Origin of the sequence: Pseudomonas uvaldensis (assembly GCF_021271205.1) — a bacterium.
Classification (GTDB): domain Bacteria; phylum Pseudomonadota; class Gammaproteobacteria; order Pseudomonadales; family Pseudomonadaceae; genus Aquipseudomonas; species Aquipseudomonas uvaldensis.
Window position 1 is genome coordinate 115,344 of the sequence record NZ_JAIWKS010000007.1, and the last position, 57,671, is coordinate 173,014.

Below are 57,671 nucleotides of genomic sequence, written 5' to 3' on the forward strand. Positions count from 1 at the left end.
CAGATCCACGCCAGTGGTGATCAGAGTCTTGACCAGGCGTCGGAAACGCTCTGTGGAAGAGAGGTCCTCTTCCCGGGTGGCCTGTTCCACGGCCTCGACAATCTTCGAAAGGCAACCGGAGCAGATGGCTTCGCCAATTGCCTGCTTGGAGTCGAAGAATTTGTAGATGTAGGCCTTGGAGAATCCGATGGCCTTGGCTAGGTCGGACACTGTGGTCTTGGCGTAACCGTATTGACTGAAGTGCTCATTGGCGGCCGCGACAATCTGGTTTCGGATGTCGTGATCGGCTGGGCCACGAGTGCTGGGCGAAGGTAATGATGATTGATTCATGTGGGCAGCTTACGCATCCTGAAGGCCGATGACAAATTGTGACTCATTTTATTATTGGTCACAATTTGCCGTTCGTCGATTACGACAGGATTCACGTCTCGGCGACACTGGCGTGCAGCTCCGCCTCTTCCTGTCCATCATCAGCCCGCCGTCCCAACTGCCAGCCGAGCAATCCCCACACCAACGCGCAACACGCACCGATCATGGCCGCCAGTCCGGCCCCCTGCCCCAGCACATCGAGCAGGCTTTTCACCCAACCGCTCATGGCATCACCCGCCCGATAAACCACAGTGTCGATAAAATTCTTGGCTTTGTATTTGCTCTCGGCATCCAACGAGGCGAACAGCATTTCCCTGCCCGGCCGGACGAACGCGTACTCGCCGATCCGCCGCACCACCATCAATGTCGCCAGCAACGCGAACCCAGGCGCCAAGGCAAGCCCCAGAAAGCCGATGCACATGATCAACGGCACGATTGCCAACAGCGCACGCACTCCCAGCTTCGGTGCGATGCGCCCGCTGATGAACAGTTGGGACAGCAAGGCACCTGCCTGCACGATCACGTCGAGGGTGCCGAAGACACGAACCTGCGCCTCACGATCCGGGAAGTGCTCGCTCACCAGGCGGGCCTGTTCAAAATAGAGAAACGTACTGACCGTGGCCAACAGCACCACGAAGCCGGCGATCCCCAACAGATAGGGTGACCGGAGCACGGCCGTGAAGCCGCTGAACGGGTTGCCGCGCAGGGGCTGGCAAGGATGTTGCGTCGGCACGGCACCCGGTCGCCCGGCCCCGCCCTCCTCGCGCCATGCCATGAGCCTGCGCTTCAAGACCAGCGTGGCACCCAGCAACAGAGCCGCCAATAGCATCAACCCCGAAGCGCCGATGACACCAATGAGCGCCGCGCTGAGGGCCGGTCCCAACAGCCCGCCGATGCTTGCGCCTGCAGCGATGAAAGCGAACAGGCGCTTGGCCTGTTCACTGTCGAAGACATCCGCCATCAGGCTCCAGGCCACGGAAACGACGAAGAGGTTGTAGACCGATATCCAGACGTAAAAGACCCGAGCCAGCCACAGACTGTCCGGTTGGTATTCGAACAGCTCGACGAACATCAGCAGGTTGATGCCGAAGAATCCATACACCCAGTCAACGAGTCGCAGGCGTGGAACCCTGGCGCTGAGCCAGGCGAACAAAGGAACGGCAGCCAGCATGGCCAGGAAGGTCGCAGTAAACAGCCATTGCAGATTTTCCACACCCGCCGCGATGCCCATTGATTCACGGATCGGGCGCAGCATGAAGTAACCGGCGAAGAGGCAGAGAAACAGCAGAAACCCACACAGCGCCGGACGCAGTTCATCGTCGCGTGCGTTAAGGGCGATGCTCAACCGATGCAGATAAGTAAGCCTACTCATGGAAGCTCCTGGGGAATGGCCATGCACCAAGGGGCAGGCACGGGGGCATATGCCCCGTGCCCAACGGGAACATCAGCGATAGGTGACGCCTGTGAGCCGTTCGGAAACGGTCCAGAGCCGTTCGGCATCCGCCTCGTGGGTCGCTGCCGTCGGCGTTCTGGCTAAGCCCAGCGGGCCGCGTTTTTCCTCGTCGCCGATAGGACCGTAGTAGGCCCCGCCGGCAGCCTCGGGCGCAGTGGCTGCGTACAGTGTGGACAACGCCCCTTGCGCGGCAGAGTGGTACGCGTCACGGTCCTGCGCCCACCGCTGACCGAATTCGCTGTTCAAGCCGGGGCCACGTTCGACCAGCTCGGTGACCGCGACACCCGGATGCGCCGCCAGGCTGCGGATGCCCCAACCGGCTGCCTCACTGCGCCGTTGCAGCGCGAATGCCCAATGCAGGACAGCAAGCTTGGATTGCGCATAGGCAGCATAGGGCTCGTATTTGCGCTCAGCCTGCAGATCATCGAAGTTCATCGCGCCACGAGCGGCGGCAATGCTCGACAGACTGACCACCCGAGGATCCTGGCTCTGGCGCAACAACGGCACCAGCAGGCCGGTCAAGGCGAAATGCCCCAGGTAATTGGTTGCCAACTGGAGCTCGAAGCCATCGGCAGACGTCCCTCGCTCCGGCGGCGCCATGATGGCTGCGTTGTTGATCAGGACGTCCAGTCGCGGCAGCCTCCGGTTGAGTCTTTCAGCCAGGCCGCGTACGGATGAAAGATCGGCCAAGTCCAGCGTTTCGAACTGCACCCTGGCATCAGGCACGGCCTGTCTGATCCGGGCGATGGCCTGGGCACCGCGCTCCGGATTGCGAGCGGCAATGATGACCTCGGCGCCTGCGCGGGACAGTGCCAGCGCATCCTCGTAGCCCATACCGCTCGTACCACCGGTGATGAGGATAATCCGGCCTTTCTGCGACGGCATATCGCGTGTCGACCATTGCGGTTTCGGCGCAACCTTGTCGGTGGCTTCGACGCTCACCACGCTGAGCAGCGTGACGCTGGCCGCCAGCACGCGGGCCAGCCTCACCAGCCGGTTTCTGATGTCTACGGGTGTTGTTGTGCTGATCCACATCATGGGAATTCTCCATTTCGAAGGATGAGCCGGCATTGCCGGACGCTTACTGGATGGCGCACGCCTCAGCCAATTGCAGAAAACTGACGCGCTCGATGACGCCTTGCGTATTCACATAAGTCATCTTGGCCCGCACGACCTCGCACGTTTGCGGGGCCGGCGCCTCGATGCGAATGACCCGGGCGATGTCCAGCGGCATGCCATATTCGTAGGCCGGGTCTTGCGTCTGTTCCTTGGCGAACAGGGACGGATTGCTCAACGCGATAACGGCCAGCAAGCTGGCGGTCGATACATTTCGGATGTTCATAACGGACTCCACGACTGTCCTCACCGGGATGGTCGTAGCACTCTAGGGAGGGGTGACTGACGTCAAGGTGACCGGCGACTGACAGGAAGATGTCAAACGCCAAACGGATCGGAATCTTAGCGGACGGCCTGGTTCATCAAGGAAAATCCAAACGTATTGAACCCGTCCTGGCTGCGGGCGAACACGCGCCCTCCGTGCATGGACGCCACCGCCCGCACGATCGAGAGCCCCAGGCCGTGGTGCGCATCGCTTCGGGCCCTGGCGGCGTCGGCACGGTAGAAACGCTCGAACAGACGCTCCAGATGTACGCCGTCAATGGGCTCGCCGGCATTGGAAACGCTGACCTCCACCTGCATTCCCTGGCTCACCAGACTGACCGTGATGGTGCTCGCCGGGACCGCGTAGCGCGCTGCGTTCTGCAACAGATTGGCCAGCGAACGGTGAAACAGGCGCCGGTCGATCCGGACTCGCATATCGCCGGTGATGACCACGCTCAGTTGCTTGTCGTGCAAGACGGGCTCGAGATATTCCACGGTCTTGGAGGCCTCCTCGTAGAGCGAGACATCACTCAGCTCGGTTGCCCGCTGCCCGCTTTCAGCCCCCGCCAGGAAGAGCATGTCATTGACGATGCCCCCCAGCCGCTCCAGCTCCTCGAGATTCGACTGCAACAGGTCCTGAAGCTCGCCTACATCCCGACCGTGAGCCAAGGCCACCTGGGTCTGCCCGATCAGGTTGGTCAGGGGCGTTCGCAGTTCATGGGCCACATTGGCATTGAACCCTTCGAGTTGGCACCAGGCGGCCTCCTGACGAGCCAGGGCGCCGTTGAACGACATCGCCAGCTCCTGCAATTCGCCCGGCAGTGCCTCGGTGTCCAGCCGCTGCTTCGAATCGCCCGGCGGCAGGCTGTTGGCCTGCCTGCTGAGTCGCCTCACGGGTCCCAGGCCAAAACGCGCAATCCAGTAACCGAGCAACGCCACCAGTACCACACCCAGGGCGGAAATCAGGATCAGTATCCTGGTGAAGTGGTCCAGGGTTTTCATGAATGGCGTCGAATCCAGCCCCACGATAAATCGCAATTCAGGACGGCTGCCCAGGGCGGGAATGGTTTTGACCAGCAGTTCCATCGGACGGTCCCGGTCAGCGATTTCGAGGGTGGAGAAGCCATCCGGACGCCTCGACCAGTCCTGGCCATCCGGCATCTGCCCGCCGTAGCTGTAGGCCGGGTTATCCACCACGACCCAGTAGCGCACCCGTTCATCGGCCGGGGTCAGGCCATCCAGCTTTTGTCGCAGGCCGACCCAGAACGCCGGCGAGTCGTACTTGGCGAGCACCGGATCGAGCACGGAATGGCGCAGGATCAGCTCGTTCTGCATCTGCTCATTGAGCGATTGCTTCAACGAACAACGCAGTAACGTCGCGCTGACCGATGTGATCAGCATGGCGGCCAGCGCGAACATCAGGGCCAGCCGCCGGGCTATCGATCGCTTCATCATGGGAGCCCGGCCTGGCGAGCATTAGTCTCGCGGCTCTCCAGCACATAACCCATGCCACGGACGGTATGCAGCAGCTTGCGCGGATACGGCGCGTCGACCTTGGCCCGGACGCGCTTGATCGCGACCTCGACCACGTTGGCGTCACTGTCGAAGTTCATGTCCCAGACCTGCTCGGCAATCATCAACTTCGACAGGATCTCGCCCTGGTGCCGCGCCAACAGGCTCAGCAGGCAGAACTCCTTGGCCGTCAGGTCCAGGCGCAGCCCGCCCCTGGTCACCTTGCGCGCCTGCAGGTCGACTTCCAGATCGTCGATGCGCAGATGCGTCAAGTCGGCCGTGTCGCCAGCGCGACGCCGTATCAGGGCCTGGACCCGTGCCACCAGCTCGGCGAACGAAAAGGGTTTGCCCAGGTAATCATCCGCGCCCTCGCGCAGCCCTCGTACGCGGTCGTCCACCGCTCCTCGGGCCGATAGCATGATGACCGGGGTGTTCTTGTGCACGCGCAAGCCTTGCAGCACATCGTATCCGTCCTTGCCGGGCAGCATCACATCGAGGATCACTACGTCGTAATCCAGCTCCAGCGCATAGTGCAGGCCATCGATGCCGTTGTTCGCCACATCGACGATGTAGCCCAGTTCACTCAAGCCACGATGCACATAGGAGGAAGTCTTTTCCTCGTCCTCGACGATAAGCAGGCGCATCAGGTAATTCCTCTGGAAGCGGGACAGGCAGGCATCACAACCTGCATCAAGCCATTCTCCAGTCTAGATAACGAAAGTGTCCGGAGGCTGACCGCTTCCTGACATTCCTGTCAGAAAGGCTCGATAGCCGTATGGCCTGTAACCCGCCTCAATCGTCATTGAAAGGCGCATGCGGGTTTCGCTCACCGGGCGGACCGGGCCGCTCGAGGGCGCGACAGGTCGAGGCAAAACCTTGTCCATCCAGTTGCGCCCGCGCGAAGGCAAAGGCCTCGTTCAACGAGCCATGCAGCACCCCATCGTGCCCCAACCCGTCATAGAGCCGCCAGGAAACGTGGTTGCCGGCGGCACATAACGCCGCCGCGACCGCGTACTGGCGCAGCGGCGCAATCGTCCGATCCGCCTGGCCGGTGGCGATCAGCACGGGGAATGGAATCGATGCCAGGGGCATATCCGTCGTTGGAATGCGCAGCGCATCCAGGATGTCGGGTGTGACGGTCAGAAGCTCTGACACGGACTCGACCTGTAGCTCGCGTGATTTGCGGGCGATTTCACGGGTACAACCCTCTCGGGCGACTTCGAGCAGTGCAAGGCCTTTCGACGTCAGCAGATCTTCGATCCGCGGCGCGTTTTCCCGCAGGCCACCGGAGGCCAACGATAAAAATACCGTGTTGGATTGGCGCGCCGGCAACGCCACGGGGCCGTCGGGAAAGGTGCTGTTCGGGGCCGTGAGCACCGCGCCGAGGATATTGAGCTCCGGCGCGTAGGTCTCGGCGAGTATCGCTGCGCCCAGCGCGGCGCCTCCGCCCTGCGACTGCCCGGCCAGGAACACGCGATCGGAAATCACCTGGGGGCCGATTGTCCGGGCGGCCCGAATGGCATCCAGGATCGAGCGGCCTTCCGCCTGCCAGAACGTATAGGGATGAGGTCCCGGACCGCCCAAGCCCTGATAGTCCGTCGCGACCACCGCAAACCCACGTTCCAACCAGCGATTGATATAGGCCGCGTCGCGCTCGCGCAGTCCCGTCCATGAGGGGGCGCAGCGGTCGGCGATGCCCACGGTGCCGTGTGCCCAAGCCAACAGCGGCCAACCTTCGGACGGTGGCGCAACGTTCGGCAGAAACAGCACCCCGCTCACGGGGACCTGCCCCGACTGCCAGCGTTGGTCGGTGGAGCTGTAGAGGATGCGCATCGCTTGCGAGGCGGTCGGCATCGTTTCCTGCAATGCCAGCGGCTCTTTTTTCAGAACGACACCGGGCAGCGCGGGCATTGCATCGGACCACCGATAGAACGGGGACAGCACCATGTCGCCTGCCGAAGGGCCGACCGGAAGCTTATCGTCGACGGCGGCATGGACAACTATTGCCGTCAGGCCTGCCAGGCACCCTGACGCAAGCAGCGCGGCCATCGCGAAGGTTCGAAAAATCAGCATCGGACAATCACCTGACAATCAAGGAAAAGACACCGCCAGCACCTCACGCAACGCGGCGCCCTGGGTACGGATCACCTGCCGCACCACCGGTGCCACCTCATTGAAACGGATGAACCCGTGGGGCATGTTCGCAAGCACATCCAAGTGCGTCGCCACGCCACAGCGCCGCAGCTTGTCCGCGAGCTCCAGGTTCTCGTCGAGTAACGGATCCAGCGCTCCGACAACCAGGCGCACGGGCGCCAGACCCGCCAGGTCAGCCAGGATCGGCTGCACTCGCCAGTCGCGCTCATCATTGCCCAAGTAGCTCGCCCAGTAGGCGCTCATGGTTTCGGCCGAGAGATTCTGCCCGCCGTATCCGCCGAACCGTCGCCACGAATCGGAGGTAACGTTCCTGGAGTAGCTGCCATAAAACAGGACCAGCTGCCGCAACGCGTCCACTCCCGCGTCGCGCAGGGCAATGGCGGCGCCCAGGGCCAGGTTGGCGCCGGCGGAATCCCCCGCCAGTACGTACCCGCGTACCCGACAATCGGTGACAGCGTTAAGACGGATGACCCGGCTCACGATGGAGACCACCTCGTTGAACGCCACAGGAAACCGGTATTCCGGCGACAGCGCATAATCGATGGACAGCACCGCCAGGCCACTGTCGCGCACGAACTGGCGCAAAGGAGCGTCCCAACCGGTGACCGATCCATGCCGAAACCCTCCGCCGTGACAGTAAAACATCAGCATCGGCGTCTCTTCGGCTTGCGGCCAATACAGCTTGCACGCCACCCGGCGACGGTTGACGGAAAACCCCAGCGTGCGCTCGTAGCACAGCGGCACGCTGCCCTGGGTCGCCCAGGCGTTGATCCGCTCCAGTTGGGCCCGGACGTTCTGCACGTCCCCGTGAACGACAGGCAGCAGATCCAGTTCACGCAAGGTCGTCGCAACGGCAACCAGATCAGGGTGAACCTGGGGGTCGACAGCCACCGACGGGTTTGCGCGACGGCTCATGGCGTCACCCTTGGCGCGGTGGCCTGCCGACCATCCGCGATGACGCAATGCCCGGGAGGATTGCCCCCCTGCAGGACCGCCATCGCGCACCGGGCAGCGATCAGATTGGTGCGATTGAGTCCCTCTACCGTGGAGGCCGCTACGTGCGGCGTCGCCACTACGTTGGGAAGCTGGATCAATTGCTCGCTGACGGCGGCAAGCGCCGGATCCGACTCGCTTTCAAAAACATCGAGCCCCGCCCCCGCTATCAGGTCCTGTTGCAAGGCCAGCAACAAGTCCGCATCCCGCACCAACCCACCCCGTGCGGCATTGATCAGCACGGCGGAACGTTTCATCGACGCCAACGCCTGGCTGTCGATCATGCCCAGGGTCTGAGGAGTGAGCGGGGCGTGGAGCGTAATGAAATCGCTTTGCTTGAGCAGGGTCTGCAGATCGACGAAACGACAACCCTGGCCGCTGCTTTTCAGTGCCTCATCCGGGTGAGGGGTATGGATCAGGGTCGTGACGTCGAACCCGGACAGGCGCTGCACCACCGCCCTGCCGATCCGCCCCAGTCCCACCACACCGACGGTCTTGCCGTACAGGTCGTTTCCCAAGGGAATCGTCCAGTCGCCGCCGGCCAGGCCCGCCTGACATTGCTTGAGCTTGCGACAGACGGCAAGCATCAGCCCCAGAGTGTGATCGGCCACACTGGCGTCGTTTCCGCCAGGTGCGATGGTCGCGACCTTTCCCGTGGCAATCACCGCCGCCGTATCGACACGTTCATAACCCACGCCTCGGCGAGCGATGACTCTCAGGCGTGGGAGTGAACCCAACAGACTGGCCGTGATGTTCGCATGCCCGACAATCCAGCCATCTGCCTCATTGAGCAGCGCGATCAATTGGCGTTCGCTCCAATGCCCCTCTGTTTGCCCGCGGTCAGGCTCGGCGATGACCACCTGGCAGTCGTTCGCTTGCAGGAAGGCGACGGCTTCGGGATCAAAAAAACGCTGGGTGATCACTATTCTATGGCGTGGTTTCATCAGGGGGTTCTCGATCGGTCAGTCGATGGTCAAAATGCGTAGTCCAGATACACGCGCGCTTCCGATCCGCTGACCACGTTATCCGGCTGGGCGGATACAAGGGCGACAAAATCCTCGTTGATCCGGTAGTCGATATAGATCACGCCCACTGAAAGTCCGGCGTATTCCTTTTCATCGAATCGGTAATAGACGCGATATTCCTTCTGCCGCTCGCGCACATCGGTGCGTTGACCGCTGAGGGGATTGCTGGCGTCGAATTCGCCTTGCTTGTAGATGGCCATGGCCTTGAAGCCGTCCAGCGAAGCGCCGAACAGCGAAAGACCGGAGAGGTCATATTCGGCACCGACCTGCCAGGTCCTTTCACCATCGTTATTGAAGTCATTGCCGGAGCGCGTCCAGGCATCCATCTTGCCGTCGACGTTGTCCGCATGATCGAAGTAGGCATACCCCAGTTGCCCGTTGCTCAACTGGGCTTTGGTTTCGGAAAAGGACACTCCCAGGCGTACCTTATCCAGCAGCAGACCCAGGTTGATGTTCAGCCAACTGGCCTCGTCATCATAGGCCGCCTGGCCTGCCGACCAGTCGCGCTCCCATATTGGCCCGGCCTTTTCGAATCGATAGTACTGAGTGTCCAGCACGACCCCGGCGCGCTTGCCAAGCGGTGCCTGCAAGGTCAGGCCATAACGGGTATTTTCATTGAAGTCCCGCGATACACCGTGATCGTAGCTCAGCTCGATGGCCTTCAAATCGTATTTGATGCCGTAGGTGTACAGGTCCTTTATTTCCTCCCCTGTCTGACTCAGCAGGTGCTCGAATTCTTCCCGGTCCCGGGGCGAGCTCCTGTCGATGTACGCGGCTTCGAACCCCAGCGTTCCCGGCAGTGGTCCAATCCCCATGTCGGTGAAATTCAGATGGGTACGGGCGCCCTGGTAGGAGCCTGGAACGATCCGCGTATCGAGGCTCACCAGGGTGCCGGCATCGAAACGGCCTCGCCCTATTTGTGCGTCGGCATTCCATCCGTCCCCCACATGGCGCGCCTTCAGATAACCTTGGCCGAGCTTTGCGAAGCCGCCATTGGTTCCATCGGTGTCGTCGAACAGATCCCGGCCGTTGTCTTTCGAGTCGAGCATCGCCACAGCGTAGAGAGAGGCATCGAAGCCTACAATTCCGGCCCAATAGTTGGAGTTGTAATCAACGATTGCCCCGACCCCGGTCCCGCCCAGTTCGTTGCCATCGGGAAATCCACCGAAACGGTCTTCGATCAAGTCGTTGGATATGCGCGTATTGATATAGACAGAACGAAGATAGGCATTCAACTTGCCTTCATGCTGAAACCGGTCCGGATAACTGATGGCGGCTGCCTGGCAACTATCCGATATAACAACCATTGAACAAAAAGCCACAACGACGGCGTTAATCGAGTTCATCGACCACCTCATCTATTATTTCTATTGTTGACGTGCAGGCGCGAGCAGCGCCCCTTCAACTTCGGTGCAGCGAACTGTGCAAATAGAAAGTTATTTAGATGATCGCCCGCGTAATGATGGTCGTGACTATCAATACAAGACTGCTGCCGATTGCCCAGAGCAAGCAATATCGTTGCATATCGCCCATATCACGCTTGATGATCCCGCTGATGAGATAAACCGCCGCGACCAGGGGGCTCAGGGCATGTACCGGTTGTCCCAGGACAGAGGCGCGGGCAATGTGCATCGGGTCGATCCCGTATTCGGCGCCGGCAGCCCCCAGCACCGGCAGGATGCCAAAGAAAAACGCGTCATTGGACAGCAGGAAGTTAAGCGGCAAGGCCAAAAGCGCAGTCAGAATACTGAAGTACTGGCCGCCCCCCTCGGGAATCATTTGCACGATTTTCTCGGACATCCCGTCGACCATTCCCGTGCCGGACAAGATGCCGGTAAAGACCCCGGAAGCGAATATCAAGGCAATGACCGTCAACACGCTTTCGGCGTGAGCCGCGATCCGGGCCTTCTGTTCGGCCAGGCGCGGGTAATTGATCAGCAGCGCCAGGCAAAAGCCCACCATCATCACGAGCGGCAAGGGCGCCAACCCCGTACCCATGGCGTACATGAGCCCGGCGGTCAACGCCAGGTTGATCCAGAACAGCCTGGGCCTTTGTGTCTCGGCCCGGACTTCCGGCAACGGCACCTGGTCCAGCGCCGGCCCGGCCTCCTTCTGCGCGGGTGTCCAGCCCAGGCGACGCCGCTCCTTATGGCCGATCCAGAACGCGACCAGGAAGGCATAGGCAAGCCCCACCAGCATGGCGGGCACCAGTCCCAGGAACATTTCCCCTACGTCGACGTGAAGCGCACTGGCGGCACGGGCGACCGGCCCGCCCCAGGGAATCAGGTTCACGACCGTATTGGTCAACAGAAGCATCAACGCCAGGATGAGCGGATTCATCCCCAGGCGCAGATACAGTGGCAGGAAGGCTGTCGTGACAATCAGAACGGTCGTCGCGCCATCGCCATCGAACGAAATGACGGCTGCCAGCAAGGCCGTACCCAACACCACTCGAAGTGGATCGTTCCCGACATGACGCAGGATGCGCCGTACAGCGGGCTCGAAGAGCCCGGCGTCGAACATGATCGCGAAATACAGGATGGCGAACATCAACATCAGTGCGGTGGGCGCGACCTGCTTCACCCCATCCATCACCATTGCACCCAGCTCCGGCCCTGCCCCACTCGCCAATCCGAAAGCCACCGGAATCAGTACCAGCGCCGTAACCGCGGAGAGCCGCTTGCTTATGATCAACGCCATAAACGTAACGACCATTGCGAAACCTAGCCAAGCCATGCGTGCACCTTCTTATTTTTATAATGGAGTTGAAATCAATGTGAACAAGCAACTTCTTAACAAAATCTACATAGGCGGGAATAAGCTGTAAATCTTGATTTTTTTTGTCAATGTCTGTCGTTTCCGAACTCATCCGAAAGAACTGAAGGCCTTGTTTGATCAGGGATTGGACGATCGTCGATCGAATCATCGTGCTGTTCATCCGCGAATGCGAATGAGCCCGTCGAATGAAAAAACGGACACAGGTGCAGGAAAAAATGCCGACGGAATGAACATTGACGGATTCGTCGAATAAACAGTAAATATGGATATATATTTATCAACCTGAACGAATCCGTCATGCCAGAACAAGAAGACCTGTACCTTTCGGCGGAAGAGTCGGCAGCCATGCTCAGGGTCAGCCTCCCTACGCTGTACGCCTATGTCAGCCGCAAGAACATCCGTTCCATCAAGATCCCGGGTTCCCCCAAGCGCCGCTATTGGGCCGAAGACATCCAGCGCCTGGTCAAGCATCCAGCGGGGGCGAAGCCTTCGGTGAAACGTTCGCCGCCTGCGGACAGCGCCATCACCCTCATCACCGATGATGGGCTTTTCTACCGTGGGCACGACGTCACCGAGCTGGCCGACCATGCAACGGTCGAAGAGGTTGCCGGCCTGATGTGGCAGGTGCCTTCGGCCTTCGGCGCTTCGCTGCCGCGTGTTCCGAAAGACAGCGGCAAGTTACTGAAAATCTACGAACACCTGTCCGCGCCGGAAAAGGCGATTGCACTGTTTCCGCTGGTGCAGAGAGAGAACCCCAAGGCCTTCGATCTTTCCACCGAAAGCTATGCCCGCACCGGTGCGGATGTGGTGAGGTGGTTCGCCGCCCTGGTGGTGGGCGCAACCGAGCCGAGCACGCAGCCGCTGCATGAATTCATCACCCAGGCTTGCGGGGTCCGGCCGGCACTCGCTGACCTGATTCGACGCTTGCTGATTCTCAGCATCGATCATGAGCTGGACCACACCACCCACAGCGTTCGCGTCGCCGCCACGACAGGTGCCACGCCCTACTACGCCGTGATCGCGGGACTCGCCGCTGCCAGGGGCCACAAGATCGCATATGGCAGGAACGAAGCAGCCAGCAGGATGATCGAGGAGATCTGCACGGCGACGGATCCTACCCAGCCTATCTTGCAACGCTACAGCCAGGACGGACGTATTGTGGGGTTCGGTCCGAATGTGCACTCCATCAACGATCCGCGGGCCAGCAACCTGATGCAGGCGTTGACCGAGGCATTCGCTGGGGACGGAGAGTTCGCCAAATTGCAGAAGGCTTTTTCAGTGGCTGCCGAGCTGGTGGCATACCCACCGGAATTCATTCTTCTGGTGAGCTTCATTGGCAGGAAGTTTGGGTTGCATGGGCAGGAAATCGCACTGGCAGGGGTCGGTCGGTTGATTGGCTGGATTGCCCACGCCAGCGAGCAATACAACCAACATCTCGATGCCCGCGCGCGCGCACGGTACACCGGAACCCTGCCAGGAACCTCCCGACAGGGGCACGCCTGATCCCTGCATCCCGGCGAGGGCTCCCTGCCCTGCCGGGCCTGTACGTTGCGTGAGGTGTGACGTACCGCCCGGAACTATCGGGCCATCGCCGCAAACAGGTCCTCGAACCGCGCCTGATGCTCAAGCCCGGCCACGAAACCCAATACCGTCGCCTGTGCCGATGCATCGATATGGGGGGCTGCCATGCGCCTGAATTTGCGTTCGAAGTCGTGATCGGTCATGGGCGTCTCCACGGAGCCGGGCCCGGTGATCATCTCGCTGACGACGGTCTCGCCCGATCTCAGCGTGACGACGAGACGGTTGGCCAGATGCCGGGGAAACAACGCAGTGAGTCCGGGATCCTCCACCACGATAATCTTGTCCATCAGGCCGATCACCGCTGGGTCGTGGATCTTCTGCTCGGCATAGGAGCCGATAGTGATGTCGCCATCCATCAATGCCCGGGCGACGTTGTAGGGCAAGCTATGGTCGGCGGTCTCCCGGGTCTTGGGCAGCCACTTTTCCGGGGTATCGGCCAGCACCCGACAGTTGAATTCCGAGGTTTCGATGGTGATGGCGGCGATCTCTTCAAGACCGGCGATACGCTTGCGTATATCAAGCGCCGCCCAGACGGCGGTATGCAGTTCACCGTTGGTTGGAAAGGTCTTGGTCAGCGAGCGTCGTATGGCGTAGTCACCGTTTTCAGGCGAACCGAAACGATCCATGTCCAGCTCGAAGGGCCCGGAAACCAGTTTGAAGAAGCCCATGTCGCCTTCAAAGACCGGCGACGGCCCGGTCATGCCATGACGCGCCAGTTGGGCGGCAAAAATGGCGTTGCGTGACGCATTGGCCGCCGAGCAGCCTTTCCAGTCCGAGAGTGTTCCGCTACGGACCTGGCGCATTGCCAAGTGGCCGCTCAGCGCGATATTGATCGCCTGTTCAGTCTGGTCCACGTCCAGTTTCATCAGGCTGGAGGCCGCTACAGCCATGGCGACGTTGATGTAATTGACGTGGTCCCAGCCGCGCTTGTTCAGGCTGGCCGCATCCTGCAGCCGCATCTGGATTTCATACGCCAGCACAATGGCCGATATCAGCTGCTCCCCACTCGCCTCCTCGGCTTGCGCCACCGCCAGACAGGCCGGGATGTTGTCGCTGGGATGCCCGGGCTCCAGGCCCATGTATCCGTCGTTGTAATCCAGGAAGCGCACCATGGCGCCGTTCACGAACCCGGCGATTTCGGCCGTTGTCTGCAGGCTTGTGCCAAACACGCTGGAGGTCCCGCCGCGATGACACTCGGCATAACGGACGGCGGCATCGATGGGCGGCGCTCCATAGGCGCCCAGCACGCATGCCAGGCTGTCGATGAAACGCTGGCGCACGATCGCGACGATGGTGTCAGGCAGACGCTGTTGCGCAAACCCATGGGCGTAGCGCGCCAGCCGCCGGGCAATGGTCGACTCTTGCATATTCACCTCTTGTTCCAGTTTGAGCGGTCGGTTTCCAGGCTTTATACGAGACGTCGCGCCGACTTTTCTCGTACAAGCCTGGTGATCGATGACGGACGATTTCAGTCCATCACGACGTCGAGCAACCGCACGTACTGCTGACCCGCATGCATGTCACGCTCGACCATTCCGCCTTGCGGCGTAGCGCGGGGGAAGGAGATCTTGACCATTTCCAGATCGGGCACCGGGATGTATTTCACCCGTTCGGGATCGGTGCCATATAAGCGGGCAAACTGCTCCGGCGAGAGTGCGTCGCTGCGGGAATAACGTTCAAAGTTCTCGCGGCCATTGAAGAAGATATCGAAGGTAATCCAGAACGGTCCGGCTTGTTTCGATCGAACATGACGGCAGACATCGCGCAACTTAACCACGATTCAACTCCTTCGCAGCTGACGCCGCCTCAGAAAGGTCAATCCACTTGATACGTACCAGCTCCATTGGGTCTTCAAGCTGCACGATATGATTGAGCTTGAATTCAAAAATCCGGCCGCGAGGGATATCCGCGGGCGTGAACGCGAATCCATAGGAAGGCAGTTCCTTGCCCATGACACTTGGATAATGGAAAAAGTACGGGTTGCAGGCCTGCGCGATGGTGTCCGCCAGTTGCTGGGTTGCAGCCGTGGCCACGAATAACATGCCGATCTCGGGAGGTGGCAAGGTTCCTGCGGGCGGCTTCATCCCGGTGACCGCATTCCAACCGTACATGCGCAGGGATATATGAAACTCACCCAACTCGTCGGCGGGAATGGACTGGCGGGTACGGGTATAGAGCGCTTCGAGCAGGCGATCGTGGAAACCATCGATGTCGTTGAGTACGTCCGGGTCCTGGATACCCACCAGCATGATGGTCTGATAGGCACCCGCGGCGGCGCCTTCCAGCTTCATGGTGTAGGGCATCGGCTCCCAGCGCGACCCTTCCACCCTGACGGTCCGCCCGTTCAGATCGGTATAACGAGCGTCGGCGACATTCAGGATGCCTCCCGGCTCCAACAAGCGAAACGGATCGCTGTTTTCATAGAGCATATGCGCGGAAACACTGTGGGGCGTGCACAGGTTGTCCCGGCTCAGAGGCTCCACATTGAACCCGTTGGCATCCACGCTCAGCAATATTCCAGAGCCCAGGGTCGGGTTGACGGCGCACTGCACGCCACATTCGCCTGTCTTGCCGGCATGCCAGGACGGCCCCCAGGGCGCACCCTTCCAGATCGGATAGCAGGCAATGACGGCGGTGTCGGTGGAGCGACCGGCCAGTATGATGTCCGCGCCGCCATCAAGCGCCGCGAGGAACGGCTCGACCCCCAGCGCGGCGACAATGTGCTCGCAGGCATCGACCGTTGCGTCGTCCAGTTCACCGTGTGGCGCAAGAGGCTTGATACGCCCTTTGGCATTCAGTTGCTTGATGGTGTCTTTCTCTTGTTCACAATAGATAAGAGCAACTTTCGGCGTCACCCCGAGTTCCCCGGCAACTTCAATGACGATATCCCGCGTCCAGTTCAGATTGAGATCGCCACCGGCCTGTCCGGAAGTTCCGATAATAATCGGCACGCCAGAGGATGCCTGGGCTTTCATCAATATAGTCAGATCGCGCTTTACCGAACCGCGATTATTCTTCGATTTGCCAAGTGCAAGATAAGCCGCGCCACTGTCGGTCGATCCGGCATCCGAAGCAATGACTTGCGCGCCGGCTGCCAACCCATAGGCAATTTCTTCTTCGCGAACACCTGCCCCCAAAGAACCACAGGGAACAATGACTTTTACGCAACCCTCGAATAGCCGCCCCATAGAAGCCTCTTTTTTATTTATTTGTGGGGCGATCATAAAGCCTGGAATCAGGCTGACAAGTGGACAGTTTTTATCCATATATCTTTGCTGGTAAGTTGGGCATTCTTATCGTTCACATCAAAGATCAATGAGCGGTCATGAGGCATATGAGCATCAATCGCGAGCGTTCCTTACTGCCCGAAGACCTGCGTGTCTTCCTCACCGTTATCCGCAAGAACGGCTTCGGCCACGCGGCGGAGGAACTGGGCTATTCGCCCGCGTATGTGAGCAAGCGGATGGCGGTCCTGGAGACGACACTGGGGACCAGGCTGTTGCATCGCACGACCCGCCGGGTCGCGTTGACCGACGAAGGCGAACGTGTCCGCACCTGGGCCACGCGATTTCTGGGGGACATGGAGGATTTCATCAGCGAGCTCACCGACGCCCGGCAGCAATTGCAGGGAAGCTTGCACGTCTGCAGCTCCTTCGGCTTTGGCCGCAACCATGTCGCCCCAGCGATTCCTGCTCTTTCGCGACTGTACCCGCGCATGGAGATCCGTCTCGACGTGTTCGATCGTCTGGTTGACATCGTCAATGAAGGCTTCGATATGGAAATCAGCGTGGGCGACGACCTGCCCAACCACCTCTTGCACAAGAAGCTGGCCAGTCACCGCAGGGTACTCTGTGCCGCTCCGGAGTACCTCCAGCGGCGTGGCGTCCCGACGTCTCTGGATGATCTGGCCGGGCACGATTGCCTGGTGCTCAAGGAGCGTAACAATGCCTTCGGCATCTGGAACCTGACAAAGGATGGCGTCGAAGAATCGGTCCGGGTCAGCGGGCCACTTTCATCGAACAATGGCGAGATCGTGTCGCGCTGGGCCTTGAGTGGCGCAGGCATCATCCTGCGTTCGTTATGGGACGTGAAACCCATGCTGCAGAGCGGACAGCTGGTGCAGGTGCTGCCCGACCATTTCCAGAGCGCCAATGTCTGGGCCACCTACCCGACACGGCTAAGCCAGTCGGCGAAGCTGAGGGTCTGCATCGAGTTTTTCGAGGCGCATTTCGGCAATCTATCCCTGGTTTGAGCATCCGGCAGTCGCCGCCGGATGTCCGTGAAAAAACTCAGCCCAGCCAGGGATGGGCGGCGTGATACCGCGCTTCGAAATCCCGGATCTGCACCGCTCGCCGCAGGGTACTGCCGATGGCATCCAGGCCCAGCAGCAAGGCTTGCTTGCGCAGTTCGTCGATGGCGAAGCCGATGCTCGACCCGTCGCTCAATCGAATCTGCTGGTTGGGCAAGTCGACGGTGATGGTCGAGGTAGCCCCGTCGCTCACTATCCGCCCCAGCGCCTGCAACTGCGACTGGCTGAGCTGTATCGCGAGCACACCGTTACGCAGGCAGTTGTCGTGGAAGATGCCGGCGAAGCTCGTACCGATCAACGCACGGATCCCTAGTTGCTTGAGCCCCCATACCGCATGCTCACGGCTCGAGCCACAGCCGAAGTTGGGCCCGGTCACCAGAAACCGGGCGCCGCTCCAGGCAGGCTGGTTGAGGACAAAGTCTGGATTCGGCTCGCCGGACTCCAAAAAACGCAGGTCGAAGAACACGCCTTTATCCAGTCCGCTCCGGTCGATGCCCTTGAGGAACTGCTTGGGCATGATCACGTCGGTGTCGACGTTCGAGGCAAGGATGGGTGCGGCTTTTCCGGTCACGCTGTCAAAGGGTTGCATGGTTCAGACCTCCTCGGTCAACAGGCGTACGTCCGTCAGGCGGCCCCGGATCGCTGCGGCGGCAACCATCGCAGGACTCATCAGATGGGTGCGAGCGCCCGCCCCCTGGCGCCCCTCGAAATTGCGGTTGGTACTGGAGGCGCAGCGATCCCCCGGAGCGAGCACGTCATCGTTCATTGCAAGGCACATGGAGCATCCGGATTGACGCCATTCGAAACCGGCATCGAGGAAAACCTTGGCCAGTCCTTCCTGCTCCGCCTGGGCACGTACCGAAGTCGATCCGGGAACGATCATCGCTCGTACCGTCGCAGCGACTTTCCGGCCCTTCACCACGCGAGCGACGTCGCGCAAATCTTCGATGCGCGCATTGGTGCACGAACCGATGAACGCATGGCTGATCGTCACGTCACGCAACGCCATGCCCGGCTCCAGGCCCATGTAGGCCAGGGCGCGCTGCATGCCCTGGCGCAGGATCGGATCGGCGACGGCCTGCGGGTCTGGCACGGTCCCCCCCACGGGCAACGCCTGGTCCGGACTGGTTCCCCAGGTCACCATCGGCTCCAGGGCGCTCACGTCGAGCAAGACTTCGCGATCGAACACCGCACCTTGATCGGTGAACAGTTCGCGCCACTTATCTTGAGCGGCATCCCATAGCTCGCCCTGAGGAGCACGTGGCCTGCCTTTGAGATAGGCATAGACCTTCTCGTCGGGCGCCATGAATGCACCCCGTGCGCCCGCCTCGACGGCCATGTTGCAGATGGTCATCCGGGCTTCGACGCTCAGTGAGCGAATCACCGGGCCGGCGAATTCGATGGCGTAACCGGTCGCACCGGACGCCCCGATCTTCTCGATCAACGCCATGATGATGTCCTTGGAGGTGATGCCCACGCCCAGCTTGCCGGTGACCGTGACACGCATGGTCTTGAGCCGCTTGTAAACCAGCGTCTGCGTCGCCAGCAGGTGTTCGATCTCGGAAGTGCCGATACCAAAACCGAAGGCCCCCAGGGCCCCATAGGTGGTGGTATGGCTGTCGCCAGCGGCCACCACCATGCCGGGCAAGATGAAGCCCTGCTCAGGCGCCACCACATGCTCGATGCCCTGGCGTTTATCCAGCACATCGAACAACTCGATATCGAAGTCCCGGCAGTTCTTTTCGAAATAAGAGACCTGCAAGGCACCGCCCGAATCGGGCATGGTGGCGATACGATCGGGGGCGGTCGGGTTGACATGGTCGACCACCGCCAGCGTCGCCCCCGGACGCCAAACGCTGCGCTTGGCTTCACGAAGCCCGCTGAAGGCTTGCGGGCTTGTGTATTCGTTGGCCACCTGCCGGTCGACGTAGAGCAAGACGTGCCCTTCATCGTCCAGGGGACAGACGGTATGGCTGTCGATATGTTTCTGGTAAAGCGTGCGTGGGCCGGTCATGGCGGTGCGCTCTTTTTTCATTGTTGTACGGATCAGGGTTGGTCCACAGCATAGGCCCAATGAAAACCCCATCAATGGCCCAGGAGTGATGCGCTAGAACACGATTCGTGAACAATGAGCGTTTCGCCAGGCCCACACCCTTGCTTCTGCGTGAGCAGCGGATTGATCAACCCGCAGTGACGGTCATGCCGCCGTCCGCCATCACCACCGAACCGACGATGAAGCTGGCGCGGTCCGAGGCGAGGAACGCGACGACCTCAGCGATTTCCTCTGGCTGCGCGGCGCGCCCGATGGGAGCGGCCTCGCCATGCTGGGCCAGGAAAGCCGGACCGTCTTCGACCACGTCGTTGAGGATGTTGGTCACCACGTCGCCGACGCCAACGGCATTGACGCGGATGCCATGCCCGATCGCTTCGAGGGCCAGGGTGCGGGTCAGCTGGGCCAGGGCGCCCTTCGATGCCGTGTAGGCGGCAATGGTCGGGAAGGCGAAATAAGAGGCATAGGACGCGATGTTGACGATGGCGCCGGACTTGTTGGGCATCATCGCCTTGACCGCTTCGCGGCAATGCAGAAAGGCTGCCGTGGCGTTGACGGCCTGGATACGTTCCCAGTCTTCACGGGTCATGTCGATGACCAGCTTGTTGATGATGATCCCGGCGTTATTGACCAGGATGTCCAGCCGGCCGAACTGCTCGACGGCCAGGCCGACCGCACGCTCGGCCGCGCCATCTTCGGTAATGTCGGCCACCAGCGGCACCAACCCCGGGCGGGCCAGTTTTTCGACGGCGGGATTACGGTCCTCCGCGACGACCTTGGCGCCACGGGCATGCAGCAATAGCGCGATAGCCTTGCCGATGCCACTGGCGGCACCGGTAACCAATGCGACTTTGCCTTCGACTTCGTTGGGAAAACGCTGCTTGATATCGGTCATGATTGCTCTCCTGCGTTGCGAGCCCGGGAGACATTCACCGGCTCGGCGCCTGTGAGGCGCTGTCGTTATCGACGGCTTCACTGTCTCGCAACGGTGAGATTTAGGCTGTTGCAGGTTTGCCGGAGCTGTCGGGATTTTGCGTCGGGTTCGAAATCAGTCGGCTTTTCACGGTCGTGGTCCCGTGGGACATTTATCAAGCCTGCTTGCTTCGGCAGGTCACGGCTGCGTTACCTTATAGGCCTGAGTTTCATCCATGGAGCCTACCGTGCAGCCGCCTGATCCTGACGACCTGGCCGCCAGCGATACCCAGCGCATCGCGGCCGAAACCATGCCGCAGCACCTGCCGGGAACGCCGCGGGCGTTGCCATCGCACCCGCACCTGCAGGATGTGGTCGTCCAGCTGTTCAGCCATCACAGCATTGTCGAGCCGATCCTGGTGCCCGCGGTGGTGGAACCGCTACTGGTATGGGTCCTGACAGGTAAAGCCAGGGTCGAGGAACGCGCCCTCGGCGGCACGTGGGAGTCCACCCTCGTGGAAGCAGGCGACTTTTTCCTCACCAATACCCGCGATCCTTACGAGATGCGCTGGCAAACACTGGAATGCGACACGTTCGAGGTGATGCACCTGTACCTCGGCCTGCCGCTGATCGATCGGGCTGCCCGCGATAGGCTGGGTGAACACTGCGCAGCGGTGAGCTTCCTGGACATTTCCGGTGCCCGGGATGAACGGGTGAACGTCATCCTCGATCAGTTGCGCATCGAACTCAGCGAGGAACGTCAGCCCAGCCCGCTGTTCGTCCACAGTCTGGCCCAGGCGCTGGCCGTGCACCTGATCCGTCGATACCTCGACCCGCATGGCAACAACCGACGCAGCAGTGCCTTGCAAGCGTACAAGCTGCGTCGCGTCCTGACGGCCATGGACGAAGGCTTGGCCGAAGACTTCAACCTCGCGCAACTGGCCCGGATCGCCGAGTTGAGCGAGTACCACTTCAGCCGGGTGTTCAAGCGCGCCACGGGATGGTCGCCTTCGCAATATTTCATTCGCCTGCGGATGAGTCGCGCCCGGCATCTGCTACTCGAAACCGACCGCAGCATCATCGATATCGGAATGGAGGTGGGATACTCCAGCCCAAGCCATTTCTCGCAGGTCTTTCGCCGCGAGGTGGGTGTCACGCCCAGCGCTTATCGCCAGGTATGAGCCGCGCTACAGCGGTTCTACCGACGAGCTGATACCGGGTCTGTCAGGAATTTACTATGCTGAAAGTTCGCTTCTGATGTGACGCCTTACACCCTGCTCACCAGCGGCCTTCACCGACAACACGCGCCTCATGTTGCCGTTGGTGGCAAAATCCCTCTCTGCTCAGAATCTTTCGGAGGCCCCAATGCTTCGTGTGTTTGAACGAAGACTCGACCCTTTCCCACCCGATGAAGCCCCACCGCCCCCTGTCGGTCTGGTCCGCTTCCTGTGGGCCTGCACCCGGGGCGCTCGCGGCTATGTCCTGGTGTTCGCGCTGCTCAGTGCCGGGGTGTCGATCTACGAAGCCTGGTTGTTTTCCTTTCTGGGACAAGTCGTGGACCTGCTCTCGACCTGGCAAGCAGGCGGCGATGCGCAGGGGCAGGAAAGCCGGGTGTTGTGGGGCATCGGCATCGTGTTGCTCGCCAGCATCGGGTTGGTGGCGCTGCGCACCATGGTTCAGCACCAGGTATTGGCGATCAATCTGCCGCTGCGGCTGCGCTGGGATTTCCATCGCCTGATGCTGCGCCAGAGCCTTTCGTTTTTTTCCGACGAGTTCTCCGGACGGGTGACGACCAAGGTGATGCAGACGGCCCTCGCCGTGCGCGAGGTTCTGTTCACTGTCATCGAAATCGCCCCCGGCATCGGGGTGTACTTTATTGCGATCATCGCTCTGGCCGGTGGCTTCGCCCTGAAACTGATGCTGCCGTTCATGGCCTGGGTCGCATTGTTCGGCCTGGCCATGCTGTACTTCGTGCCACGCCTGGGGCAAGTCGGACAGGAACAGGCCCATGCGCGGTCGTCGATGACCGGGCGCATCTCCGATGCCTACACCAACATCACCACGGTGAAGCTGTTTTCGCATTCCAAGCGCGAGGCGCACTTCGCCCGTGCGGCCATGGAAGATTTCAAGCTCACCGGCTTTCGCCAGATGCGCCTGGTAAGCCAGTTCGAAATCGTCAACCAGGCGCTGGTGGTCGCGCTGATTCTCGGCGCCGGCGGCTATGCCTTGTGGTTGTGGCACCAGGGCGAAGTCGGCACCGGGGCCGTGGCAGCGATCACGGCCATGGCGCTGCGGATCAACGGCATGTCCCACTGGATCATGTGGCAAATGACCTCGCTGTTCGAGAGCATCGGCACCGTGCAGGATGGCATGGCGACATTGACCCGCGGCCCCAAGGTCGTGGATGCACCCGATGCCGGCGTACTGGTGCCCACTGGCGGTGCGGTGACCTTCGACAATGTCCGCTTCAACTACAACGGTGAACGCCAGGTGCTCGATGGCCTGAGCCTGGACATCCGTCCGGGGGAAAAGATCGGCCTGGTGGGCCGCTCCGGCGCCGGCAAATCGACCCTGATCAATCTGCTACTGCGCTTCTATGACGTGGACAGCGGTGAGATTCGCATCGACGGCCAGAACATCGCCCAGGTCACGCAAGACAGCCTGCGCAGCGCCATCGGCATGGTCACCCAGGACACCTCGCTGCTGCACCGCTCCATTCGCGACAATATCGCCTACGGTCGTCCGGATGCGACCGAAGAACAGATCCGCAGGGCAGCGGCCAATGCCCAGGCCGATGGCTTCATCCGTCAACTGAGCGACCGACAAGGCCATTCAGGCTATGACACGCTGGTGGGTGAGCGCGGCATCAAGCTGTCGGGCGGGCAACGCCAACGCATCGCTATCGCGCGGGTGATGCTCAAGAACGCCCCAATCCTGTTGCTGGACGAGGCCACCAGCGCGCTGGATTCGGAAGTCGAAGTCGCCATCCAGGAAAGCCTCGATGAAATGATGGAGGGCAAGACGGTCATTGCCATCGCCCATCGACTGTCAACCATCGCCGCCATGGACCGGCTGATTGTCATGGACGAGGGACGCATCGTCGAACAAGGCACCCACGCCGAACTGCTGGCGAAGAACGGCACTTATGCGCGGTTGTGGCACCATCAGAGCGGTGGGTTCCTGGGTGAGGATCGGGGGGTGCTTGAAGCGGTGGAATAACCATTCCACCGCTATCGCGGGCAAGCCGTGCTCCCACAGGTTGGCGCAAACTCATTTCAACTGGACGGAGCCGGCGGCATCCAATGGCTGATCGAGGGCTCGGGCTTGCCGTCCGCGCCGTGGATCAGCTCGTAGTTGAGCGCATATACGTTCCGGTCCAGGCTGACGGTGAGCTTGCCGGCGGCGACGCCTTGCGTTGACACCAAAAGATCGCCCTGCGGCGTGTAGATATCCATGTAGTAGTCATCCGGCGAACTGCCGTCGTCGGTATAGGAGAGCACGTAGACATACCCCTTGGCCTCCACGTCCAGGTCGAGATAAGTCGCCTGTCCACGGGCGTTCAGCGCCAACGTCGACGAGGTCTTGTCCTGGAAGTACTTGACCGGATTACCGTGGATGTCAAACGCCTGCACCCGTGCGTTGTCGGCTTCGAGCACCATCACTACACCATCCAGACCGATGGCGATCGCTACCGGATCCGACAGCAGCCCCTCCCGCGAGCCCTTGCCGCAGAGCAGGCAGGCGTCCTGGGCTTCACCATCCGCGACGGGTGCGCTCGACAGCTCGCATCGCAGCAGTTTGCTTCGCCCGGTACTGATGGCAAATACATAACCCTGCGGGTGCAGGACGAAATCGTCCAGTGGGATACCCGCCGGGAATCGACCATAGCTCTGCCCCACCCCGGACTGAAGAGGAGCGCATTTCGCTTCGTTGTCATAGCTCAGCGTGACTTTGCGAAGATGAACATACGACGGTGCGTCATACTCGCTACCGGCTGCAATCGGGTTGCCGTCGAGAAAGAAGTTTCTCCCCGACCCGTCCGACGGGCTCACCAGGTCGTAGCAGATGCCGGACTTGCCGGTATAGCCGACGTCGAGTGGCTGGTAGGCCTGCTCCGGTGGCGCGAGAAGTGACACGTTCTGCACCGTGTACATGGCATCGATCGACCGGGGGTTGGTCGGGAGGTTTTCCGGAATGTTCAGATGAGTGGCCTGCCAGCCGTAGCCGATCGACGCGGGGCCCTGCGCCAGGGTAATGCTCGTCAGGCTGAGCAGATCCGAGCCGGAGGTCGCCGTGGCCGTCGGCAGCGGCGCGCCCTTGCTCCACACGTGCGCACCGCCCTCGTAGACCAGCTTCTCCACGTGCTCGTAGACCGAGCTTTTGGTCAGTGGAGGCAAGCTGTTCTTGATCTCCAGGTCCGGTATCACCAGCGTGCTGCCGTCCGTGCCCAACGCGGGTGTCCAGTCAGTGCCCCCTTTGCCCGCAACCCATCCGTCGTCGGCGTAGAAAATGGCAGTCACCTTCAACTTTCCTCCACCCGGAACGCCCTTGAAACTGATCGGGATGGGTTGGTTGTTCGTCCCCTGCGACAACGAAAACGTCTTGGAAGGGACCGTCACCTGGCTGTCGTACGAGACAGTGACCACGTAATGCGTCGCCTGCATGGGGAAGTAATGGAACTGCGAGTCCGGCATGAGGGTGATATTCAGATCGATGGTCCTCGTCACCGTTGAGGTATAGATCGGCGCGGCCTCAAGCACCTCAAATATCGTCTGGCCAAGCTGCACAGCGGTAATCGCCGCGTTGACCGCTTCCAGGGCCAGGTCCACGAATGGGATCGCCTCCTCCAGGGCCCCTTGCGCGATAAACTCCAGCAACATGGCCTTCAAGCCTGTCTTCCACAACAAGGGCCCGATGATGTTGGCCAGCTTGAGGAGAACCTCCTTGATTCCACCCGTCAATGCGTAGTCGATGATCGCCGCGTCGATCGTCGCCAAGACGCCCAGGATCCCAACGTAGACCGCGTTGTCCTTCAGCAGATTGGTGACGAACTCCGTCTTCATCAAGGCGGCCCCCGCGGCGAGCGCGATGATCGGGATCGCATACTCGAAGGTTGCCGTCATGAAGATGCCCAGGAGACAGATATGCCGGTCGGTATGCCCGGGGCCGAAAATCCCAAGGCCCGCCAGATGGATGTTCACCGCGTTGGCCGCGTCCGGCACGGGGAACGACAGCGTCATATCGGTGACATCGATAGGGATACCGGCGATCTCATCGATGGGCCCGACTCGGTCGAGGTACTTGGTTGTGGCGGTGCCGCTGAACATACTGGGAACCGAAACCGCCGGCCATGAATCCGGTGGCGCGACGGGAGTGCCGCGGGCATCCAGGAACTCGATGTAGGCTCCCAGGTGCCTGAGCCACTGGTTCTCCACCGTCACGGACATGTTGCTGCCGTCGTACTTCACGCTGGCAGGGTCGACCACGACGCCCAGGCCCGGGGTCAGGTTCTTCAATTGCCATTGGGAGTCCTGGTCACGCCGGCGCATTGAATGAGTGCCGGCCGTGCCCTGGTACTCGCTCGATACGACACCCTCGAACACTTTCCACAGCGCGCCGCGAAGGTATTCATCCTGCCGGGATAACTGGATCGCCAGTGGCAATGTACTCGACACGGCCATCCGCACGCCCTCGTTGAGCTTGGACGTATAGAGCGGTTTGTCGCCGTCGTACACCTGCTGTTTATTCCAGTCGAGCAGCGGTACTTTTTTCTGCCACGCGTCACCGGCTCCGTTGATCGTATCCACCAAGGTGTTGGCATCATTGGCAATCGCCTCCTTGATGCAGCTTTCCTTGATATACGCCGGGATGGCACCGCCGTTGTCACCACTGAGATTCAGCAGGCTCGGGTGATGGAAAAGCACGGCCACCGCGGCCTCCATGGCCTCGACGTAATTATCGACGTGGTCCGGGAAATCGCCCTCCAGGACCAGCGGTTCGAGATGTTCCGACGTGATGCCGTACCTGGCGAGTTTGTCGCGTGCCGAAGCGAGTACGTCCTTGCCGCGCCTCTTCATTTCTTCCCGTGCAGCCGCTCTGCCGGCCTTGGGAACGTGCAAGAACATGGAGAGGGTGTTGCGGATCGATCCCTCACCGGTTCCCGTGGACACGGTGACCAGTGCCGGGCGGTTCGAGGGGACGGGAAGGTCCTCGATGTAATGCGTGACGTGCTCCTGAGCAAGCAGGGCCAGGAAAGGCGTGTCCTGGCTGGCCCGTGCCAGGGTCTGCGGCGTGTGACGTTCGAGCCGGTATTGCCTCAGATTCGCGTGCAGGAGCACGTCGTCCGGGTCCTTGCAGTGCCGGAGGTCGAAGTGCAGCGTGCGCGTCTCGGTCGGTCCGGGCAGTTTGTCCGTGCGCCGGCCGGCCGCCCCATCATTCCCTTGATTCATGATTGCTTCCCTGTCATCGATGATATTGGATGCGAACGTTCGCGCAGGATATGTCGTGTCTCGCGGTCAGCTGTGGTCGTTGTAATGCCAGTCGCTCATGGGGGCGTCGTTGGCGTGCCACATAGTGCCGGTGCACGGCCCTGTCTGGCCGTTCGGGCACGTCGCGTCAATGGTGTTCTCCGGCAGCTGTGTGATGCCGTACGTAAGCTGGGTCGTATCTTCCCGGCCGCCATGGACATTCAAGGTGCCTTCCTCTGTGCTGACGGCCGCTCCCGTGAAATTGACGCCCTTTGTGTTCGCACCGGAAAAATCGACCCCTTGAAGACACGCGCTCGCGAACGAGCAGGCGCGTTGATCATCCACGGTCGCCAGATCGACACCGACGAATTTGGCGTTGATGAGGCACGCTCCGTCGAAGGTGGCACCCACAGCATTCTGTCCACTTACACCCGAGAAATTAGCCGCGAAGAGGTACGCCCCCGTGAAGTCCACCTGTTTGATGGTCGCATCGACCAGCGTCGCTTTGCCGCCATACAAGTAGCAGAACGGCATCATGGCGTACGACAGGTCCGCGTTGCTGAATGTGGCATTGAGCAGGTACGCACCGCTCAGATTACAGCGGTGCTTGCCGTCCGGTGTCGAGAAGGTGGCATGGTCGAACTTGGTGTAGGACAGGTCCGCGTTCACCAGGTTGGCGCCCCCGAGCTGAGCGTTGGAAAAGTCCGAGTAGCTGATGCTTGGAGAGCCCACGGCACCGAACTGCACGCCGGTCAGCACGGCATATTTTGCGATCAGATTATCGAGCGTCCCATCGAGGATCGCCGCGCCCGGGTGGTCGGGATCTTCCATCATGAACTGGACACCGTCCATCTGTGCATAGCTCCAGACGTAGATATCATCATCCTCGCCGTCGAACTCATGCGTGAGGATCTTGTTCACCCGGGCGTTCGAAAAAATAGTTCGGTTTGTCTCAGCTCGAGTGATGCAGATGGGCTTGGTGAGATCCGAAAGGGTCGCCAGGGACAGGTCGGCGCCTGTCAGGTCAGCGCCTTCCAAGTTACAGTTGTCGAACACTGCCCCTGAAAAGTCGCATCCTTTCAGGCTGGCGTTGCTGAAATCGACGTCCTTGAGCGAGGCGTTACAAAAGCTCGCGCCATCCAACTTGCAACCGCGAAAATTACTGCCATCAAGCACCGCCTCCGGGAAATTCGCGGTGCCCGAAAAGGTGACATTGCTCAGATTGCTGTTTGTCACCCGGGTACCGGAGAAATCAGCATTGTTCAGGAACAGATACCCGAAGTCGGTCTGGTCGTAAGTCTGCTTGTTCAGGTCCCATGCAGCCGGGAGTAGCTGCTTCGTCGTGAGAGGTGCAGACACGTTGGCAAACTCCACGGCCTTCGCCACATCTGTCCAGACGACCGTCTTGTCCAGGATGTCCATATAGAAGACCGATACAACCGACTTGCCTTGGACGAGCTCCATCCAGATGGTGTTATTCATTGGCGGGATCCCGTACTTGGTGCCGCTCGACAGAGCAAGGGTCGCAGGTGTGTCTGGAGAGGTAAGCGCAACATAGAAATCGCCTGCGGCACCGCCCGGAATCGAGCTGCCAAAGTCCAACCACACCCCGTCGTGCACCGATTGGACCTGAAGCCAGTTGTGGCCGCCCAGGCTGACAGTGTCGGGGGTGAAGCTATCCCCCAGGTAAAAGGCAAATAAGGTCGCGTCTTTCAAGTCGCCGTTGTCCGATAGCTGACAGGCCAACGAATCACCCTGGCGGTAGGCGAACCAGGTACTGGTATTAATAACGTTGGTGAGGTAGTAACAGCCGATGTAAGTTTTCACGGCGTTCGGGTTGGTCATTTCAGCTTCCTCATCGGCTGGTCCGCGGTGGCGAGAAAACACAAAAAACAGAATCCGGCATCAGACATAGTTGCTCCGCAATTAATCGCCGATTGATGAGCGAGAAAAAACTACGGTTCTTGGCAGAAGACGATTCAAGCACCGTTGTAATTAGAAAGTTTCCGGATATCCGAGTGGCAGGCTTCCCATGGAAGGCCTCTGCCTGCCACCCGAATATCAGGACAGCGAAACTATTCCATTAACTGCCGGACGGCGGCATCGGTATATCGCCAGGTTGCAAACCCAGCAGTGTCATGTACTCGTAGATGTGCTGATAGCCGGACTGAGACTCGTAGCTTTTGCAATCGGAATTGGGTTTCCCACAGAGCCGCAGTTCCATGTTCGCGCTGCCCATTCCCCATTGCGTATAGTTCAGGTTGTTATTCACAACCTTGTCGATGTTGGAGCACACCGAATTCTTCATGAAGTCATCAATGGCGTTGTCATAGACCGTCAGGGAGAAATTGAGCGAAGTGGCGCACCACGCCATCGGAACGACATCCAGGCTGTTGTAGATGCGCAACGCATGACCGGCCATTTGCTTATTGAAATAGCTCGCGAAAAGACCGTCGCCCGCCGTGGGGGCGGCAAAGGTTTCACAAAAGTAGTTAAAGCCCGGAAATTTGTCTTTCAGATAAAGCGCGACCACCGACATCAGCGCGCCGCCGAGGCTATGACCGACCAAGCGGATGTTCGTCCCACTTTTCTGCTTCCCTAGAAAATCGCACAGCGTGTCCTGAGAACCGACAGTAGGTGCCGTCGTCAGTATCGCGCCCACACCCTTTGCAGTGCCCTCGGCGATACTCGCCGTCACCTGGCAGCCCGGGATAACACTCTGCAATGACACCATGGGGAAAATATCCAGATCGTCCACCTGATCCTTCATGGAGTCGATGAGTGTCCCACTGGTCACGACGACGAGGTTGTTCTCATTGTTCCTGTCGGCCAGCACCACGGTAATGTGCGCCACGTGCTCGCCATCCGGCACCAGCGCGGGGCCCCAGACGATGTCATAACCGCCGCCTACCTTGGAGGCCTTGAGACGCGTAAGAATATTGTCCGAAACCTGACTCGACGTCGGGTTTTTCATGTCTTTCCAGGTCTGAGAATGCAACGCCGCATTGTTGACCACGAAAGCATGCGTAAGACTGATCTGCCTTTGCAGAAGTGTGTCCGGGGTAGTCATGACTGCTCCTTGTCTCGAAGAAAGTTTTCAAGGGACCAACGAAAACCTGCGGCAGCCGTCGATCCTTCTGGGCCAGCAAGAGCGAGTGTAGTCGCAGTTTTTAAAAATGTGAGTGCTGACGAATCACTTGACCCGCCGTCTCTCCATTGACGGGCGATAGCCAAAATACGAGCTGTAGCACTTGCTGAAATGGCTGGGGGAAACAAACCCACAGGCCACCAGGACCTCCGTTTGCGAAAGCGCCGTGTACTGGAGCAGTCGTCGTGCTTCGGTGATGCGCAGTTCCAGGTAGTAACGTTGAGGGGGTGTGCCCAGCTGTTCCTTGAACAACCGCTCCAGTTGACGGCGGGAGCGTCCGGCATAGCGGGCCAGTTCAGGCATCGCCAACGGTTCTTCCAGGTTCGCTTCCATGAGCGAAATGACTTCGCGCAAGGGCGGGCTCACACATACCAGTGGGGAAGCTTTGATACGCCTGTACCGCGATTCTTCGAATGACAGAATGTCTTCAATGCCATCCACTAGCGCCTTGCCATGCAGTCCGCCTACCCAGCTCAACGCCATCTGGAAAGCGCCCGCCGGACTCGACGCGGTGAGCCGATCCTTGTCGATGACCAAAGCGTCACTGGTCACCTGAGTCGCCTTGGCAAGTTCCGCGAGCGCCGGTCGGTGCTCCGGATGAATGGCGCACCGGTAGCCATCGAGCAAACCGGCAACGCCGAGGAACCACGATCCGTTCCATAACCCCGCCAGGCTGATGCCGAGCCAGGACGCGCCTTGCAGCAACGCGATCAGGCCATCATCGGCCTTCAGCTCGGTCCGATAACCGCCGCAGATCACCAACAGATCCAGCCCCCGCAGCGTTTCCCGAGCCAGTACCGCATCGGGACGAATCACCAGCCCGAGATCACTGACGACCTCGGCGCCGTCCAGCCCGAATGTGGTGGTCGAGAACAGGCCAGGCCGCAACAGATTCGCGGTCACGAGGGTGTCCAGGAACTGCGTGAACGCCGGTAACGAAAAATGCTCGAGCAAAAGAAAGCCTGCGCGGGTTTCTCGTGCGGGTGTTGCCCTTTCTTCCGGCAGGAAGCGAAGGTTTTTACCTTGCATCACTCCGCTGAACTGACGCCGTGTGATCACTGACTGCCTCGCCTCGCTCAAACAAGCTTACGCGGCGAATGGCGTTGCAGTGCGCCGCGCGACAGCCGATCCAGCAGCAACGCCACCGCGACGATCGCCAGACCGGCGCGCAAGCCCAGTCCCATCTCCATTCGAGTGAGACCCCGCGTCACTTCGGCGCCCAGCCCACCCGCCCCCACCAGCCCCGCCAATACCACCATCGCGAGCGAGAGCAGGATGCATTGGTTAAGGCCCACCAAAAGGGTCGGCGCGGCCGTTGGCAGTTCGATCTTGAACAGGATGTCCCGCGGCGATGCGCCTGAGGCCTGTCCAAGCTCCAACAGCTCCTTGGGCAACTGCTTGAACGCCAGGGTGGTCAGTCGGAGCATCGGTGGGATGCCGTAGACAATCGTAGCGATGATCGCCGGCACACGTCCCAGGCTGAACAACATCACCGCAGGGATCAGGTACACCCAGGGCGGGACGGTTTGCATGATGTTCAGAACCGGTAGAAGCGCTGCATCGACACGTTTTACCCGCGCGGCCAGGACGCCCAAAGGGAACGCGATGGCGACCGAGATGAGCACCGCCACCGCGACCAGGGCGATGGTTTGCATGGAGGCGCGCCAGAGCCCCGAGAACAAACAGAAGGCCAGCATCACAGCGGCATACGCCGCCACTTTCTTGTTGGCGAAAAACACCGCCGCCATGACCACCAGGCCAATGAGGACGTAGGGATGAGGAGCGAGCAATACGCTTTCCACTGCACCCAGGGTCGTTTCGATGACCTTGCTGATGACGACGAACAACCCGTGGAAATTGGCGTTGAGCCAATCGACGACGGGTGCCAGAAAGGCGCCGGGAGAAAAGTTCATGGTTGCTCTCCGTTGGGTGCTCGAACGGCGCTTTGCGCCAGCCGGTCCAGAATCATGGTCAGGATCACGATGGCGATGGCCGCGTTGATGGACTTGGCAATATCCAGTGTGCGGACCGCACCATAGATGGACTCACCCAGGCCTCCCGATCCAACGATGCCGGCAATCACTACCATGCCGAACGCCATCATCAGGCTCTGGTTCACACCGGCCATGATGCTGGGAAGCGCGAACGGCAAGCGGATCTTGTAGAACATCTGCCAACCGGTAACGCCGCTGGCGTCGCCCAGTTCGATGAAGGCCTTGGGCGTCATGCGAATGCCCAGCGACGTCAGGCGAAACGCCGGTGGCACCGCCACGATGAAGGTTGCCAGCAGCGCGGTGGCCGGGCCATACCCCAGCAAGGCAATTGCCGGTAGCAGATAGATATAAGGCGGCATCGTCTGGATCAGATCCAGGCAGGGGTCTACGACACGATCAATGGACGGTGCGAGCCCCGCCAATACGCCCAGGGGTATAGCCACCAGTAAGGCCAGGAACGTAGCCGTCAGTACCAAGGAAAGGGTGCTTGCCGTTTCTGCCCACAAACCGATAAAGGCACAAAACAACAACGCCAGCCCGGACAGGATCGCGAAGCGCCTGCCGACGGCGCGCCAACCGATCAGCGCGATCAACAGCGCAATGACATAAGACGGTGGTGACGCAATGCACCACAAGACCGCTTTATAAACGCCGGCCAGCGCCGCGTTCATGGCGTCGAATACGAACTCACCGTTGTCTGCAAGCCAGCCAAGCCCGGCGTCTATCGCAGCGTCGAACTGACTGGAAAAGTCGGGCGTGTTCATGGGGAAACCTCCGCCATCGCATTGCACGAACGCTCAGTGAATTCGTTTGGAATCCCCTGGACGCCCCGCAGTAGGTCACGCGGCGTGATGATCCCGACCACCGCGCCGGCGTCGACGACTGCCAATGCATCACGCTCGGACTTCATCGTCAGGCCGATCAACTCATTGATGTCGGCGTTGAGCGTGGTCTTGAGCAACCTTGAGATATCACAGCCAGGGTTCGCGGCCCGGTATGACTCCACCGGCGTCATCACCGAATGAGCCTTGACCAGATGCAGGCGCGAAATGCCCGCAACGAACTCCGCGACGTAGTCGTCCGCAGGATTGAGCACGATGTCTTCCGCCGTGCCAACTTGAATGATGACGCCGTCTTTCATGATCGCGATGCGATCACCAATGCGGATCGCTTCATCCAGATCATGGGTGATGAATACCGCAGACTTTCCCAGCTCCTTGGTCAACTGACGGAACTCATCCTGCAGTTGACGGCGGATCAACGGATCGAGCGCGCTGAATGGTTCGTCCATCAAGATGACTTCGGGATCCGCCGTAATGGCCCGGGCGAGCCCGACGCGTTGCTGCATGCCACCGGACAACTCGCTCGGGTAACGTGAAGCCCAGTCGGTGAGCCCTACCTTGGCCAACGCACGTTCTGCGACCTTGTAGCGTTCGGCCTTGCCGACGCCCTGGACTTCCAGGCCGAAGGCGGTGTTTTCCAGTACGGTACGGTTTGGCAACAACGCGACGCTCTGAAAAACCATGCCGATATTGCGCGCCCTCACATCGCGCAATTGCGCGGGGGTCAATGAGGAAAGATCCTTGCCCTTGACCAGCACTTTCCCCGCACTCGGTGTGATCAGCTTGTTGAGTAGCCTGATCAGCGTGGATTTGCCACTGCCGGACAACCCCATGATGCAGAAGATCTCCGCGCGACGAACCTGGAGACTGACGTCAGAGACGCCGACCACGCAACTGTAGTCCTGCAGGACCTGGGTCTTGCTCAAGCCCCGCTCCACCACAGCCTGCATTGCCGCCGGGGCTCTATTGCCAAAGATTTTCCAGACTGATTGGCAATCTATCAGTACTTCGTTGGTGTCGATATCAGCCGTTGTCATTTTGGTAACCCATCGAGCCAGTGCTTCTGGCTTCTCTCATTGAACGAAAGGCGGCAGTGGCAAACTACGTGCGTCTTAATTCTTCACATTAGCCCAGCGCTTCATCAGCTCGGCATGGTTGTCGGTCCAGTCCTTGACCGCTTCAGCCATGGTTTTACCGTCCTTGACTGCGCTATTGATCTGAGTGATGTCGGCCAGGGGAACGTAAACGCCCGCCATCACTTCACGTGCGTGAGGGTAGCTTTCGGAGAAACCCTTGTGCCCTACCCAGTAGTAACCCTGTGCGGGTGGGAAAACACCCTTTGGATCCTTCAGGAACTTGAGGTCATATTTCTGCGCCATCCAGGACGGTTCCCAGACAGTGACGGCTACCCACTCCTTGCGGTCTACCGCCGACTTCAGCGCTGCGGTCATTGCCGCAGTACTGCCTTCGAGCAACTTGGGCTTGAGGCCGTAACTGCTGACCGCATTTGTGGCATCGCTCATCAAGCCCGAGCCTGGTTCAATGCCGATGATCTTGTTGCCGAACTTATCGGCGTTGTCGTTAAGCTGGTCGATGGAATCGATCGTCACGTACTTCGGTACGGCGATGCCCTGATAGAGCCCGAAGGAAACCGGCGAAAGTTTTTCCAGGCGGTTTTTGTTCTTGTTCCAGTAGTCGTAAGCCGCGTAGTCGATTTGCGACGCCAGCACCTGGATATCCCCTTTGGTCAGGGCGGCGTAGGCAATGCCCCACTCGGAGAACTCGACGACTTTCACGGTGTAGCCGGAATTTTCCAGCGCCTTCTTGGTGATGCCGGTGATGGGCGTCAGGTCTTCCCACGACAATGTTCCCATGGTGATCGTCTTTTCTTCCGCCTGGGCGGACAAACTCATCAGGCCCACCATTGCGAGGGCGCACAGTGCCTTCCACATTTTTTTCATGGTCTTCCTCATCTACCTATCAACAGAGAGTGATGGCTTCCGGGGAACGGAAGCCGTTGTGGTACAGGGCAGTCAACCTTCTCGACCTGCTCTGAGGGCTTGCCAGCGAATGACCGAGCCGACCCCCAGGTTGGTTATTATTTTTGGCGGAAGCTTGCTGGGTTCAGGGCTGCGGCTGAAGGTTTCGAGAAACCTTGAATCCGTCCCGGTTGCCAGCTCAGCAGCCATGACACCTGCCAGCGTACTCTTCACGGTCCCCAGACCATTTTCGCAGCACGCCGAATACAGGTTTTCCTCCACCTCTCCAAACGCCGGAGCACTGTTGCGGCTTAAACAAAGACGTCCGGCCCAACTGAACTCCAGCGGTGTCGATTGCAATTCAGGAAAGCGCGCATCCAGAGAATGTCGTTGCTCCTGCGCCACTTGCGCCACCCGCTTGAGCGAGACCTGAATACTCGGGTCATACGTGAATCGGGTCCGGATGACGATTCGCGACAAGCCATTTGCAGTGACCTTGCGGACCGTCGCTCCCATTGGATCGGCAGGCAACAATGCCCACCGGGCCTGCCCGGTAACGTCACGATTGAACTCAGCATGACTGTAGGCCGCCGTCATCGAAGCGTAGGTGAACACATGCAGCAGGCGGCCCTGAAAGTGGCCGAAATCCTCGACATGACCATTGACCGCGAGGATCACTTTGGCGGCACTGACGCGACCACGATAAGACTTGGCCAGCCAACTGCCCCCCTGACGGGATAACTCGACCACGGGTGAGCGCTCGAACAGGGTGATTTTATCCGCCAGGCCGTGGGCCAGGTCGCGGATGTACTGGGCCGGTTGAATCATCACCGCGCCAGGCGTGCGGAGCCCCCCGTGGTAATAATTCGATCCGGTGATCTCGCGCATCTGGGCGGCATCGAGCAATTCGTACTGCTCACCAATGGCTTGCAGGGATTTGGCGTAATTGAGGTTCAGCTTGATGCCGCGCTCGGTTGCCGCTGCATTGATCTTGCCGGACGGATCGAACGTTTCGGCCGTCATGCCGTACTCCTGCGCCGCTTGCGCCGCGAACTCAATGGCAAACCGGTTCTGCGCAATCTCCAACGCCGTGGCGGACTCGCCGGCGACCGAGTACTCGCCCGATGACAGACTGTGCGGTACGTCGATCATGAAACCCGAGTTCCTACCGGCCGGCCCCTTGGCGATTTCATGGGCATCGACGACGACGATGGAGTCCTGCGGGCGCAACTGGGACAGGCGGCGGGCGGCTGACAATCCGGCAAATCCGGCACCGATGATCAACCAGTCCGCCGTGACATTGCCATCAAGCATGCGCACCGGCGTCACACGCGTCGAGATGGCTTCCCACCCTGAAACCCCGGTATCGACCGGCAAGCGCTTGATGCAATGGTGGCTCATTTTACGGTCTCGTCCACGGAGCGATCCGACACATCGATCCAGATGGTCTTCAGCTCGGTGTACTGGTCATGGGCGAAGATGGACTTGTCTCGACCGCCGAAGCCGGACTCCTTGTAACCACCGAACGGCGTGGACGCATCGCCTTCGCCGAAGCAGTTGACGGTCACGATACCGGCCCGAATCTCACGGGACAGTTTGATCGCCTTGCGCAGGCTGCCGGTGTAGACCGAGGCGGCGAGGCCGTATACCGAGTCGTTTGCCAAGGCAACGGCTTCAGAGATTGAACTGAAGGTGGTGACTGACAGTACAGGACCGAAAATCTCTTCCTGGAACAGCCGGCTTTCCCGGTCGACCCCAACGACAACCGTAGGCTCGACGAAGGCGTCGCCCTCGGTTTCACCGCCGTAGGCCACTTCAAGTTTTCCAGCCGTGGCGTACTCAAGGTATGACTTCACTTTTTCGAAGTGCTCCGGGCTGACCAGGGCCCCTACCCGATTGTGAGGATCCAGTGGATCGCCCATCTTCCATTCACGGATGTAAGCGCCCATGCGCGCCAGCAACTCATCCTTCACCGACTCATGCACCAGCAGGCGTGAGGTCGCCGAGCAGTTCTCGCCCATGTTCCAGAACGCGCCATTGACCACTTGTTCAGCGACCAGATCGAGGTCTTCGGCATCGTCCATGACCAAGGCAGGATTCTTGCCGCCGCACTCGAGCACGATGCGCTTGAGGTTCGAATCCGCCGCGTAGTGCAGGAATCGGCGGCCGGTGGCTGTCGAACCGGTAAAGCTCACCATGTCGACATCCTTGTGCAAGCCGATCGGCTCGCCGACATCCTTCCCGGTGCCGGTGACGATGTTCAACACACCGGCCGGCACGCCCGCTTCGAAGGCCAACTCGGCGACCCGCAGCGTGGTCAGGCTGGTTTGCTCGGCGGGCTTGACAATGACTGAGCAACCGGCGGCAAGCGCCGGGCCAATCTTCCAGGCCAGCATCAGCAACGGGAAATTCCAGGGCAGTACACAACCGACCACACCAATCGGCTCACGTACCACCAGGGCAAGTGCTCCATCACCGACTGGCGCGGTGTTGTCGTAAATCTTGTCGATCAACTCGGCATGCCAGCGCAACGTATGGACGGTGTCCGGTACATCCACCAGTTGGCATTCGCGCACCGGCTTGCCGCTGTCCAGGCTTTCAAGGACCGCCAGTTCATGGCTATTGACCTCCAGCAGTTTGGCAAACTTCAACAGGACGGCCTTGCGCTCGCCGGGCGGCAACGACCTCCAGCGACCATCCTCAGAAGCCTCCCTGGCTTTGCTGACGGCGTAATTCACGTCATCGGCGTTGCAGGCGGCGACTTCGGCAAGCACCTCGCCCGTAGCGGGATTGCTGGTGATAAACGTATTGCCCGAAAGCGCGGGCTTGAACGAGCCATTGATGAATGCGTTAGAGGGAAACGACATCGATTTGGCGATGGCTGCATATTCAGCCGCGGTCAATAGATCACGCATGGTTGGCTCCCGAAGTAATGTGGGCGACGGTGCGCTTCACATGAGTGATAACAGTCTGAAGGCTGCGTTTGTCCTCTGAGTTCAATGGCCGCAGCGGCGCACGTACATCGCCCACGTTGAGCCCATTCAGTTCACAACCAAACTTGATCGACTGCACAAACTTTCCGCCGTCCAGTGCGTTCATCAACGGCATCATCGCGGACATGATTTGACGTCCCTTATCGTAGTTCTTCTCGACCACGCAGGCCTCATATAACGCCACATGTTCTCTGGGCAGAAAGTTGGAACCGGCACACACCCAACTTCTCGCCCCCCAGGCGAAAAATTCCAGTGCCTGATCATCCCAGCCACAGGACAGTGCGATATGTGGAAATTCACGAGCGAGCAAGTGCACGCGTCCCATATCACCGGAACTTTCCTTGATCGCGATAACGTTTTTCGACCTGCCGACGCGTGCGAGGTATTCCTCGTTCATTTGTACGCACATCCGACCTGGATAGTTGTAAAGCATGATCGGCATATTGGCCGCACGATCGATGGTCAACGCATGAATGGCGTTTTCCTGATCGGTCGGGAGCGCATAGGGAGGCGTTGTCACAAGGATGGCGTCGGCCTTGATGGCCCTGGCGTCTTCGGCAAACAACACGGCATCTTCGGTTCGGATCGCACCGGTGCCAATGATGAGTTGCACACTGTTGTTTATGACATCCTTGGCATGAGCTGCAAGTTTCAGACGCTCTTCGGCGGTTTGCGCATAATACTCGCCCGTCGAGCCTCCAATAATAATGCCATGCACTTTCGCTTCCACCAGATATTCCAGAACTTCTGCAAATACGTTCCAGTCGATTTCACCACCAGGCTTATGAGGCGTGACGGCGGGTGTATAAATACCTTCGAATCTCACGACAACCTCTCCGAATATTAATGACCGGAAGTATCAACGAGCGCAACGGCCTGCGCTCTTCGAAGCACGGTATAAACTTCCATTATTTGAGTCGTCATCAGAACACTGTCTATAGCGCTGGCTGACAGTACTCGATGCAGGGCAGACCGGCTTTCGCCGTTTAAAACCTTATCAGACCGTATCTATCCCAATTGGCAGTGACGACGGCTTCTTATTTTCAAACCTACGAATATGGCAGTCGTAAGTCCTTGAGGCATTATTCTGGTTACGCCGAGTGGTGCTTGCGGCTTGGACCAAGATTACGTCTTGGCCTTGCGCATCGACAAGAAACCTTTATGCCGATCAATGCATAACAAAATGTTATCAATCGGCGTTACGGCCGAATTGGGACAGCAGCCAGTCCCTGAGCCGACAGCAAGCCTCATCCGTCTGGCGATCTTCCCTGAAGGTCAGATAATGCAAGCTCTCTTTGAGCACCATCTCATCGGCGACCGGGCGGACCAGCGCGCCGCTCTCGATCAGGTGCGCTACCAGATGGTTCCAGCCGAGCGCCACCCCTTGATGGGTCAACACCATGCTGATGATGAGGTTGTAATCGTTGGCATTGAGCACGTGAGGACTGTCATGCGGACGCTCGTCCATGACAATACGGTGGAAAGCAAACCAGACTCCCCAATCGACGTGCTCGGCGACCTGGGCGCGCCCATAGGGGCTCAGGTTCAACAGAACACCATCGCGCAGGGCTTCCAGGCTCGACAATTCGGGATGATCGGCCAGGTATCGGGGCGTGCATACCGGATAAATGACATCGTGAAACAACGGATAGCTACGGTAGCCATCCTGGATCCTGGCCATCTTGGTGATGAAGATGTCGGGCTTGATCCCAGGCTCCATCGACAGGAAATTCTGGGTAGTGATGAAATTAAGATCGATGTCAGGATTCTGGGAAAAGAATGTCGGCAGCCTCGCCGACAACCACAGTGCAGAGAACGCCGGGGAGCAGCAGAGCGTCAGGATCTTCTTGCCGGAGTTTTTCGTCCGGATGCGTTCGGCCGCTTGTGAAATATTGACGAAAGACATCTGGGCCGCGTCGAAAAAAATCACCCCTGCCTCGGTCAGCTCCACCGCCCGGCCAACCCGTTTGAACAAATTGACCCCGAGATATCCCTCCAGCTCCCGAATCTGTCGGCTGATGGCGGCCTGGGTAACGCACAAGGCTTCCGCCGCACGGGTAAAGCTTTGGTATTTCGCAGCCGCTACGAACGACTTCACCGCTTTGAGGGACGGCATTTTCAGCAGCGTCATGTCGGGTTCGATGTGCTTGACCATAACCTGGTGTATTGATATCCGGTTCGGGACCCGAGGGCCTGCAAGAAAAGGGGGTAATTGATTGGCTTGGGGAGCGCAAGGAAGAGATTAACGGAAATTGCCATGCCGGCTGTAGCCCTGGTGTCCCGCATGCAGTTCAATCAGCCCACGATGGCCAACTTCTCATCCCCTCCCCCTGAGATGCTCTAACATGAGCCAATGTTCATGCCTCTCATTTCCAGAGACTCGCCGGATAGCCAATACATGAGAGATCTGCCACCGACCGCTACATTGCGTGCCTTCGAAGTCGCCACCCGACACACAACCTTTACCTCTGCAGCCAATGAGCTGCATGTGACTCGAAGCGCGGTCAGCCCCCAGCTCAGGCATCTCGAAGAGCTTTGGGGATTGCGGTTGTTCGAACGTGGCGAGTCGCTCGGCCTCACGGCAGCAGGGGCGACGCTGGCGCCCATCGTAAGGAAATTCTTCATGAGCCTCGAGGCCACCCTGGCCGATCTTCGCGGACAGAAAGGCAGGGGCCGGCTTGAAGTCAGCACCACGTACTCCTTCGCCCTGAAATGGCTGCTGCCACGCTTGCCGAGTCTCTCTCGGCAGTGGACATATTGAAGCCGAAATCAACGATGGCCGGCTGGTGCGGTTGTTCGACGTGCCATTCCCGTCCCCCTTGCCTACTATTTCGTCTGTCCAAAGGGCATCGAATCGCAGCCGCACATCGTCAGCTTCCGTCAGTGGTTGATCGGCAAGGCACTGAAGGTCCAAAGGATTTGGGATGCATTAAAGTCTGCTCATGGAAGGATGAGGAGACTCTGGGTAGCAGCTGGAAGCGGGTTCACACTCACCCAATACAGCCCCCGTCCGCTGCCACGTCCGGGGACTGTCAATCTCTGTGATGAAGCTCAGGACGTCAAAATGGGCGCCAACTCGTTGGTAATGACCGGCTGCGAGAACCCGCACGTTGCGTTCATCTCGCTGACTATGGCGTTGGATGAATACACCTGCACCTGACCGTGGGTGTCCGTAGAACCGGCGAGCGCATAGCCTTTCTTCAGGTCAATCATCGAGGCACTGACAATCGCATCCGACTGGTTGTACACCCACGTCTGGGGCCCGATCACGCCGATCTGGGTCTGTTGCAGGAAGAACTGGGTATAGAGCTGCTCCTTGGTGAATGTGCCCAACCAGTTCGTCGTCACGCCAAAGCCATCGTCGGAGAACAGGTTGTACACCAAAGAGGGCGGTGGATACTCGGGACTGCTGCTGGCGAGCAACTGCATCCACCACTCATTGAGCGTGACGTAATCGTCCACCTGTTGCGCATCGTTGTACCAGACCGACAGATCGCTATCGCTGCTGGCAATGTACTTCGAGCAATCGCCGCCGGGGGCGGTCACCGACGCAACGGTGCCGTACCACCACTGCTTGTCCGCCGGCCGATTCTGGTAAGTGCGCGACCAGATGCCGAACAACTGCGCGGTGATCTGGACCTTCAGGTTGTCCAGATAGCTCACCTCCAGCTGCTGCGACAGTTGCGCCCAATAGCTGTCACCGTTGACGACCTCTGCCGGGGTATTGGCGAGCAGCCCGAGGGTGACGCTGCGTCCCGAGAGCGGATCGTCGTACGTGGATTGCCACAGCGTCTGCAAATCGTCTCCGGTTGCCTGTTGCAACTTGTCGTGCAACTGGGTGACGTAGTTGATCGTGGCATTGGACGCGGCGACGAGCATGGTCTGGTATTGCTCGAGCGAGAATGTACCGCCGCTGCTCTTGGTCGCGTCGAGGGCCACCTGCACCCCCGACGAGACGAGCGCCGCCAGCGGCCCGCCGACACCCGGAATGGCATTGAGGCAAACCTGCACGGCACCGAACAGGCAATCGGTAAGAATCTGCAACGTCGGATCGGCAATCGCCGGGGCGGTAAAATCGACGAAGACCCCGGAGGACAGCGATGAGGAGACACTCTCGCAGGTTTGCAGCGACAAGAACGTGCGGTGCAGCAACTTGAGCACGGTGGTGACGTTCTCGGCGCTCGCGTCGGGCACCGCACCGAGGTCATAGGCCGGGATACCGATCAGGCCACGGTTCGTGGTGTATTCCCAGGTCGGCCAGCCGGCGGCGAAGCCCAGGTTGTTGGCCACTCGCATGACGGCATTGGCCCAGACCGCCGGATCCATCAGATTGATCAGCTTGGCCGGTTGTTGGAGTGAAAAATACAGCTGGGTGTTCGGCGCATCGTAGAACGTCAGGGTCGGGTAGCTCGGGGTGAACACCAGCGCATTGAACGTCTCGCCATCGTTGACATACATCGGGATCGCGAGCTGATTGGAACCGTTTTCCTCAAGCTGCGCCCAGTGCATGACGCCTTGTCCGCAACTCCGTGGGTCGGTCAAGTCATAGCCGGCCAGATCGCTCAGTGGAATCTGCATCACTTGCAATCCAGGATGCGGCAGGAAGCCGATGACGCCCCAGGTACCATCGCCCACTTCCCATGTCGGGATAGCGCCGGCAAAGCCCTGCCCCGGTGCCCAGTTCATCACGGTGGCGACCGCATATTGCCCCATGGGTAATGAGGCGTCGGACGGCGCGTACTGCGCCAATGCGCTGGTACTGACATCCTGCCATTGGACGAGCGGCGTTGCTGACGACAAAAGCGGAAGCGCTTTCGAATCGGTAAGAAAGGCTTGCAGTGTATTCACGACAGTTCTCCTACGCGCAGTGTGGACAGCAATAGTCGCCGTGGACTTGCACGACGACCGGGAAATGCGCCGGTTGGCGCAAGCTCTTATGGAAACTTTTCAATGAAAGGCCCGAGTGCAAACCCAGCTGAGTCATTTACTCGCAGATGCGCTGGCAGCCGGATTGAGACTCATGGGTTGTGCAATCGCAAGAGAGTCAGGGGAAGTCATGACAGCTCCTTGTCTTGAAGAAAGTTTTCAAGGACCCAACGAAAACCTGTGGCAGCCGTCGATCCTTCCTGGCCAGCAAAAACGAGTGTAGACGCAGTTTTTTCGGGCGTAAGAGCGATGCTGACTGAGCGCTATTCCGGCCAGGAATACCCCCATGAAAAACCTGAATTGTATTTATGATGCGCGAACTCGTAGCGTGGGCCTTCATACATAAGGAGATGCCCCCGTGACCCAGTCCCGCCTGCGCCTGTACGTTGACGCCCAGTTCTGCAGCCCCTATGCCATGTCTGTTTTCGTGGCACTTCGTGAAAAGGGCATCGACTTTGAAATGAACCCCATAGACCTCGATGCGTCCGAAAACCTGGCCGAGAACTATTCGAGCCTTTCGCTGACCCAGCGGGTGCCGACCCTGGTGCATGGCGACTTCGCCTTGTCCGAATCGTCGGCGATCACCGAGTACCTGGAAGAGGCATTCCCGCTGCCCCCGGTTTATCCGCAGGATCGATTCCAACGGGCGAAGGCACGACAAGTACAGGCATGGTTGCGCAGTGACCTGCTCCCGATCCGACAGGAGCGTTCGACACTGGTGGTGTTCTACGGGGTCAAATCGGCGCCTTTGTCGCCAACGGCCGAGTCGGCAGCGCGCAAGCTGGTGAGTGCCGCACAAGCGCTGCTGGCCGACAACCCGGAATACCTGTTCGGCCAATGGTCGGTTGCCGACGTTGACCTGGCGGTGATGCTCAACCGACTGATACTCAACGGTGACTCCGTGCCCGGCGCGCTGGTGGAATACGCACAGCGCCAGTGGCAACGACCCACGGTGCAGGAATGGGTCAAGCTGCAACGTCCTGCGCTGTAGAAGACACGCAGATACAGCCGACGACGCCAGGGCCACGAGCGCCCTGGCGCCGTTTGCAATCATCGACCCGCCATCCGGCTTCGTCGCCGATACGCTGATCCTGCCCCGCTGAGATGTTCTAACATGAGCTCACGTTCATACCTCGCATCTCCAAGACTCGCCGGGACATCCATACATGAGAGACCTTCCACCGACCGCCACATTGCGTGCCTTTGAAGCAGCCACCCGGCACACGACCTTTACCGCTGCCGCCGAGGAACTGCATGTCACCCAGAGCGCGGTCAGTCACCAGCTCAGGCATCTCGAAGCGCTTTGGGGATTGCAACTGTTCGAGCGTGGCAAGTCGTTGAGCCTGACCGCAGCAGGCGCTACGCTGGCGCCCATCGTGCGGGAATTCTTCATGAGCCTGGAGGCGACCCTGGCCGACCTGCGCGAACAAAAGGACAGGGTCCGGCTCGAAGTCAGCACCACTTATTCCTTCGCGCTGAAATGGCTGCTGCCACGCTTGCCCGGCCTCGCCCGCCAGTCTCCCGAGCTGTTGGTTTCACTGGACACCACGGACAGGATCATCCACTTCTCCGATGCCCAGGCGGACGTCGCGATCCGACTCGGCAAGGGCAGTTATCCTGGCTTGTATTCTGAGTTTCTGTTCGGTGAACAGGTGTTTCCGGTGGCAAGCCCGGATCTGCTGAAGCGCTTCGGGACACCCCACAGCCCCGTCGAACTGTTGCACTACCCGTTGCTGGCGCGAGATGGCGCTGAGTTGGCGCCGAAATGGGAGGCCTGGTTTCAAAAAGTCGGACTGGATTTCCTGCCACTCAAGGAGAGTGTCAGGTTCGGCGATACCAACATGACGGTCGAAGCAGCCTTGCTCGGCCATGGCGTCGCCTTGGTACGCAGCGGACACGTTGAAGCCGAAATCAGTGACGGTCGCCTGGTGCGGCTGTTCGACGTGTCGTTCCCTTCACCGCTGGCCTACTATTTCGTCTGCCCGAAAGGCATCGAATCGCAACCGCACATTGTCAGCTTCCGCCAGTGGTTGATGAGCGAGGCGCTGAAATTCCAACGGATTAATGATGCATGAGATTTTATTCATGAAAGGATGAGCAGACTTCTCTGTCGTCCGGGCACCGGGTTGCTTAACATCGGCGCATGCCTATCCATATCACTTTGCTGATTCTTTTCGCTGCGCTCCTCCACGCCGGTTGGAATGCGCTGCTGCGTGGCGGCGCCGACCGGCTCTGGTCGATGACAATGATGTGCATCGCGGTCGCCATCGCCTGTATTGTCGCGGCCGCGTTCATGGTCCCGCCAGCGCCCGCCAGCTGGGGCTACGCGCTGCTGTCGGCGTTGCTGCATGTCGGCTACAACCTGTTCCTGGTGCGCAGTTACCGGCTCGGCGACCTGGGGCAGACCTATCCGATTGCCCGTGGCTCGTCACCTGTGTTGATCACCCTGGGCGCCGCGATCTTTGCCGGAGAACACATCGCCCCCAGCACATTACTGGGAATCGCGCTGGTGTCGGGCGCAATCATTTCGCTGGCGTTCAGTGGGCGCAAACTGTCGGTTCCCAGCCTGCCCTATGCGCTGGGAACAGGCTGCTTCATCGCGGCCTACAGCGTCACCGACGGCATCGGCACCCGGCTCTCCGGCGCGCCGCTGGCCTACACCGTGTGGATGTGTGCCTTGTGGGGCGTCCTGATGCCTTTGGTGTACATCGGTGTGCGCGACGCCCGCAGCCTGTTCTCATTCCGGCCCGGAATATTTACCGCTTTGGCCGGCGGGCTGGTCTCCTTGCTGGCCTATGGAATCGTCATCTACGCCATGAACGAAGCGCCCCTGGGCGCGGTGTCGGCGCTGCGCGAAACCAGCGTGCTGTTCGCCGCGTTGATTGGCTACGTGTTCCTCGGCGAGACACTCACTGCACGCCGCGTCCTGGCATGCGCGGTAATCGTCAGCGGCACCCTCTTGATCGGCTGACTCATTGGTTTCTCAGGATCCGGACGCGCCGCGCCCCGACATCCCCGCCCGCTCACATATGCAAGGAGATGAAATCCACGAAGCAGCGCAGCTTGGGTGTGATAAAGCGATTTGGCGGCCACAGCACGCTGAAGTGGATGGTGCGGGTTACCTCTTGAGTCAGCACGGCCTGCAGTTCCCCGGATTCAAGAGCCTCCTTGACGGCAAATTCCGGCAGGCAGGCGATGCCCCGTCCCTCTATCGCGGCGTTGAAAAGCATGTCGATGTTGTTGCAGACCAGCACGGCCCGCAGATCCTGCGCGCCGTTGTGGGTTTTGTCCGGTAGCGGCCAGCGTTCGAGCTTGCCGGTCGATGGCACCCGGTATAACAGGCAGTCGTGGTTGCTCAAGTCGCTGGCGTCCACGGGCATACCCTGGGCCTGGAAATAGGCCGGGGCGCCCACCAGCAGGAAACGGAAAGCGCCCAGTCGCCGCGCCACCAGGCGAGAGTCATTCAACTCACCGGTCCTGACCACCGCATCAAAGCCCTCTTCCACGACATCCACCAGGCGGTCGCTGAAGTCCAGTTCCAGATGGATGTCCGGGTATCGCTTGGCAAAGCTGGACAACAACGTGAAAAGGAACTGCCCGGCCAGGGGCAGGCTCACGCGTAGCTTGCCCCGCGGTTCGCTGCTGGTGCTCGATAGCTCAAGTTCCGCCGCTTCCAGTTCATTGAGCACGCGCTGGCAGCGATTCAGGAAAAGCATGCCCTCCGCCGTCAGGTTGATGCTTCGGGTGCTGCGATGAAACAGCCTGACTCCCAGGCGCTGTTCCAGGCGCGCGACGCTTTTGCCGATCGCCGATGACGACACCCCCAGTAGCCGTCCGGCCGCGACAAAACTGCGAGTTTCGGCGACCTGGACGAAAACCGAGATTCCGCTGAGGTTGTCCACACTCTCTCCTTGAGTTTTGCGCCTTGGATTGCGGAACGAAACGTCCGATGTGTCCGGAATTCTAGCCTCTGTTTCCTCTGCCGTCTGCGACCTAGCATGGCGACGTCCATTACAGCAGGGAATCGCGATCATGACCGCTAAAGAATCCATCCAATTATCCAGCGCTATCGCCACTGACCCCATGCAGACGCGAATCGACGCTGCCCTGGCCAGTGCCATCGAAGACAAACGCCTGGTGGGCGCCGTGGTGCTGGTCGCCCGTCGCGGCGAAATCACTTATCGCAACGCCGCGGGCCTGGCCGACCGAGAGGCTGGCCTGCCGATGCGCACCGACGCCTTGTTCCGGCTCTCTTCGGTTACCAAACCGATTACCTGCGCCGCCGCCCTGGCCTTGGTGGCCCAAGGTCGCATTGGCCTGGATGATCCTATCGCCCGCTGGCTACCGGAGTTCCAGCCAACCCTGGCGGATGGCACCCGAACGCCGATCAGCGTACGCCAATTGCTGAGCCATACGGCCGGCCTGGGCTACGGTTTTCTCGAAGCCCAGGGTGGCGGTGCCTACGCGCGTGCCGGTGTGTGCGACGGTCTGGAAAACGCGCCGCTCACCCTGGAGGAGAACATCCGGCGACTGGCAACCGCGCCGCTGCTCTATCGCCCTGGTACCGATTGGGGGTATTCAATTGCCACCGACGTGTTGGGCGCGCTCATCGCCAGGGTATGCGAGAGCAGTCTGGCCGATGCGATCAATCAACTGGTGTGCGAGCCGCTCGGCCTGACCGATACCCGTTTCAATGTTATCGACACCTCCCGCCTGACGGCTGCCTATCTCAATGCCGATCCCGCGCCTCGTCGCATGAATGGCGTCGAAGTGATCGAGGTTTTCGAGAACACCGCAGGCATCCGGATGGATGCGGACCGGGCCCTCGACAGCAGCGCCTACCATTCCGGGGGCTCCGGGATGATCGGCTCCGCCGAAGAATTCCTGACCTTGCTCGAAACATTGCGCCAGGGGGGTGGCCCTCTCATGCCGGCAAACCTGGCGAAAGAGATGGGAACCGTCCAGACCGGCCAACTGGAGCTCGCCAACTGGCCTGGCCGCGGTTTCGGCCTGGGGTTCACCGTGTTGACTGACCCGCCGGCGGCACAAACCCCGGAGTCCGTCGGTACCTGGCGCCTGGGTGGGGCTTTTGGTCATTCCTGGTTTGTCGATCCGGCGCAGCAGATCTCGGTGGTCGCGTTCACAAATACCGCGTTCGAGGGGATGTTCGGGCAGTTCACCGTCGATCTGTGCAATGCCGTGTATGGCGCTTGAATGACGCATGCCTTGCGCTGCGATAAGGAGACATCATGAAAAGACCGGCTTGAAAGCCGGCCTTCATGCGAATGCAGTTTGAGTTGTTCAGCTTTGTTTTGGCGATCTGCCCCATGGAATTGGCCCGGCACTTCGGCCTTCGACAGTGCCACGGATCTTTATTGAAAGGTATCGACTCATGACGCATTCACGCCTGTACCACAGCCATGCCAACGTGCGCCTCGACTCTCTGACGGGATTTCGGTTTGTCGCCGCCGCCCTGGTGTTCCTCTTTCATGCCTCACTGACCAAAATCATCGGGTTCAATCCTTTTGCCGACCAGCACATCGTCGCCGGCTTTCAGCGCTTGTTCAGCGTGGGCGGCTGGCTTGGGGTCTCGTTTTTTTTCGTGCTCAGTGGTTTCGTCATCACTTGGTCGGCCCGCAGGAACGATACGCTCGGGGCATTCTGGCGTCGACGCCTGGTCAAGATCTACCCCAACCATCTGGTGACCTTCATCCTGGCAATGATCGCGTTCGCCGTACCGCTGACGGCCCTCGGCGCCTGGTTGCCCAACTTGTTGCTGATCCACGCCTGGGTGCCGGACATGTCGGTCTTCCTCAGTGTCAATGGGCCCTCCTGGTCCTTGTGCTGTGAATTGGTTTTCTACCTGGCGTTCCCGTTTCTCCTACGCGCGTTGTGGAAGGTTCCAGCGGACCGACTCTGGTTGACCGCCGGCCTGACCGTCTGCGCAATGGCTGCAACTCACTGGCTCATCGCCGAGTTTGTCAACGATGCGCCCCAGATCGCCGAATACCCGATCTCCCTGAACCAGTGGTGGTTGGCGTATTACTTTCCGCCACTTCGTCTGTTCGAATTCGTTCTCGGCATGCTGATGGCGCGGATTCTGATGACGGGACGCTGGGTTGCCATCCCGGTCGCACCGGCCCTGACATTGGCGACGGTGGCGTACTTCCTCGCAGGAGAAGTGCCCTTCATCTACAGCCTGTCACTCACCACCGTCATTCCGATTGCCTTACTGATTACCAGCCTGGCTGCCGCCGATGTTGCGCAACGCAAATCCTGGTTTCGCCATCCGCTGATGGTCTGGTTGGGGGAGATTTCGTTCGGGTTCTACATGATCCACCTGCTGATCATGATGTGCGTGACGTCGCTGTTGGACGGGCAACGTTTTGCTGTTGTACCGGCGTCTCTCATTCTCGCGGCCACGTTCTGCCTGTCGCTCCTGGGTGGCTGGCTGCTATTTGCGTTCGTCGAGCGGCCCGCCATGCGGCGCTGGGGCAGGGCCAAGCCGATCGAACGGCCATTGAGTGTCCCTCAAGTCTGATTTTTCCATTAGAAAGGATGCTTGCCATGTCATTGTTTATTCGCAGGTTGACCGGCGTGCCCGCTTGGGCACTAGGGGTATTGGTGCTGGTGGCACTAGCCGGCCTGGCAATCGGCACGCGGTCGCCGGTTGCCCAGGCTACAACCGCCTCCGCGCCGCTGCCCCAAGTGCAAGTGATGACTGCCGTCACACGTGATGTCGTTGACTGGCAGAGCTATACCGGTCGCCTGGTCGCCACCGACACCGTGGTCATCAAGCCTTTAGTGGCCGGTACGCTCATCAGCGTCCACTTCAAGGACGGCGCGCTGCTGCGCAAAGGCGACCTGATGTTCGAGATCGATCCGCGCCCCTATGCCGCCACGCTGCAACAAGCCCAGGCCGCGCTGGTGGCAGCCAGGTCGATGAGTCTGTTCGCCCAGAAAGAGCTGCAGCGCTACGAGCATTTGATCACCAGCAATGCCATCGCAAAAACCGACCTGGACAAGCGCATACAGAGCGCCAACGAAGCCCAGGCCAGGGTCAATGAAGCCCAGGCCAGGGTCGAGTTGGCCCGACTCGACCTGGAGCACACCCGCATCCTCGCGCCGTTCGACGGTCGAGCTTCACGGGTAGAAGTGACACCGGGCAATATCGTCGACGTGGGGGAACGCTCCACGGCCCTGACAAATCTGGTGTCGATCTCACCGATCTACGCTGACTTCGATGTGGACGAGCAAACCTTCCTGCGCTACCTGGGCAACCGCCCGGCGGCCGATCCGGTACCGGTCATGCTCGGCTTGGCCCATGAAGAGGGTTATCCACGCAAAGGCAACCTGAGCTCCCTGGATAATCGCCTGGATACCCGGTCAGCCACTATCCGGGTCAGAGCCAGTTTCGACAACAGCAACGGCGAGCTGCGCCCGGGCCTGTTTGCCAGGGTTCTGCTGCCAGGCAGCGCCAGCCGCCCCGCTACCCTGGTTGACGACAGCGCCATCGGCACCGACCAGGACAAAAAATACGTCCTGGTGGTCGATTCAGAGGGCCGCGTTCAGTACCGCCAAGTCAAGCCAGGGATACGCCAGGGCGCGCTACGTGTCATTGACCAGGGGATCGAACCCGAGGAACAGGTTGTCGTCAGTTCCTTGCACCTGGCGACGCCGGGCACCCAGGTTGCTCCGGTACGCGCGCCGTCACAACCACAGGCGCAACAATGATGAACATGTCCGGATTCTTCATCGACCGTCCGATTTTTTCCGGTGTCCTCAGCGCCCTTGTACTGCTGGCCGGCATTCTCTCACTCACGCGACTTCCGGTGTCGGAGTATCCCGATGTCGTGCCGCCGTTGATTGTGGTGAATGCTCAATACCCAGGTGCCAACCCCAAAGTGGTGGCTGAAAGTGTCGCCGCGCCCCTTGAAGAGCGCATCAACGGTGTGGAAGGCATGCTGTACATGCAATCCCAAGCCAACAGCGACGGTACGTTGGCGATCAACGTGACGTTCGCCTTGGGCACGGACCCGGACAAGGCTCAGCAACTGGTGCAAAACCGGGTATCCGAAGCCCTGCCGCGCCTGCCAGCCGATGTACTGAACCTTGGAGTGACCACCAGCAAATCATCATCGACCCAGACCCTGGCGATTCATCTGGTGTCGCCCAAAAACGAATACGACGCCAACTACCTGCGCAACTATGGCGTGCTGAACATCAAGAGCCAGCTCGAACGTATTCCCGGTGTCGGCGAAGTGCGCATCTGGGGCGGCGGCGATTATGCCATGCGCATCTGGATCGACCCCGACAGCGTGGTACAGCGAGGTCTCACCGCTGGCGAGGTGGTCCAGGCCATCCGGGAACAGAACATCCAGGTCGCGGCCGGCGTCATAGGCGCTTCACCCATGCGTCCTGGCGTCCCGCTGCAGCTCTCGGTCAATGCCCAGGGTCGCCTGAAAACCGAAGAGGAATTCGGCAACATCGTCGTCAAAACGGTGCCGGATGGAGGCGTAACGTACTTGCGCGATGTGGCCCGGATCGAATTGGCGGCTTCGACCTACGCGCTTCGCTCACTGGTGGACGGACAACCGGCGGTGGGCTTCGGCGTCTTCCAGATGGCGGGCGGCAACGCACTGAATATCTCTACCCGTGCCCGGGAAATCATGGCTCAAGCCAAGGCCGATATGCCGGCCGGCGTCGATTACAAAATCGTCTTCGACCCGACCCAGTTCGTTCGCTCCAGCATCGATGCGGTCATCAGCACCCTGTTCGAAGCCATCGTGCTGGTCGTGCTGGTGGTCATCGTGTTCCTGCAGACGTGGCGGGCCTCTGTCATTCCCCTGTTGGCCGTGCCGATATCCATCGTTGGCACACTGGCGTTCCTGCTGGCGTTCGGATTCTCAATCAACGCGTTGTCATTGTTCGGCCTGGTATTGGCGATCGGCATCGTCGTGGATGACGCGATCGTGGTCGTGGAAAACGTCGAACGCACGATTAGCCAGGGACTGTCACCTCGCCAGGCGACTCACCAGGCGATGGCAGAAGTCAGCAAACCAATCATAGCCATCACCCTGACGCTGGTTTGTGTGTTCATTCCGTTGGCGTTCATGCCCGGTCTCTCCGGTGGGTTCTACCGCCAATTCGCTTTGACCATTGCCATTTCCACGGTGATTTCGGCGTTCAACTCGTTGACGCTTTCTCCCGCCCTCTGTGCGCTGCTGCTCAAGCCACATGGCGCACCGAAGGATCCGCTGGAGCGTGGCATCGACAAGGTCATGGGGCGTTTTTTCAAGGGTTTCAATCGCCGGTTCAAGCAGGCCGAGAACCGCTATGGCGCCGGCGTACGCGGTGTCCTGGCGCACAAGGGCAGGACGTTCGCGTTATTCGGCGTTCTGCTGTGTGCCTGCGCATGGCTCAGCCACACGTTGCCAACGGGGTTCGTCCCGGCACAAGACAAGGAATTCCTGGTGGGTTTCGCCCAATTGCCCGCCGGAGCCTCGCTGGACCGCACCGAGCAGGTCATCCAGCAGATGAACGACATCGCACTCAAGCATCCTGGCGTTGCCCATACGCTCGAGTTTCCTGGCATGTCCGTCAACGGCCTGATGAATTCCTCGAGCTCGGGAATCATTTTCGTGATCCTCAAACCCTTTGCCGAACGCTCCGGCGAGGCGCTGGGGGCGAACCGGATAGCAGCCGACCTCAATGGCGAATTCGGCAGGATTTCGCAGTCCTTCACGGCAGTCTTCCCGCCGCCACCGGTCCTGGGCCTGGGAACGCTTGGCGGTTTCAAATTGCAGATCGAGGACCGGGCGAGCCTGGGCTATGTCGCCCTCGACAGCGCAGTCAAAGCCTTCATGACCGAGGCTGCCAAAGCGCCGGAACTGGGGCCGCTGTTCTCCAGTTACCAGATCAACGTGCCCCAACTGGATGTCGATCTCGACCGGGTCAAAGCCAAGCAGCTCGGCGTTTCGGTGACCGATGTGTTCGAAACCCTGCAGATTTACCTGGGATCTTTGTACGTCAACGACTTCAATCTTTTCGGGCGTGTCTACCAGGTTCGGGCACAGGCCGATGCGCCGTTCAGGGCCAATCCCGAAGACATCACGCGCTTGAAGGTACGCAATGCATACGGCGACATGGTTCCCCTGTCGACGTTGTTATCGGTCGATCCCGGTTACGGGCCGGAAATGGTCGTGCATTACAACGCCTTTACAGCGGCGGACGTGAACGGCGCGCCTGCCCCTGGTTACTCCTCGGGCCAGGCGGAGGCGGCCATCGAGCGCATCGCCCGGCAGACCCTGCCTCAAGGTATACGCATGGAATGGACAGATCTGACTTACCAGCAGCGGCTGGCCGGTGACGCAACCGGTTGGGTACTGGCGGTCAGCACGTTGCTGGTTTTCCTGGTACTGGCGGCACTGTACGAAAGCCTTTTGTTGCCGCTGGCTGTGATCCTGATCGTGCCGATGGGTGTGCTCTCGGCGTTGGCGGGCGTCTGGCTGACCGGAGGCGATAACAACATCTTCACCCAGATCGGCCTGATGGTGCTGGTGGGCCTGGCGTCGAAGAACGCCATCCTGATCGTCGAGTTTGCCAGGGAACTGGAACGCCAGGGACATACCCCGATGGACGCCGCCTGGGAGGCCAGCAAGCTGAGACTTCGACCAATCCTGATGACCTCGATTGCCTTTGTCATGGGCGTCGTTCCCCTGGTGATTTCAACCGGTGCCGGAGCAGAGATGCGCCAGGCAATGGGCGTCGCTGTGTTCTTCGGCATGTTGGGCGTGACTGCATTCGGACTGCTCTTCACACCGCTGTTCTACGTACTGGTTCGCAGCGTCGGCCGCCGGCTACCCCAGCGCCAACCAATTCCCATTGCGGACACATATATCCGTTAACACCGGAACTCCAGCGCGTTTTTCTGCATTGGACGCGCCTCTAGACTGCAAACGTTCCCAATCCTTGCGAGAAAAGCCATGACACGTGTCGTTCGGTTCCATGAATATGGTGATCCAGAGGTTCTGCGGATCGAGGATTTACCAGTCGCCCAGCCAGGCCCCGATGAGGTCCTCATCCGCGTAAAAGCCATCGGCCTCAACCGCGCCGAATCGATGTTCAGGCGCGGCCAATACCTTGAACAGGCCGAGTTTCCCAGCCGACTGGGGTATGAAGCAGCCGGTGTTGTCGAAGCCGTGGGCAACGCCGTGCACGACTTCGAAATAGGTGACCCAGTCAGCCTGGTCCCCCCTTCCAGCATCGCTCGATGGGGGACCTATGCCGAGCAGGCGGTAGTCCCGTCGGCGATGCTGGTCCGGCATCCCGACACGCTCAGCATGGAACAGGCCGCAGGAGTCTGGATGCAATATCTTACGGCCTGGGGCGCATTGTTGCCCGTGGCGGGACTGGTCGCGGGGGACTTCGTTCTCATCACCGCGGCTTCGAGCAGCGTCGGCCTGGCCGCCATCCAGATCGCCAACCGAGTAGGAGCCATCCCTATCGCGGTGACCCGTGGCGAGGAGAAGGTGCGCAAACTGCTGGCGGCCGGTGCAGTCCATGTAATCGTCAGCGACAAAGAAGATCTGGCAGCGCGCGTCGAGCACATCACCGCCGGTGATGGCGTCCGGGTCGTCTTCGATCCTGTCGGCGGACCGGGTATCGAGCATTTGGCGGATGCCACCCGCCGCGGCGGCATCATCATCGAATATGGAGCCCTGAGCAACGAGCCCTCGCCCTTTCCGCTTTTCACCGTGTTGGGAAAAAGTCTCACGCTGCGGGGCTACCTGCTGCACGAAGTCGTCAACGATCCCGTCCTGTTTGCCCAGGGCAAGGCATTCGTATCCAGCGGTCTGGTGGACGGCAGCCTGTTTCCGGTGATCGCCAGGACGTTTGCCTTCGAGGAAATAGTCCAGGCCCACCAATACCTGGAGGCCGGCGAGCAGTTCGGCAAAGTCATCGTGACCCTGGAGGACAGGCCATGAAACTGTTCAACCCGTTGTTCTTCATTGCCCTGGGTTTGTTCGGTGTCTACACCATTGAGTTCGGCGTGGTCGGTATTCTGCCGGTGATCATCGAACGCTACAGCGTCAGCGCCTCCGAAGCGGGTTATCTGGTGGGCCTGTTCGCCTTGATCATCGCCGTGTTCGGCCCCTTCATGGTGCTGTGGTTCTCGCGTTACAACCGCAAGCGAATCCTGACCCTGTCGTTGTTCATCTTCGCCGGTTCCAGCGCCCTGTCGGCTTATGCGCCCAATTACGGATCACTCGCGATCCTGCGGATCATCCCGGCGTTCTTCCATCCGGTGTATTTCTCTCTGGCGTTTGTCGCCGTGGTGTCTCTTTATCCCAAGGAGCAGGCGACGCAGGCGACGGCCAAGGCGTTTGTCGGCACCAGCATGGGCATGGTGCTCGGCGTACCTATCACAACCTGGATCGCTGCGCGTTTTTCCTACGAAGCCGCTTTTCTGTTCTGCACCGCGGTCAACGTGATTGCCGGCCTGGGCATCATCGCCCGGTTACCCGATACCTTTGCCGGACAGCGGACGCCTTATGGGGAACAGCTGGCCATCCTGCGCAAACCGACGCTGTGGCTCAATATCCTGGCCTCCACACTGATTTTCGGTGCGATGTTTTCGGTGTATTCCTACAGCGCCGAATACCTGTCCCGTGAAGCCGGCATGAGTGGTGAAGTGATCAGTGCGATGCTGATCCTGTTCGGCGTGGGCGGAGTGGCCGGTAATCTGCTGGCAGGCCGCTTGCTGTCAAGAAACAAGGTGGGCACCACGCTGATGCACCCGGTCATGCTGGGCGCGGCGTACCTGATCCTTCACTTTTTCGCCAGTGCGGCCATCTTGCCAATGATCTTGATCGTTGTGCTGTGGGGAGCCACCCATACCAGCGGCCTGATCGTCACCCAGGTCTGGCTGACCTCCGAAGCCCCGGAGGCTCCAGAATTCGTGACAGGTCTCTACATTTCGTTCATCAATCTGGGGGTAACGCTTGGCGCGACAGCGGGCGGGTGGTTCCTCGCACGCATGGGCATGGAAGGCACCATTGTCAGCGGCTTGGTCTTCTGCGCGCTGGCAGCCACGACGATCGCGACCAAGGTGCTTGTGTATGGGGCACGACATCCGGGACTTGCGCCGGAAACCCAAGCGGTTTTGCACTAAAGTCATTCATCGGAGACCGTGGAGAGCCACGGTCTTTATCGAATTCAGCGGAGTTTCTATCGATCGGAACCACTCGGACGGAGTCACGATATGGATGTTAGCAGCACCTCACTCATAGCCACGCAGGCCGTCGATTTCCCTGTGGACAGTACCCAGTTCGATTGGGAAAACCTTCGGTACTTCATCGCCTTCGCGAGAATACGCTCCCTGGCCGCCGCAGCGCGTTCATTGAACGTCGAACACGCTACCGTTTCACGACGGATAGCTGCCCTTGAAACAGCATTGAAAATACGCCTGGTGGACCGACGCAGCCACCGATACGAGTTGACCGAAAACGGCGAACGGATCGCCCAGCTGGGTAACCGTATGCAGGAAACGGCCTGCGCGTTGAGTCGCGCGGTCTGCGCGATACGTACCGATAAAGTCGCCGACATAACCCTTAGCTCGCCGCCCCACCTGACGACGCATTTCATAGCGCCCCATCTCGGTCGGTTAAGGGGGCAATGCCCTGACGTCAATGTGCGGATCCTCTCCAACCCGCGCATGGCCTCCATGGCCAGGCGCGAAGCGGACATCGCGATCAGCGTCGGACGACCGACCGAGACGGATCTGGTCATACGCAAGATCGGCACCCTGGACTTCGGTTTCTTTGCTGCACCGTCCTATCTTCAGAACCGCACCGCCTCAACCTATGAATTCATTGCCCATGACGATGAACAGGAACCCTCCCCCCAGCGCATCTGGCTGGAAAATGCCGCAGGCCAGCGGCCCGTCGTTCTGAGGGTCAAATCTTTCGACGTGCAGGCCGAAGCGGCCAGGGCGGGGGCTGGTATCGCGTTGCTGCCGGTCTTCATGGCCGATGCCCCCGGCGGTTTGCAAAGGGTTCCAATCGAAGAGAAGCCGTTACATGCCGAACTATGGCTGGTGGTCCATCGCGACATGCGAACGGCCCCGGGAATACGGGCAATGATGGATTTCCTCATACATTGCTTTGCACAAGAGCATCGTTAATAAAAGGTTCGACAGCATTGGGAAATTTTTAACAGCCGGTGTTAAAAACAACCTGTTTACAACCTATAAGACATTGTCCAGTATCAAACCAGGTCAGGCAAACACGCTTTCACCTTAACCAGACCTCGCACCCAGCCACACCCGCTACACACCTATAATAATAATCCCCCTGCCCATACGATAAATAACACTGCCTTTACTGGCAGATCGTTATGCGTATGCGGCTGCGCAAGACATTGCTACTCCTGATTGCCTCTGTTTACTCGAAGTAAAAACGGCACACTTGCGTGCCTTCGAAAACATGATAAAGGGATTGCACTCATGAGCCAGATAAAGATTATCGATGTCACGCTGCGAGACGGTGGGTACCGTAATGATTTCAATTTCACTGTTGATTACGCCCAATCTGCAATTTCTCAAATGATCGAAGCCGGCATTCCTTATTGCGAAATCGGTTACCGCAATGGTTCGTTCGTACGCAAGCACGAACATGGCCTCACCAGCGCTGTCGACGGTCGCTACCTGAGCGCTGTCCACGCCGCCGCCGCAGGGCGGATCGACTTGTGCGTCATGGTGCATCCGCACAATGTCGGCGCCGGTGACTTTCAAGTGCTCCAGGAG

The 57,671-nt window shown here is 59.8% G+C and carries 47 protein-coding genes and 1 pseudogene (2 of these 48 cut by a window edge); 17 read left to right on the forward strand and 31 right to left on the reverse strand.

Annotated features, from left to right (window positions below; all coding sequences use genetic code 11):
- From LCU97_RS17690 to LCU97_RS17740, 11 genes are all read right to left on the reverse strand, one after another.
- Nucleotides 1-330 carry the 5' portion of a TetR/AcrR family transcriptional regulator gene (locus tag LCU97_RS17690; protein WP_232777333.1) on the reverse strand. 291 nt of this gene lie to the left of the window's left edge, so only the first 330 of its 621 coding nucleotides appear in the window; it begins with the start codon at nucleotides 328-330; its stop codon lies off the left edge, out of view.
- Nucleotides 331-421: 91 nt separating this feature from the next.
- Nucleotides 422-1,741: an NTP/NDP exchange transporter gene (locus LCU97_RS17695; protein ID WP_232777334.1), complete on the reverse strand. Its 1,320-nt coding sequence runs from the start codon at nucleotides 1,739-1,741 to the stop codon at nucleotides 422-424.
- A 72-nt stretch (nucleotides 1,742-1,813) separates the two neighbouring features.
- Entirely contained in the window at nucleotides 1,814-2,857 is a 1,044-nt protein-coding gene (locus tag LCU97_RS17700; RefSeq protein WP_408636414.1) for an oxidoreductase, read from the reverse strand.
- Nucleotides 2,858-2,903: 46 nt separating this feature from the next.
- Nucleotides 2,904-3,164 carry a DUF2790 domain-containing protein gene (locus tag LCU97_RS17705; RefSeq protein ID WP_053153947.1) on the reverse strand — a complete coding sequence of 87 codons (261 nt, stop codon included), beginning with the start codon at nucleotides 3,162-3,164 and terminating at the stop codon, nucleotides 2,904-2,906.
- Nucleotides 3,165-3,280: 116 nt separating this feature from the next.
- Nucleotides 3,281-4,657: a heavy metal sensor histidine kinase gene (locus tag LCU97_RS17710; protein WP_232777336.1), complete on the reverse strand. Its 1,377-nt coding sequence runs from the start codon at nucleotides 4,655-4,657 to the stop codon at nucleotides 3,281-3,283.
- Nucleotides 4,654-5,358, reverse strand: a complete 705-nt coding sequence (locus tag LCU97_RS17715) for a heavy metal response regulator transcription factor (RefSeq protein ID WP_053153951.1) — start codon at nucleotides 5,356-5,358, stop codon at nucleotides 4,654-4,656. The genes LCU97_RS17710 and LCU97_RS17715 overlap by 4 nt, the downstream gene beginning before the upstream one ends.
- A gap of 148 nt (nucleotides 5,359-5,506) precedes the next feature.
- Nucleotides 5,507-6,787, reverse strand: coding sequence for an alpha/beta fold hydrolase (locus LCU97_RS17720; RefSeq protein WP_232777337.1), 1,281 nt, complete (start codon nucleotides 6,785-6,787; stop codon nucleotides 5,507-5,509).
- Between the two features lie 18 nt (nucleotides 6,788-6,805).
- The gene (locus LCU97_RS17725) at nucleotides 6,806-7,783 is read right to left on the reverse strand and encodes an alpha/beta hydrolase fold domain-containing protein (protein ID WP_232777338.1); all 978 of its coding nucleotides are present in this window, start codon (nucleotides 7,781-7,783) and stop codon (nucleotides 6,806-6,808) included.
- Nucleotides 7,780-8,805, reverse strand: a complete 1,026-nt coding sequence (locus tag LCU97_RS17730; RefSeq protein WP_232777339.1) for a phosphoglycerate dehydrogenase — start codon at nucleotides 8,803-8,805, stop codon at nucleotides 7,780-7,782. The genes LCU97_RS17725 and LCU97_RS17730 overlap by 4 nt, the downstream gene beginning before the upstream one ends.
- Before the next feature lie 29 nt (nucleotides 8,806-8,834).
- Nucleotides 8,835-10,244 carry an OprD family outer membrane porin gene (locus LCU97_RS17735; RefSeq protein WP_332875346.1) on the reverse strand — a complete coding sequence of 470 codons (1,410 nt, stop codon included), beginning with the start codon at nucleotides 10,242-10,244 and terminating at the stop codon, nucleotides 8,835-8,837.
- 82 nt (nucleotides 10,245-10,326) lie between these two features.
- Nucleotides 10,327-11,622, reverse strand: a complete 1,296-nt coding sequence (locus LCU97_RS17740; protein WP_269802973.1) for a CitMHS family transporter — start codon at nucleotides 11,620-11,622, stop codon at nucleotides 10,327-10,329.
- A 339-nt stretch (nucleotides 11,623-11,961) separates the two neighbouring features.
- Between LCU97_RS17740 and LCU97_RS17745 the strand changes: the two genes are divergently transcribed.
- On the forward strand, nucleotides 11,962-13,167 hold the full coding sequence (locus LCU97_RS17745) for a citrate synthase (RefSeq protein WP_053153969.1): 1,206 nt from the start codon (nucleotides 11,962-11,964) through the stop codon (nucleotides 13,165-13,167).
- A gap of 74 nt (nucleotides 13,168-13,241) precedes the next feature.
- Here LCU97_RS17745 and LCU97_RS17750 read toward each other — a convergent pair whose 3' ends face one another.
- From LCU97_RS17750 to LCU97_RS17760, 3 genes are all read right to left on the reverse strand, one after another.
- Nucleotides 13,242-14,612 (reverse strand): MmgE/PrpD family protein, encoded by a 1,371-nt coding sequence (locus LCU97_RS17750; RefSeq protein WP_232777342.1) that lies wholly within the window; start codon nucleotides 14,610-14,612, stop codon nucleotides 13,242-13,244.
- Between the two features lie 101 nt (nucleotides 14,613-14,713).
- Nucleotides 14,714-15,022 (reverse strand): DUF4387 domain-containing protein, encoded by a 309-nt coding sequence (locus LCU97_RS17755; RefSeq protein ID WP_232777343.1) that lies wholly within the window; start codon nucleotides 15,020-15,022, stop codon nucleotides 14,714-14,716.
- The gene (locus tag LCU97_RS17760) at nucleotides 15,015-16,511 is read right to left on the reverse strand and encodes an acyclic terpene utilization AtuA family protein (protein ID WP_232777344.1); all 1,497 of its coding nucleotides are present in this window, start codon (nucleotides 16,509-16,511) and stop codon (nucleotides 15,015-15,017) included. The genes LCU97_RS17755 and LCU97_RS17760 overlap by 8 nt, the downstream gene beginning before the upstream one ends.
- A 68-nt stretch (nucleotides 16,512-16,579) precedes the next feature.
- Between LCU97_RS17760 and LCU97_RS17765 the strand changes: the two genes are divergently transcribed.
- The gene (locus tag LCU97_RS17765; protein WP_232777345.1) at nucleotides 16,580-17,497 is read left to right on the forward strand and encodes a LysR substrate-binding domain-containing protein; all 918 of its coding nucleotides are present in this window, start codon (nucleotides 16,580-16,582) and stop codon (nucleotides 17,495-17,497) included.
- A 37-nt stretch (nucleotides 17,498-17,534) separates the two neighbouring features.
- On the opposite strand, the gene leuD is transcribed toward LCU97_RS17765, so the two are convergent.
- The 3 genes from leuD to LCU97_RS17780 all read right to left on the reverse strand — a co-directional run bounded on the left by leuD (nucleotide 17,535) and on the right by LCU97_RS17780 (nucleotide 20,499).
- Nucleotides 17,535-18,143 carry a 3-isopropylmalate dehydratase small subunit gene (gene leuD, locus LCU97_RS17770; protein WP_232777346.1) on the reverse strand — a complete coding sequence of 203 codons (609 nt, stop codon included), beginning with the start codon at nucleotides 18,141-18,143 and terminating at the stop codon, nucleotides 17,535-17,537.
- Nucleotides 18,144-18,146: 3 nt separating this feature from the next.
- Entirely contained in the window at nucleotides 18,147-19,568 is a 1,422-nt protein-coding gene (leuC, locus tag LCU97_RS17775; protein WP_232777347.1) for a 3-isopropylmalate dehydratase large subunit, read from the reverse strand.
- A gap of 166 nt (nucleotides 19,569-19,734) precedes the next feature.
- On the reverse strand, nucleotides 19,735-20,499 hold the full coding sequence (locus LCU97_RS17780) for an SDR family NAD(P)-dependent oxidoreductase (protein WP_232777348.1): 765 nt from the start codon (nucleotides 20,497-20,499) through the stop codon (nucleotides 19,735-19,737).
- A gap of 253 nt (nucleotides 20,500-20,752) precedes the next feature.
- Here LCU97_RS17780 and LCU97_RS17785 point away from each other — a divergent pair, with 253 nt between their 5' ends.
- Together LCU97_RS17785 and LCU97_RS17790 are read left to right on the forward strand one after the other, a co-directional pair.
- Nucleotides 20,753-21,697: a helix-turn-helix domain-containing protein gene (locus LCU97_RS17785; RefSeq protein ID WP_232777349.1), complete on the forward strand. Its 945-nt coding sequence runs from the start codon at nucleotides 20,753-20,755 to the stop codon at nucleotides 21,695-21,697.
- Between the two features lie 184 nt (nucleotides 21,698-21,881).
- Nucleotides 21,882-23,735, forward strand: coding sequence for an ABC transporter ATP-binding protein (locus LCU97_RS17790; protein WP_053154028.1), 1,854 nt, complete (start codon nucleotides 21,882-21,884; stop codon nucleotides 23,733-23,735).
- Nucleotides 23,736-23,791: 56 nt separating this feature from the next.
- Here LCU97_RS17790 and LCU97_RS17795 read toward each other — a convergent pair whose 3' ends face one another.
- The 12 genes from LCU97_RS17795 to LCU97_RS17850 form a co-directional block, all read right to left on the reverse strand.
- Nucleotides 23,792-26,965 (reverse strand): NHL repeat-containing protein, encoded by a 3,174-nt coding sequence (locus LCU97_RS17795; protein ID WP_232777350.1) that lies wholly within the window; start codon nucleotides 26,963-26,965, stop codon nucleotides 23,792-23,794.
- 66 nt (nucleotides 26,966-27,031) lie between these two features.
- Nucleotides 27,032-28,828 carry a pentapeptide repeat-containing protein gene (locus LCU97_RS17800; protein ID WP_053154033.1) on the reverse strand — a complete coding sequence of 599 codons (1,797 nt, stop codon included), beginning with the start codon at nucleotides 28,826-28,828 and terminating at the stop codon, nucleotides 27,032-27,034.
- Nucleotides 28,829-29,066: 238 nt separating this feature from the next.
- Entirely contained in the window at nucleotides 29,067-30,053 is a 987-nt protein-coding gene (locus tag LCU97_RS17805; RefSeq protein ID WP_053154035.1) for a lipase family protein, read from the reverse strand.
- A 123-nt stretch (nucleotides 30,054-30,176) separates the two neighbouring features.
- Entirely contained in the window at nucleotides 30,177-31,160 is a 984-nt protein-coding gene (locus tag LCU97_RS17810) for a GlxA family transcriptional regulator (protein ID WP_053154038.1), read from the reverse strand.
- Between the two features lie 47 nt (nucleotides 31,161-31,207).
- The gene (locus LCU97_RS17815; RefSeq protein ID WP_232777351.1) at nucleotides 31,208-32,044 is read right to left on the reverse strand and encodes an ABC transporter permease; all 837 of its coding nucleotides are present in this window, start codon (nucleotides 32,042-32,044) and stop codon (nucleotides 31,208-31,210) included.
- A complete protein-coding gene (locus LCU97_RS17820) occupies nucleotides 32,041-32,889 on the reverse strand; it encodes an ABC transporter permease (protein WP_053154043.1) in 849 nt (282 codons plus the stop codon). Before LCU97_RS17820 ends, LCU97_RS17815 begins: the two co-directional genes overlap by 4 nt.
- On the reverse strand, nucleotides 32,886-34,004 hold the full coding sequence (locus tag LCU97_RS17825) for a quaternary amine ABC transporter ATP-binding protein (RefSeq protein WP_053154047.1): 1,119 nt from the start codon (nucleotides 34,002-34,004) through the stop codon (nucleotides 32,886-32,888). Before LCU97_RS17825 ends, LCU97_RS17820 begins: the two co-directional genes overlap by 4 nt.
- A gap of 75 nt (nucleotides 34,005-34,079) precedes the next feature.
- Nucleotides 34,080-34,928: a glycine betaine ABC transporter substrate-binding protein gene (locus LCU97_RS17830; protein WP_232777426.1), complete on the reverse strand. Its 849-nt coding sequence runs from the start codon at nucleotides 34,926-34,928 to the stop codon at nucleotides 34,080-34,082.
- Between the two features lie 72 nt (nucleotides 34,929-35,000).
- Nucleotides 35,001-36,347, reverse strand: a complete 1,347-nt coding sequence (locus tag LCU97_RS17835; RefSeq protein WP_053154053.1) for an NAD(P)/FAD-dependent oxidoreductase — start codon at nucleotides 36,345-36,347, stop codon at nucleotides 35,001-35,003.
- Entirely contained in the window at nucleotides 36,344-37,861 is a 1,518-nt protein-coding gene (locus tag LCU97_RS17840) for an aldehyde dehydrogenase (protein ID WP_232777352.1), read from the reverse strand. The genes LCU97_RS17835 and LCU97_RS17840 overlap by 4 nt, the downstream gene beginning before the upstream one ends.
- The gene (locus tag LCU97_RS17845) at nucleotides 37,854-38,765 is read right to left on the reverse strand and encodes a dihydrodipicolinate synthase family protein (RefSeq protein WP_053154058.1); all 912 of its coding nucleotides are present in this window, start codon (nucleotides 38,763-38,765) and stop codon (nucleotides 37,854-37,856) included. Before LCU97_RS17845 ends, LCU97_RS17840 begins: the two co-directional genes overlap by 8 nt.
- A gap of 363 nt (nucleotides 38,766-39,128) precedes the next feature.
- Nucleotides 39,129-40,094 (reverse strand): LysR family transcriptional regulator, encoded by a 966-nt coding sequence (locus tag LCU97_RS17850; protein ID WP_053154062.1) that lies wholly within the window; start codon nucleotides 40,092-40,094, stop codon nucleotides 39,129-39,131.
- 243 nt (nucleotides 40,095-40,337) lie between these two features.
- Between LCU97_RS17850 and LCU97_RS17855 the strand changes: the two are divergent.
- A pseudogene (locus LCU97_RS17855) lies at nucleotides 40,338-40,856 on the forward strand (LysR family transcriptional regulator); the annotation flags it as partial.
- 134 nt (nucleotides 40,857-40,990) lie between these two features.
- Here the strand turns inward: LCU97_RS17855 and LCU97_RS17860 are convergent.
- A complete protein-coding gene (locus LCU97_RS17860; RefSeq protein WP_232777353.1) occupies nucleotides 40,991-42,787 on the reverse strand; it encodes a hypothetical protein in 1,797 nt (598 codons plus the stop codon).
- 436 nt (nucleotides 42,788-43,223) lie between these two features.
- On the opposite strand from LCU97_RS17860, the gene yfcF reads away from it, so the two are divergent.
- From yfcF to LCU97_RS17875, 4 genes are all read left to right on the forward strand, one after another.
- The gene (gene yfcF, locus LCU97_RS17865; protein WP_232777354.1) at nucleotides 43,224-43,856 is read left to right on the forward strand and encodes a glutathione transferase; all 633 of its coding nucleotides are present in this window, start codon (nucleotides 43,224-43,226) and stop codon (nucleotides 43,854-43,856) included.
- A complete protein-coding gene (locus tag LCU97_RS26690; protein WP_332875347.1) occupies nucleotides 43,759-43,968 on the forward strand; it encodes a YceK/YidQ family lipoprotein in 210 nt (69 codons plus the stop codon). Before yfcF ends, LCU97_RS26690 begins: the two co-directional genes overlap by 98 nt.
- A gap of 63 nt (nucleotides 43,969-44,031) precedes the next feature.
- A complete protein-coding gene (gcvA, locus tag LCU97_RS17870) occupies nucleotides 44,032-44,940 on the forward strand; it encodes a transcriptional regulator GcvA (protein WP_232777355.1) in 909 nt (302 codons plus the stop codon).
- 68 nt (nucleotides 44,941-45,008) lie between these two features.
- Nucleotides 45,009-45,836: an EamA family transporter gene (locus LCU97_RS17875; protein ID WP_053154074.1), complete on the forward strand. Its 828-nt coding sequence runs from the start codon at nucleotides 45,009-45,011 to the stop codon at nucleotides 45,834-45,836.
- Between the two features lie 52 nt (nucleotides 45,837-45,888).
- Here the strand turns inward: LCU97_RS17875 and LCU97_RS17880 are convergent, their stop codons facing one another.
- Nucleotides 45,889-46,767 carry a LysR family transcriptional regulator gene (locus tag LCU97_RS17880; RefSeq protein ID WP_232777356.1) on the reverse strand — a complete coding sequence of 293 codons (879 nt, stop codon included), beginning with the start codon at nucleotides 46,765-46,767 and terminating at the stop codon, nucleotides 45,889-45,891.
- A gap of 181 nt (nucleotides 46,768-46,948) precedes the next feature.
- Here LCU97_RS17880 and LCU97_RS17885 point away from each other — a divergent pair, with 181 nt between their 5' ends.
- From LCU97_RS17885 to LCU97_RS17920, 8 genes are all read left to right on the forward strand, one after another.
- Nucleotides 46,949-48,079: a serine hydrolase domain-containing protein gene (locus LCU97_RS17885; RefSeq protein ID WP_371259603.1), complete on the forward strand. Its 1,131-nt coding sequence runs from the start codon at nucleotides 46,949-46,951 to the stop codon at nucleotides 48,077-48,079.
- 178 nt (nucleotides 48,080-48,257) lie between these two features.
- Nucleotides 48,258-49,406, forward strand: a complete 1,149-nt coding sequence (locus LCU97_RS17890; RefSeq protein ID WP_232777357.1) for an acyltransferase family protein — start codon at nucleotides 48,258-48,260, stop codon at nucleotides 49,404-49,406.
- Between the two features lie 26 nt (nucleotides 49,407-49,432).
- Entirely contained in the window at nucleotides 49,433-50,599 is a 1,167-nt protein-coding gene (locus tag LCU97_RS17895; RefSeq protein WP_232777358.1) for an efflux RND transporter periplasmic adaptor subunit, read from the forward strand.
- Nucleotides 50,599-53,772, forward strand: a complete 3,174-nt coding sequence (locus LCU97_RS17900) for an efflux RND transporter permease subunit (RefSeq protein WP_053154087.1) — start codon at nucleotides 50,599-50,601, stop codon at nucleotides 53,770-53,772. Before LCU97_RS17895 ends, LCU97_RS17900 begins: the two co-directional genes overlap by 1 nt.
- Nucleotides 53,773-53,850: 78 nt before the next feature.
- Nucleotides 53,851-54,852: a zinc-dependent alcohol dehydrogenase family protein gene (locus tag LCU97_RS17905; protein WP_053154090.1), complete on the forward strand. Its 1,002-nt coding sequence runs from the start codon at nucleotides 53,851-53,853 to the stop codon at nucleotides 54,850-54,852.
- Nucleotides 54,849-56,039, forward strand: coding sequence for an MFS transporter (locus LCU97_RS17910; RefSeq protein ID WP_053154093.1), 1,191 nt, complete (start codon nucleotides 54,849-54,851; stop codon nucleotides 56,037-56,039). The genes LCU97_RS17905 and LCU97_RS17910 overlap by 4 nt, the downstream gene beginning before the upstream one ends.
- Nucleotides 56,040-56,129: 90 nt before the next feature.
- Nucleotides 56,130-57,050 carry a LysR family transcriptional regulator gene (locus tag LCU97_RS17915; protein WP_082339817.1) on the forward strand — a complete coding sequence of 307 codons (921 nt, stop codon included), beginning with the start codon at nucleotides 56,130-56,132 and terminating at the stop codon, nucleotides 57,048-57,050.
- A 321-nt stretch (nucleotides 57,051-57,371) separates the two neighbouring features.
- On the forward strand, nucleotides 57,372-57,671 hold the beginning of the coding sequence (locus tag LCU97_RS17920) for a beta/alpha barrel domain-containing protein (RefSeq protein WP_232777359.1). 723 nt of this gene lie beyond the right edge of the window; only the first 300 of its 1,023 coding nucleotides appear in the window; its start codon is at nucleotides 57,372-57,374; the stop codon falls past the right edge of the window.

Excerpts from the sequence above, each read along its gene's own strand:
- leuD (WP_232777346.1), bottom strand. The coding sequence starts at position 18,143 with ATGCAACCCTTTGACAGCGTGACCGGAAAAGCCGCACCCATCCTTGCC.
- LCU97_RS17745 (WP_053153969.1), top strand. The coding sequence starts at position 11,962 with ATGCCAGAACAAGAAGACCTGTACCTTTCGGCGGAAGAGTCGGCAGCC.
- LCU97_RS17780 (WP_232777348.1), bottom strand. The coding sequence starts at position 20,499 with ATGACCGATATCAAGCAGCGTTTTCCCAACGAAGTCGAAGGCAAAGTC.
- LCU97_RS17715 (WP_053153951.1), bottom strand. The coding sequence starts at position 5,358 with ATGCGCCTGCTTATCGTCGAGGACGAGGAAAAGACTTCCTCCTATGTG.
- LCU97_RS17740 (WP_269802973.1), bottom strand. The coding sequence starts at position 11,622 with ATGGCTTGGCTAGGTTTCGCAATGGTCGTTACGTTTATGGCGTTGATC.
- LCU97_RS17820 (WP_053154043.1), bottom strand. The coding sequence starts at position 32,889 with ATGAACACGCCCGACTTTTCCAGTCAGTTCGACGCTGCGATAGACGCC.
- LCU97_RS17875 (WP_053154074.1), top strand. The coding sequence starts at position 45,009 with ATGCCTATCCATATCACTTTGCTGATTCTTTTCGCTGCGCTCCTCCAC.
- LCU97_RS17915 (WP_082339817.1), top strand. The coding sequence starts at position 56,130 with ATGGATGTTAGCAGCACCTCACTCATAGCCACGCAGGCCGTCGATTTC.
- LCU97_RS17840 (WP_232777352.1), bottom strand. The coding sequence starts at position 37,861 with ATGCGTGATCTATTGACCGCGGCTGAATATGCAGCCATCGCCAAATCG.
- LCU97_RS17825 (WP_053154047.1), bottom strand. The coding sequence starts at position 34,004 with ATGACAACGGCTGATATCGACACCAACGAAGTACTGATAGATTGCCAA.
- LCU97_RS17785 (WP_232777349.1), top strand. The coding sequence starts at position 20,753 with ATGGAGCCTACCGTGCAGCCGCCTGATCCTGACGACCTGGCCGCCAGC.
- gcvA (WP_232777355.1), top strand. The coding sequence starts at position 44,032 with ATGAGAGACCTTCCACCGACCGCCACATTGCGTGCCTTTGAAGCAGCC.
- LCU97_RS17890 (WP_232777357.1), top strand. The coding sequence starts at position 48,258 with ATGACGCATTCACGCCTGTACCACAGCCATGCCAACGTGCGCCTCGAC.
- LCU97_RS17790 (WP_053154028.1), top strand. The coding sequence starts at position 21,882 with ATGCTTCGTGTGTTTGAACGAAGACTCGACCCTTTCCCACCCGATGAA.
- LCU97_RS17795 (WP_232777350.1), bottom strand. The coding sequence starts at position 26,965 with ATGAATCAAGGGAATGATGGGGCGGCCGGCCGGCGCACGGACAAACTG.
- LCU97_RS17895 (WP_232777358.1), top strand. The coding sequence starts at position 49,433 with ATGTCATTGTTTATTCGCAGGTTGACCGGCGTGCCCGCTTGGGCACTA.
- LCU97_RS17700 (WP_408636414.1), bottom strand. The coding sequence starts at position 2,857 with ATGTGGATCAGCACAACAACACCCGTAGACATCAGAAACCGGCTGGTG.
- LCU97_RS17815 (WP_232777351.1), bottom strand. The coding sequence starts at position 32,044 with ATGAACTTTTCTCCCGGCGCCTTTCTGGCACCCGTCGTCGATTGGCTC.
- LCU97_RS17905 (WP_053154090.1), top strand. The coding sequence starts at position 53,851 with ATGACACGTGTCGTTCGGTTCCATGAATATGGTGATCCAGAGGTTCTG.
- LCU97_RS17765 (WP_232777345.1), top strand. The coding sequence starts at position 16,580 with ATGAGCATCAATCGCGAGCGTTCCTTACTGCCCGAAGACCTGCGTGTC.
- LCU97_RS17900 (WP_053154087.1), top strand. The coding sequence starts at position 50,599 with ATGAACATGTCCGGATTCTTCATCGACCGTCCGATTTTTTCCGGTGTC.
- LCU97_RS17850 (WP_053154062.1), bottom strand. The coding sequence starts at position 40,094 with ATGGTCAAGCACATCGAACCCGACATGACGCTGCTGAAAATGCCGTCC.
- LCU97_RS17830 (WP_232777426.1), bottom strand. The coding sequence starts at position 34,928 with ATGAAAAAAATGTGGAAGGCACTGTGCGCCCTCGCAATGGTGGGCCTG.
- LCU97_RS17720 (WP_232777337.1), bottom strand. The coding sequence starts at position 6,787 with ATGCTGATTTTTCGAACCTTCGCGATGGCCGCGCTGCTTGCGTCAGGG.
- LCU97_RS17710 (WP_232777336.1), bottom strand. The coding sequence starts at position 4,657 with ATGATGAAGCGATCGATAGCCCGGCGGCTGGCCCTGATGTTCGCGCTG.
- LCU97_RS17695 (WP_232777334.1), bottom strand. The coding sequence starts at position 1,741 with ATGAGTAGGCTTACTTATCTGCATCGGTTGAGCATCGCCCTTAACGCA.
- LCU97_RS17760 (WP_232777344.1), bottom strand. The coding sequence starts at position 16,511 with ATGGATAAAAACTGTCCACTTGTCAGCCTGATTCCAGGCTTTATGATC.
- LCU97_RS17800 (WP_053154033.1), bottom strand. The coding sequence starts at position 28,828 with ATGACCAACCCGAACGCCGTGAAAACTTACATCGGCTGTTACTACCTC.
- LCU97_RS17750 (WP_232777342.1), bottom strand. The coding sequence starts at position 14,612 with ATGCAAGAGTCGACCATTGCCCGGCGGCTGGCGCGCTACGCCCATGGG.
- LCU97_RS17705 (WP_053153947.1), bottom strand. The coding sequence starts at position 3,164 with ATGAACATCCGAAATGTATCGACCGCCAGCTTGCTGGCCGTTATCGCG.
- leuC (WP_232777347.1), bottom strand. The coding sequence starts at position 19,568 with ATGACCGGCCCACGCACGCTTTACCAGAAACATATCGACAGCCATACC.
- LCU97_RS17835 (WP_053154053.1), bottom strand. The coding sequence starts at position 36,347 with ATGAGCCACCATTGCATCAAGCGCTTGCCGGTCGATACCGGGGTTTCA.
- LCU97_RS17730 (WP_232777339.1), bottom strand. The coding sequence starts at position 8,805 with ATGAAACCACGCCATAGAATAGTGATCACCCAGCGTTTTTTTGATCCC.
- LCU97_RS17805 (WP_053154035.1), bottom strand. The coding sequence starts at position 30,053 with ATGACTACCCCGGACACACTTCTGCAAAGGCAGATCAGTCTTACGCAT.
- LCU97_RS17885 (WP_371259603.1), top strand. The coding sequence starts at position 46,949 with ATGCAGACGCGAATCGACGCTGCCCTGGCCAGTGCCATCGAAGACAAA.
- LCU97_RS17725 (WP_232777338.1), bottom strand. The coding sequence starts at position 7,783 with ATGAGCCGTCGCGCAAACCCGTCGGTGGCTGTCGACCCCCAGGTTCAC.
- LCU97_RS17810 (WP_053154038.1), bottom strand. The coding sequence starts at position 31,160 with ATGCAAGGTAAAAACCTTCGCTTCCTGCCGGAAGAAAGGGCAACACCC.
- LCU97_RS17910 (WP_053154093.1), top strand. The coding sequence starts at position 54,849 with ATGAAACTGTTCAACCCGTTGTTCTTCATTGCCCTGGGTTTGTTCGGT.
- LCU97_RS17735 (WP_332875346.1), bottom strand. The coding sequence starts at position 10,244 with ATGAGGTGGTCGATGAACTCGATTAACGCCGTCGTTGTGGCTTTTTGT.